This window comes from Nitratireductor alexandrii, from assembly GCF_004000215.1.
GTDB lineage: Bacteria > Pseudomonadota > Alphaproteobacteria > Rhizobiales > Rhizobiaceae > Mangrovimarina > Mangrovimarina alexandrii.
Window position 1 is genome coordinate 1 of the sequence record NZ_RBVY01000009.1, and the last position, 56,438, is coordinate 56,438.

Annotated in this window: 56 protein-coding genes, 1 tRNA gene and 1 pseudogene (1 of these 58 running past the window's edge); 44 read left to right on the forward strand and 14 right to left on the reverse strand. The window is 62.6% G+C overall.

From position 1 onward, the window contains the following. The first annotated feature begins 122 nt into the window (after nucleotides 1-122). From EP380_RS18525 to EP380_RS18565, 9 genes are all read left to right on the forward strand, one after another. Nucleotides 123-1,225, forward strand: a protein-coding gene (locus tag EP380_RS18525; RefSeq protein WP_127599938.1) for an IS3 family transposase whose coding sequence is annotated in 2 segments (ribosomal slippage) — nucleotides 123-384 and nucleotides 384-1,225 — 1,104 coding nt in all. Because the reading frame shifts where the segments join, the coding sequence is not laid out codon by codon here. Nucleotides 1,226-1,471: 246 nt separating this feature from the next. Further along, on the forward strand, nucleotides 1,472-1,879 hold the full coding sequence (locus EP380_RS18530) for a hypothetical protein (protein ID WP_127599940.1): 408 nt from the start codon (nucleotides 1,472-1,474) through the stop codon (nucleotides 1,877-1,879). 343 nt (nucleotides 1,880-2,222) lie between these two features. After that, nucleotides 2,223-2,636 (forward strand): hypothetical protein, encoded by a 414-nt coding sequence (locus tag EP380_RS18535; RefSeq protein ID WP_127599942.1) that lies wholly within the window; start codon nucleotides 2,223-2,225, stop codon nucleotides 2,634-2,636. After that, entirely contained in the window at nucleotides 2,633-3,937 is a 1,305-nt protein-coding gene (locus EP380_RS18540) for a relaxase/mobilization nuclease domain-containing protein (protein ID WP_127599944.1), read from the forward strand. Before EP380_RS18535 ends, EP380_RS18540 begins: the two co-directional genes overlap by 4 nt. Before the next feature lie 22 nt (nucleotides 3,938-3,959). Beyond that, nucleotides 3,960-4,241 (forward strand): hypothetical protein, encoded by a 282-nt coding sequence (locus EP380_RS18545; RefSeq protein WP_127599946.1) that lies wholly within the window; start codon nucleotides 3,960-3,962, stop codon nucleotides 4,239-4,241. A 259-nt stretch (nucleotides 4,242-4,500) separates the two neighbouring features. Continuing rightward, nucleotides 4,501-4,680 (forward strand): hypothetical protein, encoded by a 180-nt coding sequence (locus EP380_RS18550; RefSeq protein WP_164749915.1) that lies wholly within the window; start codon nucleotides 4,501-4,503, stop codon nucleotides 4,678-4,680. Between the two features lie 399 nt (nucleotides 4,681-5,079). After that, a complete protein-coding gene (locus EP380_RS18555; protein WP_127599949.1) occupies nucleotides 5,080-6,630 on the forward strand; it encodes a Fic family protein in 1,551 nt (516 codons plus the stop codon). After that, the gene (locus EP380_RS18560; protein WP_238719927.1) at nucleotides 6,599-8,446 is read left to right on the forward strand and encodes an ATP-dependent nuclease; all 1,848 of its coding nucleotides are present in this window, start codon (nucleotides 6,599-6,601) and stop codon (nucleotides 8,444-8,446) included. Before EP380_RS18555 ends, EP380_RS18560 begins: the two co-directional genes overlap by 32 nt. Beyond that, nucleotides 8,427-10,220: an ATP-dependent helicase gene (locus EP380_RS18565; protein WP_127599951.1), complete on the forward strand. Its 1,794-nt coding sequence runs from the start codon at nucleotides 8,427-8,429 to the stop codon at nucleotides 10,218-10,220. Before EP380_RS18560 ends, EP380_RS18565 begins: the two co-directional genes overlap by 20 nt. 29 nt (nucleotides 10,221-10,249) lie before the next feature. Here EP380_RS18565 and EP380_RS18570 read toward each other — a convergent pair whose 3' ends face one another. From EP380_RS18570 to EP380_RS18590, 5 genes are all read right to left on the reverse strand, one after another. Beyond that, a complete protein-coding gene (locus EP380_RS18570) occupies nucleotides 10,250-10,588 on the reverse strand; it encodes a hypothetical protein (protein WP_127599953.1) in 339 nt (112 codons plus the stop codon). Between the two features lie 33 nt (nucleotides 10,589-10,621). After that, nucleotides 10,622-12,049, reverse strand: a complete 1,428-nt coding sequence (locus EP380_RS18575) for an argonaute/piwi family protein (RefSeq protein ID WP_127599955.1) — start codon at nucleotides 12,047-12,049, stop codon at nucleotides 10,622-10,624. Continuing rightward, on the reverse strand, nucleotides 12,046-13,494 hold the full coding sequence (locus EP380_RS18580) for an SMEK domain-containing protein (protein WP_127599957.1): 1,449 nt from the start codon (nucleotides 13,492-13,494) through the stop codon (nucleotides 12,046-12,048). The genes EP380_RS18575 and EP380_RS18580 overlap by 4 nt, the downstream gene beginning before the upstream one ends. 555 nt (nucleotides 13,495-14,049) lie before the next feature. Beyond that, entirely contained in the window at nucleotides 14,050-14,511 is a 462-nt protein-coding gene (locus EP380_RS18585; RefSeq protein WP_164749916.1) for a Swt1 family HEPN domain-containing protein, read from the reverse strand. Nucleotides 14,512-14,635: 124 nt separating this feature from the next. Continuing rightward, nucleotides 14,636-15,112 carry a DUF5343 domain-containing protein gene (locus EP380_RS18590; protein WP_127599959.1) on the reverse strand — a complete coding sequence of 159 codons (477 nt, stop codon included), beginning with the start codon at nucleotides 15,110-15,112 and terminating at the stop codon, nucleotides 14,636-14,638. 89 nt (nucleotides 15,113-15,201) lie between these two features. On the opposite strand from EP380_RS18590, the gene EP380_RS18595 reads away from it, so the two are divergent. From EP380_RS18595 to EP380_RS18605, 3 genes are read left to right on the forward strand one after another with little or no spacing between them, the layout of a single operon-like run. Further along, nucleotides 15,202-16,113 carry an IS1595 family transposase gene (locus EP380_RS18595; protein WP_127599961.1) on the forward strand — a complete coding sequence of 304 codons (912 nt, stop codon included), beginning with the start codon at nucleotides 15,202-15,204 and terminating at the stop codon, nucleotides 16,111-16,113. After that, nucleotides 16,110-16,319 (forward strand): hypothetical protein, encoded by a 210-nt coding sequence (locus EP380_RS18600; RefSeq protein WP_127599963.1) that lies wholly within the window; start codon nucleotides 16,110-16,112, stop codon nucleotides 16,317-16,319. The genes EP380_RS18595 and EP380_RS18600 overlap by 4 nt, the downstream gene beginning before the upstream one ends. Next, on the forward strand, nucleotides 16,249-17,220 hold the full coding sequence (locus EP380_RS18605; protein ID WP_127599965.1) for a DUF6414 family protein: 972 nt from the start codon (nucleotides 16,249-16,251) through the stop codon (nucleotides 17,218-17,220). Before EP380_RS18600 ends, EP380_RS18605 begins: the two co-directional genes overlap by 71 nt. On the opposite strand, the gene EP380_RS24030 is transcribed toward EP380_RS18605, so the two are convergent. Next, entirely contained in the window at nucleotides 17,103-17,405 is a 303-nt protein-coding gene (locus tag EP380_RS24030) for a DUF5343 domain-containing protein (protein WP_420845879.1), read from the reverse strand. The two genes, EP380_RS18605 and EP380_RS24030, sit on opposite strands and share 118 nt — an antisense overlap. 527 nt (nucleotides 17,406-17,932) lie before the next feature. Between EP380_RS24030 and EP380_RS18610 the strand changes: the two genes are divergently transcribed. Beyond that, complete coding sequence (locus EP380_RS18610) at nucleotides 17,933-18,469, forward strand: hypothetical protein (RefSeq protein WP_127599967.1); 537 nt, start codon at nucleotides 17,933-17,935, stop codon at nucleotides 18,467-18,469. A 153-nt stretch (nucleotides 18,470-18,622) separates the two neighbouring features. Here EP380_RS18610 and EP380_RS18615 read toward each other — a convergent pair whose 3' ends face one another. From EP380_RS18615 to EP380_RS18625, 3 genes are all read right to left on the reverse strand, one after another. After that, a complete protein-coding gene (locus tag EP380_RS18615) occupies nucleotides 18,623-18,949 on the reverse strand; it encodes a hypothetical protein (protein ID WP_127599969.1) in 327 nt (108 codons plus the stop codon). Nucleotides 18,950-18,996: 47 nt separating this feature from the next. Further along, a complete protein-coding gene (locus tag EP380_RS18620; RefSeq protein WP_127599971.1) occupies nucleotides 18,997-19,980 on the reverse strand; it encodes an IS1595 family transposase in 984 nt (327 codons plus the stop codon). Between the two features lie 95 nt (nucleotides 19,981-20,075). Beyond that, nucleotides 20,076-21,077: a hypothetical protein gene (locus EP380_RS18625; protein ID WP_127599973.1), complete on the reverse strand. Its 1,002-nt coding sequence runs from the start codon at nucleotides 21,075-21,077 to the stop codon at nucleotides 20,076-20,078. Between EP380_RS18625 and EP380_RS18630 the strand changes: the two genes are divergently transcribed. The 4 genes and pseudogenes from EP380_RS18630 to EP380_RS24035 all read left to right on the forward strand — a co-directional run. Next, nucleotides 21,077-22,753 (forward strand): type IV secretory system conjugative DNA transfer family protein, encoded by a 1,677-nt coding sequence (locus EP380_RS18630; protein WP_127599975.1) that lies wholly within the window; start codon nucleotides 21,077-21,079, stop codon nucleotides 22,751-22,753. The two genes, EP380_RS18625 and EP380_RS18630, sit on opposite strands and share 1 nt — an antisense overlap. After that, the gene (locus EP380_RS18635; RefSeq protein ID WP_127599977.1) at nucleotides 22,746-23,117 is read left to right on the forward strand and encodes a hypothetical protein; all 372 of its coding nucleotides are present in this window, start codon (nucleotides 22,746-22,748) and stop codon (nucleotides 23,115-23,117) included. Before EP380_RS18630 ends, EP380_RS18635 begins: the two co-directional genes overlap by 8 nt. Before the next feature lie 102 nt (nucleotides 23,118-23,219). Next, nucleotides 23,220-23,531: a hypothetical protein gene (locus EP380_RS18640; RefSeq protein ID WP_127599979.1), complete on the forward strand. Its 312-nt coding sequence runs from the start codon at nucleotides 23,220-23,222 to the stop codon at nucleotides 23,529-23,531. A 47-nt stretch (nucleotides 23,532-23,578) separates the two neighbouring features. Continuing rightward, a pseudogene (locus EP380_RS24035) lies at nucleotides 23,579-24,550 on the forward strand (recombinase family protein); the annotation flags it as partial. A 553-nt stretch (nucleotides 24,551-25,103) separates the two neighbouring features. On the opposite strand, the gene EP380_RS18650 reads toward EP380_RS24035, so the two are convergent. Both EP380_RS18650 and EP380_RS24040 read right to left on the reverse strand, forming a co-directional pair. After that, a tRNA-Arg gene (locus EP380_RS18650) sits at nucleotides 25,104-25,180 on the reverse strand. Nucleotides 25,181-25,914: 734 nt separating this feature from the next. Further along, the gene (locus EP380_RS24040; RefSeq protein WP_420845876.1) at nucleotides 25,915-26,331 is read right to left on the reverse strand and encodes a hypothetical protein; all 417 of its coding nucleotides are present in this window, start codon (nucleotides 26,329-26,331) and stop codon (nucleotides 25,915-25,917) included. 262 nt (nucleotides 26,332-26,593) lie between these two features. Here EP380_RS24040 and uxaC point away from each other — a divergent pair, with 262 nt between their 5' ends. Further along, nucleotides 26,594-28,003, forward strand: coding sequence for a glucuronate isomerase (gene uxaC / locus EP380_RS18660; protein ID WP_106572677.1), 1,410 nt, complete (start codon nucleotides 26,594-26,596; stop codon nucleotides 28,001-28,003). Nucleotides 28,004-28,022: 19 nt separating this feature from the next. Here uxaC and EP380_RS18665 read toward each other — a convergent pair whose 3' ends face one another. Next, nucleotides 28,023-28,985 (reverse strand): NAD-dependent epimerase/dehydratase family protein, encoded by a 963-nt coding sequence (locus tag EP380_RS18665; protein WP_158264413.1) that lies wholly within the window; start codon nucleotides 28,983-28,985, stop codon nucleotides 28,023-28,025. Between the two features lie 206 nt (nucleotides 28,986-29,191). Here EP380_RS18665 and EP380_RS18670 point away from each other — a divergent pair, with 206 nt between their 5' ends. From EP380_RS18670 to EP380_RS18700, 7 genes are all read left to right on the forward strand, one after another. Beyond that, nucleotides 29,192-30,868, forward strand: coding sequence for an ArnT family glycosyltransferase (locus EP380_RS18670; protein ID WP_164749918.1), 1,677 nt, complete (start codon nucleotides 29,192-29,194; stop codon nucleotides 30,866-30,868). Next, nucleotides 30,844-31,680, forward strand: a complete 837-nt coding sequence (locus EP380_RS23640) for a glycosyltransferase (RefSeq protein ID WP_164749919.1) — start codon at nucleotides 30,844-30,846, stop codon at nucleotides 31,678-31,680. The genes EP380_RS18670 and EP380_RS23640 overlap by 25 nt, the downstream gene beginning before the upstream one ends. A 96-nt stretch (nucleotides 31,681-31,776) precedes the next feature. Next, nucleotides 31,777-33,090 (forward strand): homogentisate 1,2-dioxygenase, encoded by a 1,314-nt coding sequence (gene hmgA / locus EP380_RS18680; protein ID WP_127599985.1) that lies wholly within the window; start codon nucleotides 31,777-31,779, stop codon nucleotides 33,088-33,090. A 55-nt stretch (nucleotides 33,091-33,145) separates the two neighbouring features. Continuing rightward, complete coding sequence (locus EP380_RS18685) at nucleotides 33,146-34,096, forward strand: MBL fold metallo-hydrolase (RefSeq protein ID WP_127599986.1); 951 nt, start codon at nucleotides 33,146-33,148, stop codon at nucleotides 34,094-34,096. After that, nucleotides 34,093-34,659 (forward strand): DinB family protein, encoded by a 567-nt coding sequence (locus tag EP380_RS18690; protein WP_238719929.1) that lies wholly within the window; start codon nucleotides 34,093-34,095, stop codon nucleotides 34,657-34,659. Before EP380_RS18685 ends, EP380_RS18690 begins: the two co-directional genes overlap by 4 nt. A 49-nt stretch (nucleotides 34,660-34,708) precedes the next feature. Then, on the forward strand, nucleotides 34,709-36,322 hold the full coding sequence (locus EP380_RS18695; RefSeq protein ID WP_127599988.1) for an FAD-dependent oxidoreductase: 1,614 nt from the start codon (nucleotides 34,709-34,711) through the stop codon (nucleotides 36,320-36,322). 2 nt (nucleotides 36,323-36,324) lie between these two features. Further along, the gene (locus EP380_RS18700; RefSeq protein ID WP_127599990.1) at nucleotides 36,325-36,522 is read left to right on the forward strand and encodes a DUF2783 domain-containing protein; all 198 of its coding nucleotides are present in this window, start codon (nucleotides 36,325-36,327) and stop codon (nucleotides 36,520-36,522) included. A 23-nt stretch (nucleotides 36,523-36,545) separates the two neighbouring features. Here EP380_RS18700 and EP380_RS18705 read toward each other — a convergent pair whose 3' ends face one another. Further along, the gene (locus EP380_RS18705; protein WP_127599992.1) at nucleotides 36,546-37,181 is read right to left on the reverse strand and encodes a helix-turn-helix domain-containing protein; all 636 of its coding nucleotides are present in this window, start codon (nucleotides 37,179-37,181) and stop codon (nucleotides 36,546-36,548) included. Nucleotides 37,182-37,324: 143 nt separating this feature from the next. Here EP380_RS18705 and EP380_RS18710 point away from each other — a divergent pair, with 143 nt between their 5' ends. The 9 genes from EP380_RS18710 to EP380_RS18750 all read left to right on the forward strand — a co-directional run bounded on the left by EP380_RS18710 (nucleotide 37,325) and on the right by EP380_RS18750 (nucleotide 46,496). Further along, the gene (locus EP380_RS18710; protein ID WP_238719930.1) at nucleotides 37,325-38,470 is read left to right on the forward strand and encodes an NAD(P)/FAD-dependent oxidoreductase; all 1,146 of its coding nucleotides are present in this window, start codon (nucleotides 37,325-37,327) and stop codon (nucleotides 38,468-38,470) included. After that, nucleotides 38,467-39,744: a TRAP transporter large permease gene (locus tag EP380_RS18715; RefSeq protein ID WP_127599996.1), complete on the forward strand. Its 1,278-nt coding sequence runs from the start codon at nucleotides 38,467-38,469 to the stop codon at nucleotides 39,742-39,744. Before EP380_RS18710 ends, EP380_RS18715 begins: the two co-directional genes overlap by 4 nt. A 46-nt stretch (nucleotides 39,745-39,790) precedes the next feature. Continuing rightward, nucleotides 39,791-40,771, forward strand: a complete 981-nt coding sequence (locus EP380_RS18720) for a TRAP transporter substrate-binding protein (RefSeq protein ID WP_127599998.1) — start codon at nucleotides 39,791-39,793, stop codon at nucleotides 40,769-40,771. A 4-nt stretch (nucleotides 40,772-40,775) separates the two neighbouring features. Next, nucleotides 40,776-41,318 (forward strand): TRAP transporter small permease, encoded by a 543-nt coding sequence (locus EP380_RS18725; protein WP_106572667.1) that lies wholly within the window; start codon nucleotides 40,776-40,778, stop codon nucleotides 41,316-41,318. Further along, nucleotides 41,315-42,769, forward strand: coding sequence for a M81 family metallopeptidase (locus EP380_RS18730; protein WP_127600000.1), 1,455 nt, complete (start codon nucleotides 41,315-41,317; stop codon nucleotides 42,767-42,769). The genes EP380_RS18725 and EP380_RS18730 overlap by 4 nt, the downstream gene beginning before the upstream one ends. Beyond that, nucleotides 42,766-43,620 carry an alpha/beta fold hydrolase gene (locus EP380_RS18735; protein WP_127600002.1) on the forward strand — a complete coding sequence of 285 codons (855 nt, stop codon included), beginning with the start codon at nucleotides 42,766-42,768 and terminating at the stop codon, nucleotides 43,618-43,620. Before EP380_RS18730 ends, EP380_RS18735 begins: the two co-directional genes overlap by 4 nt. Then, nucleotides 43,617-44,609 carry an ornithine cyclodeaminase family protein gene (locus tag EP380_RS18740; protein ID WP_127600004.1) on the forward strand — a complete coding sequence of 331 codons (993 nt, stop codon included), beginning with the start codon at nucleotides 43,617-43,619 and terminating at the stop codon, nucleotides 44,607-44,609. Before EP380_RS18735 ends, EP380_RS18740 begins: the two co-directional genes overlap by 4 nt. 138 nt (nucleotides 44,610-44,747) lie before the next feature. Further along, a complete protein-coding gene (locus EP380_RS18745; RefSeq protein WP_127600006.1) occupies nucleotides 44,748-45,722 on the forward strand; it encodes a complex I NDUFA9 subunit family protein in 975 nt (324 codons plus the stop codon). A gap of 6 nt (nucleotides 45,723-45,728) precedes the next feature. Further along, entirely contained in the window at nucleotides 45,729-46,496 is a 768-nt protein-coding gene (locus EP380_RS18750) for a sulfite exporter TauE/SafE family protein (protein WP_127600008.1), read from the forward strand. A 72-nt stretch (nucleotides 46,497-46,568) separates the two neighbouring features. On the opposite strand, the gene EP380_RS18755 is transcribed toward EP380_RS18750, so the two are convergent. Beyond that, the gene (locus tag EP380_RS18755; RefSeq protein WP_106572661.1) at nucleotides 46,569-47,375 is read right to left on the reverse strand and encodes an undecaprenyl-diphosphate phosphatase; all 807 of its coding nucleotides are present in this window, start codon (nucleotides 47,373-47,375) and stop codon (nucleotides 46,569-46,571) included. Nucleotides 47,376-47,751: 376 nt separating this feature from the next. Here EP380_RS18755 and EP380_RS18760 point away from each other — a divergent pair, with 376 nt between their 5' ends. The 10 genes from EP380_RS18760 to EP380_RS18800 all read left to right on the forward strand — a co-directional run. Next, complete coding sequence (locus EP380_RS18760; RefSeq protein ID WP_106572660.1) at nucleotides 47,752-48,444, forward strand: glutathione S-transferase family protein; 693 nt, start codon at nucleotides 47,752-47,754, stop codon at nucleotides 48,442-48,444. Between the two features lie 2 nt (nucleotides 48,445-48,446). Further along, complete coding sequence (queG, locus tag EP380_RS18765) at nucleotides 48,447-49,619, forward strand: tRNA epoxyqueuosine(34) reductase QueG (RefSeq protein ID WP_127600010.1); 1,173 nt, start codon at nucleotides 48,447-48,449, stop codon at nucleotides 49,617-49,619. After that, entirely contained in the window at nucleotides 49,616-50,500 is an 885-nt protein-coding gene (locus tag EP380_RS18770; protein WP_127600012.1) for an SDR family oxidoreductase, read from the forward strand. Before queG ends, EP380_RS18770 begins: the two co-directional genes overlap by 4 nt. Before the next feature lie 71 nt (nucleotides 50,501-50,571). Beyond that, nucleotides 50,572-51,582, forward strand: a complete 1,011-nt coding sequence (gene mepA, locus EP380_RS18775) for a penicillin-insensitive murein endopeptidase (RefSeq protein ID WP_127600014.1) — start codon at nucleotides 50,572-50,574, stop codon at nucleotides 51,580-51,582. 95 nt (nucleotides 51,583-51,677) lie between these two features. Continuing rightward, complete coding sequence (locus tag EP380_RS18780; RefSeq protein ID WP_127600016.1) at nucleotides 51,678-52,097, forward strand: methylglyoxal synthase; 420 nt, start codon at nucleotides 51,678-51,680, stop codon at nucleotides 52,095-52,097. A gap of 6 nt (nucleotides 52,098-52,103) precedes the next feature. After that, complete coding sequence (locus EP380_RS18785) at nucleotides 52,104-53,132, forward strand: glucokinase (protein ID WP_106572655.1); 1,029 nt, start codon at nucleotides 52,104-52,106, stop codon at nucleotides 53,130-53,132. Between the two features lie 195 nt (nucleotides 53,133-53,327). Beyond that, complete coding sequence (locus EP380_RS18790) at nucleotides 53,328-55,181, forward strand: ABC transporter ATP-binding protein (RefSeq protein WP_127600018.1); 1,854 nt, start codon at nucleotides 53,328-53,330, stop codon at nucleotides 55,179-55,181. Nucleotides 55,182-55,186: 5 nt separating this feature from the next. Beyond that, on the forward strand, nucleotides 55,187-55,993 hold the full coding sequence (dapB, locus tag EP380_RS18795; protein ID WP_127600218.1) for a 4-hydroxy-tetrahydrodipicolinate reductase: 807 nt from the start codon (nucleotides 55,187-55,189) through the stop codon (nucleotides 55,991-55,993). After that, nucleotides 55,990-56,112, forward strand: coding sequence for a hypothetical protein (locus tag EP380_RS23900; protein WP_275069015.1), 123 nt, complete (start codon nucleotides 55,990-55,992; stop codon nucleotides 56,110-56,112). Before dapB ends, EP380_RS23900 begins: the two co-directional genes overlap by 4 nt. A gap of 9 nt (nucleotides 56,113-56,121) precedes the next feature. Then, nucleotides 56,122-56,438, forward strand: partial view of a 2,3-bisphosphoglycerate-dependent phosphoglycerate mutase gene (locus EP380_RS18800; RefSeq protein ID WP_127600020.1) — the 5' portion only. 301 nt of this gene lie beyond the right edge of the window; only the first 317 of its 618 coding nucleotides appear in the window; it begins with the start codon at nucleotides 56,122-56,124; its stop codon lies beyond the right edge, outside the window.

Genomic DNA, 56,438 nt, shown 5'->3' on the forward strand with positions numbered 1-56,438 from the left:
TCTTCCGTGAACCGTGAACGCTTCATTCGTCCGTCTCCGTGTGCTCTGACCCCTGAAAACTGGATCGTTCGAAACTGGAGTTTTCCGCTGTAATGTTCCTTGGCTGGGAGGAGCGGAAGACGATGAAGGCATCGAAGTTCTCGGACGCACAAAAGGCGTTCATTTTGAAGCAAGGAGCCGACGGGATCCCCGTCGCGGAGATCTGTCGGCGGGCGGGGATCAGCCAGGCGACCTACTTCAACTGGAAAAAGAGATACGACGGGCTGCTGCCGACTGAGATGAAGCGGCTGAAGCAGCTCGAGGACGAGAATGGCAAGCTCCGAAAGCTTGTCGCGGACCTCTCGCTGGACAAGGAGATGCTGCAGGACGTCATCCGCCGAAAACTTTAAGGCCTGGTCACAAACGCGAGCTGGTGGCGGAGACGTGTGGTGAGTGGAACGTGTCGATCAGGCGAGCCTGCCGGGTCTTGGAATTTGACACTTCGACCTACCACTACAAGTCCCGTCGCCGCGATCAGGCCGACATAGCAGCTCGGATCAAGGACATCTGCGCGACGCGGGTTCGCTACGGCTATCGCCGGGTGCACGTGATGCTGACGCGCGAAGGCTGGGACATCAACATGAAGCGGACCTACCGCATTTACAGGGATTTGGGCCTGCAACTCAGGAACAAGACACCGAAGCGACGGGTCAAGGCGAAGCTGAGAGAGGATCGTACGGCGGCGGTCGGTCCCAATGACGTATGGGCCATGGATTTCGTTCACGATCAGCTCGCCACGGGCAAGAAGATCCGTGTGCTGACGGTGGTCGACACCTTCTCACGATACGTGCCGGTTCTCGATCCGCGGTTCAGCTATCGGGCGGAGGATGTCGTCAGAACACTGGAACAGGTCTGCCCAAAGATCGGCTATCCGAAGACGATCCGCGTCGACCAAGGGTCCGAGTTCATCTCCCGAGACCTCGACCTGTGGGCCTACACGAAGGGCGTCACGCTCGACTTCTCGCGGCCGGGAAGGCCGACAGACAACGCCTACATCGAAGCTTTCAACGGGCGCTTCAGGGCAGAATGCCTGAACGCGCACTGGTTCCTGACGCTTGCCGATGCGGCCGAAAAGATGGAGGATTGGCGCAGATACTACAACGAGGTTCGTCCGCATAGGGCGATCGGGCACAACGTCCCGATCTCGTTGCTAAATCACGATGGCGCTGCCAGCCCGCCAACGTGACAACAGGCCGGAAACTCCAGCATCCGGCGGTCCAAAGAATGGTATCGGAGCAATGATCGACGGACTCTACCAAAATCTGGAGGAGATTCAGGGGCTCAGGTCACAATTTCAAAAGCCTACAAGCCTGACGCCGGACAAGAAGCCGAGCCGGATGAGCAAAAGGCAAACTGGATAAGAGCTTGCGGTCATCTTCTTTTCTACACGAACCTCACGCCGGGTCTCCAGCGAGACGGAACTTTCCAGGAAGTGAAGTTTCGAGAATATGTGTCGGAAATTCAGAAGCTTGCATCGATCGAAGGATATATGAAAGGTGCGCAGCACGTACTAGGTCAGCTTCTGGCCTATGCTCCCGAAACAGATAACGGCGATTGGCCGCCGCAATGTGTTTGCGAAGTCCTGGACGACCCTCAGCACGATAGGATGCGCGGAACGTTCGAGACAAGTGTGTGCAATAAGCGAGGCGTTACAAGCAGGTTACCTTATGATGGCGGAGAACAGGAGCGCGCTTTGGCCGAGAAGTATCAAGGCTATGCTGATCGCTGCCAAATCGAGTTTCCATTGGCATCAAAAGCTCTCGCGGATATCGCCGCATATTACTCGCAAGACGCATTGCGCCATGATCGGGATGCCGAGTTTTCTAAGGAGCAATTTTAAGTTCTCTGAAGATGCTCCTGCTCACCAAGGAAAGCGCCGTTTGCTCCCCTCGGAGCCGCCTTCCTTCGCTTTGTGCGAAGGCGGCTCCGAGGAAAGCAAACTCTCTTGTATCTCTAACTCTATCTTGTGGGGCGAATCGGAGGGCGCGGATGACCCCGCATGACCTTCGCGGTGCTACCTATGTGCTACCTGCGGCGGGTTTGGTAAGTCTGGAAAGCTGATAAGTCGTTGAAAGATTTGGCGCACCTCGAAGGAGAGAGTTCGAACACTCTTTTCGAGGTGCTGGATGAATGGGAGCGCCATCTCGCACAGCTAGACCCGGCTAAGGGTCTGAGGTGCGGCCATGACGACCCTTCGCCATGAGTTTCACCAACATGCTGATAAACCGGCGAAATATCCTTCGCCCTTCTCGCTGCGGCTGACCTATGCCGAAAAGGCGCAGTTGCTGGCGGAAGCAGGCCGCAAGCCGCTCGGCGTCTATATCCGCGAGCGGCTGTTCGGCCAGGATGCCGCCCCGCGAAAGCGGCAGGGCAACAGCCCGGTAAAGGATCACGAGGCGCTGGCGCGCGTCCTGGCGGCGCTCGGCCAGTCGCGCCTGTCCTCGAACCTGAACCAGCTCGCCAAGGCCGTGAACACGGGCTCGCTGCCCGTCACTCCTGAAACCGAAGCCGATTTGCAGCAAGCCTGCCGGGACGTGTCCGCTCTGCGGGCCGATCTGCTGCGCGCTCTCGGAAAGAATCCGGGGGGCGGGCCATGATCTTGAAAGCCAAGGAACGCGGGGACGGCCCGCAGCTCGCCCGCTACCTGCTTGCCATGCGGGATAACGATCATGTCGAGCTGCATGACGTGCGCGGCTTTGCGAGTGATGATCTGCTCGGTGCCTTCCACGAGGCCGATGCCATTGCCAGCGGCACGCGCTGCCGCAAGCATCTCTTTTCAATGAGCCTCAACCCGCCTGCGGGCGAGAATGTCAGCATCGAAGCCTTCGAGCAGGCCATTTCCCGGATTGAGGAAAAGCTCGGCCTGGAAAATCAGCCGCGCGCCATCGTCTTCCATGAAAAAGACGGGCGGCGGCATGCGCATGTCGTCTGGTCGCGAATCGACTCTGAACGCATGCGCGCGCTCAACATGGCACATTACAAGGTCAAGCTGCGCGACGTGTCGCAGCAGCTCTATCGTGAGCATGGTTGGAACATGCCGCGCGGGCTTGAGGATCGCAGCCTGCGCGATCCGCTGAGCTTCACCCGCGCCGAGTGGCAGCAGGCCCGCCGTGCCGGGCTCGATCCCAAGCAGCTCAAGGCGCTTTTCCAGAAATGCTGGAAACAGTCGGATTCCGGAGCGGCCTTCGAAATTGCCCTGAAAGAACGCGGCTTCACGCTCGCGCGTGGCGACCGGCGCGGCTTCGTCGCCGTCGATTATCGCGGCGAGATTTACAGCCTCACGCGCCTAACCGGCGCGAAGACCAAGGACGTCGCCGCCCGCCTTGGCGATCCGCAGAAACTCCCATCTGCCGAAGAAGCGCGCGCCGCGATGTCCGCGCAAATGACCGAACAGCTCCAGAGGTTCATTAAGGACGCCGAACGCGAAGCTGAACGCGGGCTCAAAGTTCTCGTATTTCGCTGCAGTGAAATGACAGGGCGGCACCGCCATGAACGGCAGGCGCTGAAGCAAGCGCACGAAGAGCGCTGGCTCGCCGAAACCAAGGAACGGGCCGCCCGCCTGCCGCGTGGCTTCTCTGGCATCTGGCACCGGATCACGGGCCACTATGGCCGGATCAGAAAGCAGAACGAGCACGAAGCTTGGCAGGCCACGCTGCGCGACCGCGCCGAACGGGAAAGTCTGATTTTCCGGCAGCTCGATGAGCGTCGCGCCCTGCAACAGGAAATCCAGGGCCAGCGCGAACGTCAGCAGGCCGACTTGCTCCTGCTCCGCCAGGACATCACCCGCTACCGCGACATCGCCGCGCCGGAACGCGAGCGCGAAGACAACAAGCCAGAACGCGAAGGCCGCAGCCGATCCGGCAGGCGCAGGAGAACGCGCAGCCCGCGCATGGAATGACGAACGCAGAAAGGAGCCTGAGATGAAAAATCCGGACTGGACAACATATGTGCCGCGCCGTGTCTATGACACCGCCCGGACACTGGAGGCCGCTTGTGAAAGGGCCAACCTTTCCCCGATTGGCGAGGTCGAATGGCGGATGGCGCATTGGCCAACAAAATCAGGACGTGCCTTCTGGGGCGAAGTCTGGCGCTTCCTGATGGAGGAATATTGCATTGGGTCAGAGTACAGATACGAAATTGTCGTCATTGACGATCCCGGCTTTGAGCGCGTGGTTACTGTCCTGCCGCAACAACTCCATTGATATACGTCTAGGCTCCAGCTCCTGCGACACCTGCCTCGCGCATCCAGCGCGGGGCAAAGCCTCGTCTTGCTCTCCCAGCACCTTTTGAATCCTGCGGCTCGCGTGGCCGACCGCCTCAATCCATGAGGACATCTTTTCAGCATCCTCCCGTCCGTCTCAATCCGAATCCGAACCCTCAGACCTTCCCAGGCCGATGATGTGTGCCGGGGCCGAAAGGCCCTGAGTGGTTCGGGGCCTCCTTGAAACGAAGGAGGATACAATGAAACTCGTCTCACGTTTTGAAGCGGCAGCACGCAGCACAGCCGAATTGCACTGTCTGCTCGGAGAGGCAAAACGCGCCTTCACCCGCGCCGCCTGCGGCTCGCAAGAGCACGACGATGCGCTGGAATCGATCCGCAACATCGAGCATGAGCTGGCGGCTCGTGCTCCACGGCTCTAAAGCCGGTGCGGCTGGCCTCGCGGCCAACCACATATCCCTGACTTCGGTCCCAGGTCCGCTATCGCCACGCATATCGTTTAATGTGCGCGGAACGCCCGCCTGCCCATCTATAAATTGGCCAGCCGGTTGCCCTGCAACCGGACTAGGCCCGCGCCAATGAGCGGGGGAAGCCGTCAAGACCGCAGCCAGCGGAGGGGATCACCCGCCCTGCGCAAGCGAAGCGCGGAAGGGTGGGGAAACCACTGGCTCGCCCGAAGGGCTTGGTCTTGAAGGGTGACGGGCCGTCAGGCCCCTTTTTCACGAAAAATCCATGACAGAACCGTTTTTCACGTGATAGAATTGTTTTTCAGGGAGGCTGCTTCTCTAGAACCTGCATAACCTGAACAAGGCACCGTTTTCATGACTTCGGCCACACAGAACCAGTTTTCAGGCGTAGTGACCGTTTTTCAGGAAAGACGCCTTCCTGAACCTGCTGCGCCAGCCGGGTACAGCGCGCTGATGGACGCCTACAGGGTAGACGCCCCGCTGCCGCGCACGCTGAGCGCCATTGGTGCGCATCACCGCATCCTGGAGCGGGACAACTGGCGGATCATGACGCCGCGCCACGCGCCAGACGCCAGCTTGGAAGGCCATCTGACCTTCGCCCTCAAATACGAAGGGCTCGACCTAGCCGTCCTAAAGCGCCTATTTCTTGCGACCGGACCAACCCCGATCGAAGCGATCGTCAGGGACAAGCCGACTGGCTCCTACGCACGGCGTATCTGGTTCCTCTACGAATGGCTGACCGGCGAGCGTCTGGACCTACCTGATGCCCAGACCGGCAAATACGTCCCCGTGCTCGATCCCGCTCTGCAATGGGGCATCGAAGGCGAGACGGTGCCACGCTATCGGCTGCGCAACAACCTGCCCGGCACCCCCGAATTCTGTCCGCTGGTTTTCAGAACTAAGCGACTCGATCACTTCATCGCCGATGACCTGCCGCAGCGAGCTAAGGACATCATCGCCGACGTGCCGCGTGACGTCCTCGCCCGCACGGCAGCTTTCCTGCTACTGAAGGATTCGAAATCCAGCTACGCAATCGAGGGTGAAAGCCCCCCACAAGACCGCATTCAGCGCTGGGGCCGTGCGATCGGCGAAGCTGGCAAACAGCCTCTCGACGAGGACGAACTCTTGCGCCTTCAGCGCATCGTTATCGGCGACGCCCGCTTCATCAATCTCGGCTTCCGCCACGAAGGCGGCTTCGTCGGCGACCATGATCGCGATACTCGCTTGCCTTTGCCCGACCATGTCAGTGCACGCCACGAAGACCTGCCATCGTTGCTGAACGGTATGATCGCCTTCGATCGGAGCCCGGCGCAGAATATGGACGCCGTCATTGCGGCCGCAACCCTCGCGTTCGGCTTTGTCTATATCCACCCCTTTGAGGACGGAAACGGCCGCCTTCACCGCTACCTCATCCATCATGTACTCTCCGAGCGCGGCTATAATCCGCCCGGCGTCGTCTTCCCAGTCTCGGCCGCGATCCTCGACCAAATCGATCAATACCGGGAGACGCTTGAATCCTATTCGCAGCGCATGTTGCCGCTGGTCCAGTGGGAGCCGACCGAGAAGTTCAACGTCAGGGTTCTGAACGACACAGGCGACTTCTACCGCTTCTTCGACGCCACCCCACACGCGGAATTTCTCTATGAATGCGTCAAGCGTACCATCGAGCATGATCTACCCTACGAGACTCGATTCCTGCGGCGATACGATGAATTCCGCCGAGGCGTCGAAGGCATGATTGAAATGCCTGATCGCACTGTCGATCTGCTCTTCCGCTTCCTCAAGCAGAATGACGGCAAGCTATCGAACCGGGCCAAAGAGAAGGAATTTGCCGCCCTCACAGAGGAAGAAGTCGCTCGAATCGAGGCGAGCTATGGCGACATCTTTTCAACTGAGACCATTTGAGGACGTTATGCATTTATCGCGCATCAGGATCGAGAATTTCAGGAACTTCAAGCTGCTCGATGTCAAGCTCGCCGGAAATATCGTCATCGTCGGTGAAAACAGGGTCGGCAAGACCAACCTGCTCTACGCCCTGCGCCTGATATTCGATCCGACTCTGCCGGACAGCGCACGGCAGCTCGGCTTGGCGGACTTCTGGGACGGGCTCGATCCGCTTGAGCCCGACGAAAAAATCATCATTTCGGTCGAGATTCAGAACTTCGACGATGATCCCGATATCCTCGCAACACTTACAGACTTTCGCCTAGATAATGACGCCGACACAGTACGGCTTACTTACGAATTCCGCGCAAGACCGGACCTCGAAGGGGTGCCAGCTTCCGGAGAAGATTACGAATTCATCTGCTACGGCGGTGAAAGCGAGAACAAGATATTCGGACACCGGCTCCGGCGCAGAATCACGATGGACGTACTCCCCGCTCTCCGCGACGCCGAAAGCGACTTGGGGAATTGGGGACGATCCCCGCTGCGCCCGCTGATCGAAAGCGCCTTTGCCAGCGTCGATACAGATGATCTGGACGACATCAAGGAGTCGATCGAAGAGGCCACCTCCCATCTGACTGATTTCACGTCGGTGAAGAAACTCGAAGACGATCTCGGAGCACTGTTTGCCTCAATGAGCGGCCCGAAGCAGGATATCAAACCCTCGCTTGGCTTCGGAGCGACCGACGTCGCCAGACTGTACCGCAATATCAGGCTGCTAATCGACAACGGCCTACGCGGAATCAATGATGCGAGTCTCGGCTCGGCGAACATCGTCTTTCTAACGTTGAAAGCGCTGGAGCTGAAGCGTTTGATGGATGAGAACAAGCGCGATCATACGCTGCTCGCCATCGAGGAACCGGAAGCACATCTGCATCCGCATTTACAGCGCTCTGTATACCGACGTCTTTTCGAAGATTTTAGCGGCGGCGACGACAACCAACCGATTTCTATCGTGCTCACGACACACTCGCCTCATATCGCCAGCATCGCACCGCTCCGCTCTCTGCTGCTGCTTAAGGACGCTGGCGATCATGGCACCGTCGGGCGATCTACCGCAGGCATTTCGCTGACGACCGCAGAAGCAGATGACTTGGCGCGCTACCTCGATATCACGCGCGCAGAGATGCTGTTCGCCCGTGGCATCATCCTAGTCGAGGGCGACGCAGAGAGATTTTTGATGCCCACTTTTGCGTGCTCGCTTGGGCACGAGCTGGACCATCTTGGCATCACAGTTTGCTCGGTCGCTGGCACCAATTTCAAGCCCTACGCCAAGTTCCTGACAGCTCTCGGCATCCCCTTCTCGATTATGACCGATTGGGACCCACAGGCGGGCACAAAGAAGGCGCTTGCCATCAATCGTGCTACTAAACTGATAAACGCCGTCGAGCGCCAGCGCACCGGCCATGCGCCAGCTGCCGTCCTCGAGGAACTAGAAACACTGATCGGCGAGGAGAACGAGGTAGGATTCAGCGAAAGATGCGAAGATTTCGGGATCTTCATCAATGATTACACGCTCGAAGTCGATCTGTTCGAAAACGACTTTTCGGACCAGATCATCGAGACTCTGCGAGAACCCAGCTTCAGCACAGAGCGCCAAGGCTGGATTGATGGATGGGAAGCCGATCCTTCTTCCCTTGATGTAGACAATTATCTCAAGCTTATCGAAGTGATCGGCAAAGGCCGTTTTGCGCAAAGGCTTGCTTCACGCGCTGCCGGGATTGAGCCGCCGGATTATATCAAGAACGCGATCGCGTATGTGGTGGACCGTGTCTAGCAGCGCGCTCTATCTCAAAGCCGCTGAAGAACTGCGCGAAAATGACGGTCAGTGGGCTGCCTACGAGTCCGAGGGGCACTGCGTCGTCCTTGCCGGGCCGGGGAGCGGCAAGACCAAGACGCTGACTATCAAGCTCGCGCGGATGCTCGCCGAGGATGTTGAAGATCCACGCGGGCTCGCCTGTATTACCTACAACAACGAATGTGCGCGAGAGCTGGAAGATCGCCTTGAAGCGCTTGGTGTCGAATCCGGTGGGCGGGTCTTCATCGGTACCATGCACTCGTTCTCACTGACGCAAATCGTCATGCCCTATGCGAAGGTCGCCGGCCTCGGACTGCCGGACGAGTTTTCCGTGGCGACAAGGGCTGAACGAGCGCTCGCTCTGGAACGCGCCTTCAACCGGACGATTGCCGGCCCTGACAATCCGCAAAACTGGGATTTCAGGATGGGCAATTACCGGCGCTCGATCCTCAATCGGGAATCGGAAGAATGGCGAACACGTGATCCGGCACTCGCCCGCCTCGTCGAAGCGTTCGAGGAAGAACTTCGTGCACTGGGAAAAATCGATTTCGACGATATGCCGTTGCTGGCAGTGCGCGCACTTCGCGCCAATGAATGGTTGCGAGAAGCCTTGCTGGCGAAGTTCCCGATACTGGCGGTCGATGAATATCAGGACTTGGGCCGTGCCCTGCATCGCATGGTGATGGGGCTTTGTTTCAGTGCAGGGATGCGCTTGTTCGCGGTCGGGGACGCCGATCAGTCCATTTACGGGTTTACAGGGGCTCACCCGGAACTGCTCCAGCAACTTGCCGAGCGCGATGACGTGGAAACCGTTCGCCTTCGCCTGAACTACCGCTGCGGATCGAAAATCGTCACGGCATCAGGCTATGCCCTCGGCGAAGAACGCGACTACGAGGCCGTCGACGGCGCTGAAGAGGGTACGATCTATTTCCATCCGCGAACCGGCCAGTATGCAAATCACGCGGAATATTTGTTCACGACTCTGCTGCCTGAAATACAGGCCCGCCATCCCGATCTTCGTCTCGGTGAGATCGCTATTCTCTACCCCGCTGCATGGATCGGTAACGCCGTCGCCGAAGCTGCAGAAGAACACGGCTTCGCCTACCTCCGAACGGACGGAAACGCGCTCTATCCAAGATCGAGCCGGCTAATGCGGTGGCTCGAACTGTGCGCCGTTTGGTGCTGCGGCGGATGGAAAAGCGGCCAGCCGCGATTCAGCCGCGTGGTCAATGACGGGCAACGCCTGTTCTATGAAGGACTGCGGACCGACGATGAGTTTCTGGCTTTTCAGAGGGAACTTCTGAAAACCCTGTGGGATCACCGTGACGCCAGCCTCTCACTCTCCCAATGGCTGTCCGATCTGAACGAAGCCGTGATCGAACCCCTTGTTGCGGTCTGCCGGACGCTTCAGGATGAAGGAGAAACCCTCGGCGCTTTCATCGAACGAACGATCACCGGCGACTGTCAGGAAATGACGCTCGGTACATTTGCTGGCCAGGGTGAAGGCAACGATAGTCTCAAGCTATCGACGCTTCACAGCTCCAAGGGACGTGAATTTTCCGTCGTCATCATGTTCGGGATCGACGACGGCCGTATTCCGTTTTCGAATCCTAGCGCTACGCAGGTAATCGAAGCCCGGCGATTGTTCTATGTCGGGTTTACCAGGGCCAAGAGCGAGCTGCATCTGATGTACTCCGCCCATAGCCTTTCACGCTTCATCACAGAGGTCGAGAATCGCCTCGCAGAGGGGTGATAAACCACCTCCAGAAAGTGCGGCGATCCCTAGACCTGGTAGCTGAAGTAACGACCTTCACCGTGGTCGTAAATCTGCACGGACTGACCATTCACCGACCCCTGGTAGTGATGGCCGGAGTCGTGGTCATAGCCGGAGAAATTCGTGCCGTTCACCTGAAGACTGATGTGCGACTGGCTGCCGTGATGGTACAGATTGGAACCGGAGCCGGTAATATGCGCCTGCGCTTCATGGTCGTACAGATTAGAACCGCTGCCGGTGATATGCGTATGGCTTGATGAGTCGTGACTGTAAATTGTCCCTTTTCCGCTGCCATTGATCCTCTGGGCTGCTGCGTAGGCGATTGCACGACGTGTCTGTTCATCCATGACGAACTCTCCCGATCGATCTGCACCGGTACATCACATATAGTAGCCGTATCGGATTTGAGGAGTCTCCGAGTCTTCAAGGTACTTGAGAATCTCGCCCACCTTTCGCGCACAGCCGAGCGTGACAGGATATTTCCCGTCAAACTGGGTGTTATTCCAGTTCATCTTTGTCAGCCCCAGGATTTCTTTTGCAATCAGCGTGGGTGACTCTTCTGACTTGACGACCCTCAGCTCGATCGGCTGCGGAACATACAGACCAGGATAGGTCTGGTAGTACCAGACAGAGCCTCTTGAGTAGAGAAGCAGCCTGTTGTCTTCGACGCGGGCAAGCGTTCCTCTGAAGGGGGGATAGTTGCCATCCCGAAAAAGCCGCAGTCTCGAATCCAGTATCGTCACGAAATCAACGGCATCAATGTGGAGGTCTTGGACAGCCCCTTCGATGCCGTCAATTTCCTCGGGCGTGAAATTCGACGATTTGTGGATGACCAGACGCGCCGGAAAATTGCGGAGGGCAACGCGGTACTCGTTTAGTGCTGCCGCTATGAGATCGTAGGCTTGCTGTGCCGTCAATCTGGGCACGCGGTCATCCTTGTCGATCTGTACCGGAGTGCCCCGGAGAATGAGCCCGTTCCCCAGTTCATCGAAAATCTGAGCGAGGCTTGTACATAGCGATTGCCGGTCGCGACTACGATAGAAGGCAATCCCGACAGCGCATGAGGTGGCGCGGGAGCTTTCCTGTTCAAGCTTCCACGGAATCGTGGGACCAGACTTGTAGTAGAGGGCGGTACAGAAATTCCATGCCTTGGTTGCGTCATCCTGCTGGCCGGCGGATTTCGTCTCGTCCAGATTGACTTGCCTGATTAATTGCAACGGTTTGCCGAGAGGCATCGACCGCGCTTTCAACGCCCGGCGAAAGTTAAGTTCCTCGCCTTGCGCGTCGTCCTCTTCCTCGTCCAGCGTATCGTCGCCGCCTTCCTCTTCCGTCGAAATGACCTTGTAGAGCACCTCGGGCATCACGCAGATAATCACGTCGACATGCCGGTTCTGAGCGAGGAATTTGATGTTCTCATAGTAGAGCTCGATCGCCGCTTTGATACGCGCCGTCCGGGAAGGAATGGCCACGACCTTTGCGATGTCCGAGTTCTTGATCGGGCGAGCAAGATCGCCTGAGAACCGAATGTCGGCACCAAAGCCGGCGTTCTTATTGAACCCGCAGAAGGTGAGCTTGAGATTCTCTTGCTTTGCATTCACCGGGGCCTCGATGCCGGCTTTGCACCTATCGAGCCAGGTCCCAAGCATTTCCATGCATTCCGAGGATCCCACACCGCCGACATATATCTCGGTGCGCCGTGTTTCCTGCGTCTGGTCGAAAACGCCATAAGCCGAGATACCCCGCCGCGGGCATATATGCTCACCGTTAGCAAAGATGAGATGGGGCTCTTTGACAAATTCCAGTTTCACAACGAGCCGAGCCTTCCCTGCAAGCTGTCATTCGCTTGCACTTGCAAGGGCTCCCAGAGCCGTTCGTCAAGCGCTCTCCCACCGGGCAGCTTCAACGGAGCCGCGAAGCTAAGTGTGGGTGTGTTCGCGCTTTCCTCGGAGAACAGGTCTTGTGTGTCGATATCTTCTAGCCATGACGCGAGGAAGCGAAACTGGTCATAGACCGACCGGTTTTTCTCCATCCTCTTCAAGCCGCTGAGAAGCTTGTCACCATAGAAGGAGCGCCGATAATCGTCGCCAAAACTGAAGAACCAGTCTGGCGTAAGCGCCATATACCAGCGGTCGTCCAGCCGCATAAAATCGACGCTGAATGCAAAGTGCCGCGTCGAAAGCACCTCATCCTTTTTAGCGGTCTTGAACTTACGCTCAAAGACCATGCGCGAAGAGGCTTTTTGTCCGGTCCAGTTTTCGGTTCGCTTGTTTTGCTTCGGGCGATGCGGAAGAAAAATGAACTTCCGTTCGATGTGCTGCCACAGCACGTCATGCTTGTAGAGCTTCTGTTGAAGCGTGAAACGCAGCAAAGACTTGAAGGTGCGTTCGTGGTCTTCGTCTATCCCGTAATAATCACTTGGCGAAAAGTCCTCTACGGTCCCTTCCTCGATCACGTGTCGGAACGGGTTATCGCCAGCTTCAAGGTCATGAAAGGTTATTAGGCGCCCTTCGCTAGCTTCGAAATCGGACGGCACCAGCGGGCCATTCTCACGGCTAAAGTCTTTGACGCCTTGCCTGTGGTTTCTGAGCTTACCGCCCTTCTTGCCTTTAAGGGCTTCGGGCACAATCTCGGCAATGAACAGTGTCGGCGGAAAGTAGACTTCCACCAGGTTCGTGCCAAGCAATTCCGGCGGCTCTTCCGGCGGGTCGAAATCCTCTTCGGCGAGTCCGACATCGAGCCCGCGGGTGTAGGCCAATAGCAGGTCGACAGCGGCTTTGAGCCTCAAAGGATCGGCATTGGCCGCTTTTCTGGAGACATCTCTGTGGTCGAGAATGTCCGAGCGACTATCAAAGCGCAAGGAGTCACCGGCAGCCGCCGATATCGCCGTTTCAGAGTAGGTCCCTTGCTTTTTCGTCAGATTGTAGATGATGAATCTGTCATACCGTTCCTGCAGGCCGTGGCCGGCGACCGTCTTCAACGTATCTTTGATCTTTTCGAGGGATTTGTCAGACGTTACCTGAATCGCGACGCGGGCTTCGTCGTCAGCCAAGTCGATACCAGGGAAGTTCTGTTTCTCATCGCCATTGAGATTTCGCAGGTTGCCGAAGCCATAGAGTTCCCGAAAAAGACCGCAGATGACATCCTCGCATATCTTGTTGATGTCAAAATGCCCCATGGCAACAGAGGACTCCACCTCCAGGGCCAGTTTGGCGATCTCCTCGCGGAATTGATTTATCAGCTCTGAATGCTTCAAGCTTTGCTCCCAAGGACGCTCAAGTCAGACTTGTTGAATCAGCTATGTCACACTCTTTTTCACCCACGACAGAATCGGCACCTTTTATTTTTGATCATGTTCATTACGACCGATTCCCATTTTTCATTAAAGAATAACAAGTTGATCCATAGGCTGCACGATTCAAATGTAGGATAATCACGAAATATCCACACGGGGCGACTGCACCCGATGGCGGCGCGAAGATGTTCAGGGATGCAAGGGGCTCGAAGGCTCCTGCTCGATGGGATGGTTCCAAGGAAGGGCAGCGCGAATGCTCCCTTCCTGGTCTCCATGAAATGGTCTGGGGTCTTGGGGGCAGGAACGCCCTCAAGTCGATGGGTGCAGGGAGAGCGAAGTCTCCCGCGAGTGGTTGACCGGCGATACGGTCTGATGGCTCTGGAACGGGTTAAATGCCCTGAAAGAGCCATGGCCTGGGGGATGCAACGGGGGCGCGCAGCGGCCCCCTTGCCAAGATGGTTTTGTACTACAAAACACATCTTGCGTGCTGGTTGAATATCAGGCCTTTACGGCTGATTAGAGGCCAATCACTTTATTCCAATCGGATATGTACATGTAGATGCGTTGGAATTCGCTAGGCAAGAGCATCCGGTTATGCGCAATAAAATTCCGTGCCTTCTCCAGCTCAGTCATCCGTTGTTTTATCCAGTCTTGGCTCGGCATCAAAGGTTTGAAATGCTCCCAATTCTGGAGAATGATCGCCGAGAGATCGCCGAAATCAACGAATTCCAGCCGGTCGCCCTTTGCGCCTTCCAGCCATGAATCCTTTTCCGCAGTCTTTTGCCTAGACTCTGCCATTTTCTTCACATTGGTAGGCACCGCAGAAGTTTCCCACCAGTTTGGTTCCAGCTTCTCTTCCAAGGTGTCGCGTATCAAAGAGCGAACCTCATTCTCGAACGCATGCAGAACGGCATACAGCCTCGCCATTTCCAGCGCATCATTTCGTCGCTGAACTCCAAAAGGGGTCAGCGCTTCCATCAGAAGCTGCTCCTCAGACTCCCCGAGATCAATTCCGACATTTATGCCTGCCTTGCGGAAGACCTCTGACTCGGATTCAAAAAGGAGGCCCCTGAAGACAAAATCTCGCAATCTTCGTCGTGCCTCAGTCAATTACGTGCTCCCGTAGCGACTTAAAGATCGCGTTGTAAACTTCAATATCTTTGGTAGCCGGTAGGTGAATTTGTATATTGTAATGCAGCCCTACGTTTTGTGGGTTTGCGCCCATAGGGCTAACCTGCTCAGGCTGAGGGTCGGAGGAAGGTGAAGGTTCCGAGGCCGAGCTTGGGGCTGGAGTTTCCGTTTGCTTTTGTGACCCATAAAGCGTGTCTGGATCAGAAAGGTTCAACAATGCTAGGAATGTACGAGCAGCTCGCTCGGCAGCTATGTCGGACAAGTTGTAAGTGCTTTTGAATTTCCCGGCGATCATTTGCAGATCGGAATTAGTGGGCTTCGCCTTCAGCACGAAGATGTCACCATAAGCGTCCTTTACTGCCTCGGCCAGCACCTTCTGCCATCGGCTTCCATCGAGAAACTGCTTATAGAGATCCGTAGGCGTACCGTCTGCTGTCAGGAAGCCCAAACCTTTTAATGGGACCTATATACGTGTGTGACCCATTGACTTAGGTCACATAAGTACCTATCTTAGGCTATCGGATCGGAGCGGTAGCCATGAAAGCCTTCAACAGCCTGTTTGAGATGATGGAGGCCTTCCCGGACGAACAGTCCGCGATTGACCATTTGCGCTCGATCCGCTGGGGTGCCGATAACGAAAACGCGCACTGTCCGCATTGCGGCTCCACGAAGGTCTATCACTTCTCCGATAACCGGAACCACAAGTGCGGCGACTGCAAGAAGCGCTTCAGCATCAAAGTCGGCACAATCTTCGAAGATAGCAAAATTCCGCTCCGCAAGTGGTTCATGGCGATCTGGCTCATCACTTCGCACAAGAAGGGCGTTGCTAGCACCACGCTCGCCCGCGATATCAAGGTGACACAGAAAACCGCTTGGTTCATGCTGCACCGTCTTCGCCATGCGGCCCGCACCAAGTCTTTCAATAAGCCCCTCGAAGGCACCGTTGAAATCGACGAGACGTTCATGGGCGGCAAGGACAAGAACAAGCACGCCGATAAGCGCAAAGGCGTTCGCGGACCTTCCGGCAAGGCAGTTGTGTGGGGTGCTCTTGAGCGCAATGGCGAGTTCCGCGCCTTCCACCTGACGACGCTCAAGGACGTGAAGGCCGCCGTAGAGGCGCACGTCACCGAGGGCTCTATCGTGATGACAGACGAGTACCCCGGCTATCAGGGTCTGTCGAAGTCCTACTATCACCAGACGGTCAATCACAGTGGCGGCGAGTACGTCCGCGCTTTCTATTTCCACATCAACTCGATTGAGGGCGCGTGGTCGCACATCAAGCGCCAGATTTACGGCATCCACCACTGGATTTCAGACAAGCACCTTGGCCGCTATCTTTCCGAAATGACGTGGCGCTACAATCGCCGCGACATCGATGATAGCCTACGTGTGAATACACTGCTTGCGCAGGTCGAGGGCCGCTTGCGGTACAAGGAGCTAATTGCATGAGCAAGAAGCTGAAAAGAGCGATCGGCTTTGAAGGCATGCCGTTCGGAGAGGCGCTGGAGCGCCTGCTTAGGGTTGACCCTAAAGAGATAGACAAGGAAATTGCGAAGACCAAGCGCGAGGCGGAGGAGATCGAGCGTGACGCCGAAAAAACCGAAGACTCCATCGAGCGCGGAGCACGAAGAACGAAGCACAGGTTCCGTCTATGACTTTCTGTACCACGATGCCCGACGCGTAGCTTCGTTCATTTCGCAATTCCATAAGTTCGGCCATCTAACTGGACTATCTCACGGCGAATCCGCTGAACGCTCAAAATCGCGAAGCGGAAAGATGGGGGCGTCGGGCGGTTTCCCAGGAGTTTTTCGTGGCGGCGGCTCGCATGAGGACGAGACCGGATTGTCTGCATCCAAAGAGCTTTCTCGCACCTATGATCCACTGTGGACCAACGCGCTTACCTTGCTCGACTATCTGGATGAGCGGAGGCTCATAAAGCGTGAGTTGGATTCTGCCACGCTAGGCCAGTTTGTGCTTGTGTCTGGCGGCTTGGATATTCGTGACGTGCGTTTGATTCAAAAGGCGATGGCGCTTCCTTCAATGCAGGCGCAAATTGCGGCCGCTAGCCAGCCCTCGAACACGCAGAGCTTTCACAAGAGCAAATCCAAGGGCAGGGGCATCCCACAGACGCCCGTTTCGATAAATCCAAACGCACAATTTGGAACTGAGTTTGTCGCTCTACTTCCTCACTCGGTGCAGGCGCGACTTCACGACGCTGCTGGCAACGTGTGGTGTTCGCTCAACGAGGAAGGTTTGGTTGTAAGTTCCAGCGATCTGTTCCTAAAGCACGGAATCCGCGTAGCTGGCGAATGGCACATGCTTGGGGTTCTGGACGCCATGCCAACAGCCACAGGGGAAGAAAATCCAGAGGACGTGTTCGCCGCCGCCGAGGGGGCAATGCCGGATAATGAATTCGATTCCGTCATCACGCTAGCAACTCAGGGAATGGCGGGGCTTTTAGACGGAATGGTACCGTTCGCGCGCCTGCTTCTGGGTCGTCGAGACTCTGAATATGGAATTACCCCACTTCTGATATTCCGCCAAACCGGCGAATAGCGGGTCACACACGTATATAGGTCCCCTTTTAATAACGGTATGAACTGGTGGTGATTTGAAGACTTGAAGCCAATATCTTTTAAAAACTGACGACTAAAAGTCGAAGGAGCCGTTCCTGAGCGTAGCGTCTCAAGAAATTTCGGTATCTGCCCGTATACCTGCACTGACTGGTTCAATAGAGACATATGCACCCCCGCTTTTTGCGATTCCAAACAATAGAAAGCTTCTTTCTCGGTATATTCCTACACTTCAGCTCCACGAAGAACGTGCCTTTTTGAGCACCCCCCAATTCATCAGAGTCCACCTCAACAAGAGATCCTTACGGTATGAAAAGAACATAGCAGTCCTAGACGCCCTCATCTTTAAGAAAAGATTCCTAATTATATACCTGACATAGCTGTTTTCGTGTGCTACTGATTCGCCTGCGTGACAGGCCGGTAACGACAAGGAGGCGGAGGTGTCAGGGGGCTAGGAAGAGTTCCTATGACGAAAGAAACGGTGGCTAACAGCCTGATAGAAGTATGCGCTCATATGGACGGTGTGAGGGAATACGCAGAAGGCTACGCCGTTGACCTTATGCGAGACCCAGATGCCGGGAGGCTTGTGATACGGGCGACCAATGAAGGTGGGCACAATGTCACGCACGTCGATTTGCTAGACCTTCTGGGTTGGCTTCGGATGCGATACCCTAACCTTTTGGGAGGTGAGGGGAATGAAGAGATTCACCGAATCAGGACGGATGGCAATTAAGGACGGAAACCTCTACTGCGCCTTGACCTTAGCGCTGATGATACCGGATATCTGCGGTTCAATGGAGCATCCTGGCCCAGGGAAGTCGCAAAAGCGTTACGAAGCTTGGTTTGAAAAGTGGGCGGAGCCACAATTCACAAGACTGATAGGCCCAAACAGCGCAAGAAGTGTCTTCATCTCTGCCAAGGACTGTTTTCAATTGCGGTGCAGTCTAATTCATTCAGGAAGCGCAAGGCTTGATCCCAAAAAGCCAGCAAATGTTGATCATTTCCTGTTCTTTGATCAAACAAGTACCAGCCACCTCAATTCGATAATCGTGGGAACTGACAAGTTCATTCAATTACGCGCAGACCTATTTTGTGAGGAATTGTTTAAGGCCGCAGAAAAGTGGGATGAGGCTGTCGCCAATGACGACAAAATTCAAAAAGAAAAAATGAACCTACTCACCATTCACAGCAGGGGTTTTGTCTATGGCGGCAACAAAATCAAGTTCGGATGAAGGAGTCGAAAAGCGCCGCGACGACGCTCTACGCCGCGCTCTTTCAACTCCACCGAAACCTAAACGGGATTCGGTGAAACGGAAAGAGAAGCCGAAGAAGGAGAAGCCCGCCAAGTGAGGCGGGCTTCTCCTTCTAATATGAAAGGGGTAAGCTCATGAGCCACCGGTTTGCCACTGTGCAAGCTCTGCCCGCCCTCGATCCTGTGATTCGGCGACAGAACTGCGAAGCTGTTTTGCTGACTTGCCTTCGGTTGCAGATAGAACGCGGGGTATCTGATCCAAGGCTTTCTGATAGATGGCTTCGTGAAGTGCTGCGATTGATTGGCCCTCGGAAACTGAGAGACGCACAGTTATCGCGATATGCTGTGACACATTGCCGTTAGGCATCTCATCATCAAAGTTAAAGACAACCGTTGCCTTTACCAGTTGTTCTTCGCCTGGATGGTGCTGAACGTCCAGAATTTCGAATGCATCATTCATCGCGTTTCCTCCGTATTCGCCAATGGAGGAATGCTAACGCCTTCTGCTTAGGCGTGATAGGCGTTGTCAGTTTGAAGGTAAGTAAGCCGCTTTCCGGCGGCGCCACGGATCGCATCTTCGGCGCGCTCACGATCTGACACCTTCAACGCAGCGCGGCGGTTGTAGCGGAAATCGAACTCGGCAAGGTAGCGATGCAGGTGGGCCTCGCCGCAGTGCTGATAAACGCCGGTCATGCCGCGCTTAAAGACGGAGAAGACGCTTTCGATCGTATTGGAGTGCACGACAACATCGCCTTCGCGACGAGCGTACTCGCCTGCGGAGTGATTGGTTGTCTTGTGCGATGCATACTCGGTTCCGGTGACGGTATAGAGGCGGGACGAGTCAGTGTAGAGGATCGACTTGCGGTCGGCATTGCGGACCAGCACATCGCGCACGGTCTCTTTCGTGGCGTCATTCAGGTGGAACATGCGGGCCTTACCGCCACGCTCGACCAAGCCGACGACGATGCGCTTCTGTGCGCCGCCGCCCTTGCCCTTCTTCGTAAAGGGACGGCCTTTGCGCTGCGGTGACGGCTTGCGGGGCGTCTCGCGCTTGCCGATGTAGGTTTCGTCGGCCTCAACGGTCTTGCCTTCGCCGCCAATGGGGCCAGCCGACTTCACGTCTTCCTTCATGGCTTCGCGGATGCGGTGCGCCATGAACCAAGCAGTCTTATAGGTAACGCCGAGCATGCGGTGCAGCTGGTGCGCGGATACGCCTTTCTTCGAAGCGGCCATCAAGTGAAAGCCGAGAACCCACTTCGCCAGCGGTATCTTCGAACGCTCCATTACCGAGCCGACCGTGACGGTGAAGTGCTGGCGGCAGGCGTTGCACTGATACAGGCCGGGGCGATGCGACTTGCCCTGTAGCTTGTGGATCGAACCTTCATCCGTGTTGCCGCAATGCGGGCAATAGACGCCGTTCTCCCAGCGAAGGCTTTCGAGGTGTTCGCGGGCTGCGTCGTTATCGTGAAAAATGCGGTCGGTGAGGTTCATCGAACTAACTCCTTGATTCCCAACGTATGGAATCAGGGTTGCTATGTCAAGTATATAATCATGAAAAGATTCCCATGATTGGTGGTGGCGGGCGTTCAGGACTCATGCTGGCAGTCAATCCAACTGCATATTTCTGCATCTACGGCGCTCGCGGGCACGATCTCCGGCGCAAAGGCCGGATCATCCGCACGATAGGCTACGAAGCTATAGCCCGGATGCGGGCCTTCCCAGGCAACGGCGACAACGGTGCCGCGTAGTTCCTGCACCGGCCTGTTGCCATCGACCATCGGTCGCCATGCGTGGATGGCGTAGAACTTCACGCGCGGCTCTTCCTCGCCGAAGCCGAAAAGGAAGAGATTGGTGCCGGAATTGAAGACCAGCTCCTCGTCTGCCTCCTCAATCAGGATGCCGCCGCGTGCTTCGTCGCGGTAGGTTTGTTCCTCGCGGTAGCGGGTCAGCCCGCCCACGGTCGTGATGATGAGGCGGGATATTAGTACGCGATCCCGTCGCGCCGGTGTCGTCCAGGCGCGGCGGTAGAGGCGGTATGTGCCGTCGAGATTATTGAGGCGACTGAAGCGGAGCTGCGACAGCGTTTTCTGCTGCGCGGCGATAAAGGCTGCAAACCCTTCCGGCAGGCCGGGGGCAGGATTGTAAATCGAGGTGCGGAAGCTCTCGGAGCGTTCCAGGAACTCGAAGACAATGCGCTTCTTGTGCGATTGCGCGTTTGTGAGGCGCGCAAGCCCTTCTTGCTGCCAGCGCGCCAATGTCGAGGCGGCGATCAGGTCTTTGCGATCCTGATGTTGTCCGCCCCTGCGGGCGGTATCGGTCGAGGTTGCCTGCGGATCGGCATTGAGCGCCCCGGCAAGGCGCACGAGCGCGCCCTTCTCGGCGGCAAGCTCGCTCAGGGCCTCCTGCAGCCGCCTGTTATGCTCTTCCGTTTCCTGCCAGGGCATGGCGCATCCGAATCTGCAAATCTCCGCATCGGTGCGGAGCTTTGCACGAAAAATGCGGATGAAGAAGTTCTCTTTCCTTTCTGTTTCGGATTTTCCAGCATCACCAGCTTTTTCTTCATCGAACGCGCTGAAGGGGAAGTCCAATGTCGGGCCAGAACAAGCAAAAACCGGGAGCGCCGCTCGGCAATCTGCTGATCGGCGCGGCTATACTGGCTTTCGCCGCCGGGCCGGAGAACGGCGCGCATCTCAACGCTGCCGATCAGCTTTATCTCGGCTTCTTCCAGTTCATCGGCGCGACGGCGATGGTTATCGGCGTCGGCGGTTATCTGAAGCTCTGGCAACAGCGGGCAAAGCGCAAGCTGGCTGAGCTGCCGTCCGGCACGTTCGGCGGCGGGGCGTTTGCCTCGCTGCGCGATTGTGCGACGGCGGGCCTGTGCGATCCACGCGGCCTGTATCTCGGCGTGCTCGATGGCCAGCCGCTCTTTTATTCCGGCAAGGCGCATCTGCTGACCGCTGCCCCCGCCCGCCAGGGCAAGGGCATCAATGTCGTCATTCCGAACCTGCTGCATTTTCAGGGCTCGGTGTTTGTCACCGATCCGAAGGGCGAGCTGGCGGCGGTAACGGCGGCGCACCGCGCCGAACGTCTCGGCCAGAAGGTCTATGTGCTGAACCCCTGGGGCCTGCACGGCCTGCCGCAGCATCGCTGCAATCCGTTGCAGCCCCTTCTCGATGCGGCGAACGATCCGGCCTTGATCCGTGGCGTTGCGGACGAAGCCAAGGCGCTCGCACTCCAGCTTCTGCCGGAGCCCGAAGATTCCCGGAACCGCTATTTCCGCGAAGGCGCGCGCACCATCCTGCGCGCTGTCATGTTGCACCTCGCCACGCGCGGGGCTCCTGCCACCTGCACGCTGCCGGAGATGTGGCGCGTGCTTTCCAGCACCAAGCGCATCGAAAAGCTGGTCGATCAGATGACCGCTTCCGATGCGCTCTTCGGCATGGTCGCCGATCTGGGCCAGGATTTGGCTTATCAGCTCGAAGACAATCCCGATCAGTTTGCTGACTTCCGGCAAGGTGCCGTGCAGGCGCTCGATATCTTCGATCCGGTCGGCTTCCTCGGCGCGGCGGTCAGCGGCTCGGATGTCGATTTCCGCGATCTAAAGGAAGGCAAGGCCAGCGTCTATCTGGTGATCCCGCAGGATCGGATCCCCACGCACGGGGCATGGCTCGGTCTGGTGACGCGGCAGGCTATCGCGGCGGTCGCTCGATCCTCCGGGCAGAGCGAGGTGCTGTTCGTCCTCGATGAGTTCGCCAACATGGGCAAGCTCGCAGGGCTCGCTGAAAGTCTGACGGCGCTTCCCGGCCTCGGCGTGCGCGTCTGGGCGTTCGTGCAGGAGCTTTCGGAGCTGATCCGGCTCTACGGGCCGTACACAGCGCGCACCGTGCTCTCGCAGGCCGAAGTGGAGCAGTTCTTCGCCGTGCAGGACGACCAGCTTGCGAAGACCCTCTCGGCGGCGCTCGGCCAGCGCACGGTCAAAACCCGCAATTTCAACCTCGGACGCACTGAAGACGACGAGATCGGCGAAAGCCTTAGCGAGACCGGCAGGCCGCTCATGTCGCCGGATGAAATCCGCCTCATGGGTGCGGATGAGCAGCTTCTGCTCATCAAGGCGCTGCCGCCAATCCGCGCGCAGCGTCTGCCCTTTTGGTTCGTCTCGCCCTGGGCGGGTTGGGCGGCGCGCAATCCCGTCGAAGGCGACTACCCGCAGCCAAGGCCGCATCTGCGGCTGACCTACAGCAAGAGGAGCAAAGGTTATGAATGAATACGATGTGAAAGTCACCGGCACCAGAAAGCCGAACAAGCGCCCGCATCTGATCCTGCGCATTCTCGATGCGCCTTGGGATTTGACGGTGGCGGCGCTCAAGCGTCCGCGCGTGCTGATGCTCCTCGGCGGTATCTGGTTCGTCTGCAATGTCGGCACGCCGCATATCGGTAGCGAATATCAGTGCCGCTATCCGGTCCGTCCGGGCCAGCCGTGCCAGTCCTTCGTCTCCTGCACCTATCACGGGTTCCAGGGGCGGCGCGTCGTTGTGCCGGTCGGTGACGGGAGCTGCGGTCTTTTCAAACTGATCCCGCCCGATTGGGAAAAGCTGGCCGAAGAATACCGGCGGGCTCAAACGGGGTGAGACGGGTTCAAAAGGAGTGAGACGGACTCAGACAGACTATCGAAGGATGTAGAATTTGATCGACTACTACATTTAGTAGTAAAATGATAAAAGGGGTGCGATATGTTGGGCGATAACACGAATGGCGGTAACCGCAATCTCTCCGGTCGTTTCGATGCGTCAGCACGGCCTATCGTTACTGTGGATGTGGAGAAGTATCAGGCGTATCTCGACGATCCGAACCTGAGCGAAGAACAGAAAGAGGAGTTCCTTCAGGCGATCTGGTCTATCATGGTTGCCTTTGTAGATTTGGGCTTCGGCGTTCATCCCCTGCAAGAAGTATGTGGACAAGATTCGGAAGAGTCCTGTCCGTGCGTAAAAGAAGGCTTCGATCAGGTAAAATCGAAGCCATTAGAGAAACCTGAAAACACTTAGATTCCAGCCCCTTGAACATGAAGGGCGGACTGGAGGCAGATATGAACATGCACGAAACACAAGACCGGGATATCAGCAAGGCCGTCATCTACTGCCGCGTGTCGAGCACGAAGCAGACTGTGCGCGGTGACGGCCTTGGCTCCCAGGAAACGCGCTGCCGCGAGTTCGCCAAGTACAAGAATTACGAAGTCGTCGAAGTCTTCCGCGATGATAGCTCAGGAAGCCTGACGTCGCGTCCCGGCATGCAGGCCATGCTGGCTTTCCTCTCCAAGCACCGCAAGGAGCCGCACGCGGTCATTATCGACGACATCAGCCGCCTTGCGCGCGGGCTGATGGCGCATTTTGAGCTGCGCGTGAAGATCGGTGATGCCGGTGGCGTGCTTGTCAGCCCCTCAATCGAATTCGGTGAAGATTCCGACTCTCAGCTCGTCGAGAACCTTCTCGCCTCTGTTTCCCAGCACCAGCGCCAGAAGAATGGCGAGCAGACGGTCAACCGCATGCGGGCGCGCATGCAAAATGGCTATTGGGTGCATCAGGCTCCGGTCGGCTATCGCTATGAGCGCGAAAGCGGGCACGGCAAAATCCTCGTGCGCGATGAGCCGAATGCCTCCGTCTTGCAAGAGGCGCTTGAAGGATACGCTTCCGGGCGCTTTGAGACGCAGGTCGAAGTGAAGCGCTTCCTGGAGCGCCAGCCTTCTTTCCCGAAAGATTTGCCGAACGGCGAAATCCGCAACCAGCGCATCACCGACGTGCTGACGCGCGTCGTCTATGCCGGGTATATCGAATCCCCCGGCTGGGGCGTCACGCTGCGCAAGGGCAAGCATGAGGGGCTTATCAGCTTCGAGACCTTCGAGAAGATACAGACGCGCCTCAAGGGCACGGCCAAGGCTCCCGCGCGCAAGGACATTAACGCGGACTTCCCGCTGCGCGGCTTCATCCTCTGCGACGATTGCCAGAAGCCTCTGACGGCTTGCTGGTCGCAGGGCAAGAATCAGAAATACCCGTATTATCTCTGCCCGACCAAGGGCTGCGAAAGCTACCGCAAGTCGATCAAGCGCGAAGAGCTGGAAAGCTCCTTCGAGGGCCTTCTGGAGCGTCTGGAGCCGTCCGAGAACCTGTTCAAGCTGGCAAAGGCCATGTTCAAGGATGCCTGGGACATGCGCCTTGCACAGGCGAAGCAGGCGACGAAGCATCTCAAGGCGAATGTCGCGGAAGTCGAAAAGAAGATCGAGGCCGTGCTCGACCGCATTGTCGAGACCGACAACGCCTCAGTTGTTGCAGCCTATGAAAAACGCATCAGCAAGCTGGAGCGGGAAAAGGCTCTGGCCGAAGAAAAGCTCGCCACGAACGGCAAGCCGCGCCTGACCTGGGAGGAGTCGTTCGAACACGCACTCCACTTTCTTTCAAGCCCATGGAAAATCTGGAAAAACGCCGATCTAATCGGCAAGAAAACCGTCCTCAGACTGGCTTTTCTGGAGCCTTTGGCATACAGCCGGATCGAAGGACTTCGAACACCTAATTTATCCGTTCCATTCAGGATATTAGGTGATTTTCCACCCCCTAAAAGCGAGATGGCGCACCCGACAGGATTCGAACCTGTGACCTCTGCCTTCGGAGGGCAGCGCTCTATCCAGCTGAGCTACGGGTGCAGGCCGGTTGGCCGGCGGTCGTCGACGACGCGGGATTGGAAGCGCGGCGACGATTGTCGCTTCTTAACCGAAGCCGGGCGGTGCATCAATCAGGAAATCGCCGCCGACCCTCTTCGGGCCGTCCTCGGTCGCTGCCGAACGCGTGGGGCCCGAAGCCGTCTGAACCGCCCCGGGCTTGCCGCAGGCCGATGGATGTAAGCCACGCGGCCATGCCGGACGTTTCCAGAACTGTGTAGAAATTCGCTTCGGCCGCTGCTGGCGGGATGATGCCGATGGGGTCCAGCAGGCCGCGGCGGTCGAACCAGTCGACCGATTGGGATGCGGCATAGCGCACGGCGTCGAAGCCGTGCCATGATCCAAGGCGATGACTGGGCTCTGGCTTGAAGAGGCCGTTGATCGTCTCGGCGAGCGCTTTGTCAAAACTATCGCCGACGCAGCCGACCGACGGGTCGATGCCGGCCTCGGCCAGTCGCCCGGCCTATTTGATCGACAGGTCATGCGCCCCGCGATCAGAGCGATGCACCATCCCGCTCGCGGCCGTCGTTGAGGAACGGCCTCTTGCTGGGCATTCGGGACGAATCCGGCATGGGCCGTGCGGTTGACGCGCCATCCGGCAAGGCGGCGCGCGAAGACGTCGATGACCAACACCACATGGACGAAGCCGACCGGCATGGCGACATAGATGAAACCGCGCCCCCACAGCATGTTCGGGGCCGGCACGCGGATCTGGCGCTTCACCGTCTCCAGCGGGCAGGCTCGGCCTTGTCGGGACGCATGGTCTTGATTTTCTTGCCGCGAAGGACGCTTTCGAGGGCCACGTTGAATCCCTCCCGGCGCATCTGGCGCCAGACCTGGCGCTCGCCGTAGGTTTTGAAATGGGCCTCGAAAACACGCTCGATCTCGGGCCACGGTTCGCCATCACGCCTGGCCCGGTCCGAGAGCCGTTCCGGATCGACCCGCTCGGCCAGATGATCGTAACAGGTGGACGGGGCAAGCGGCAGATGCCTGCTGATCGGCTCGACCCTAAGTTCTCCATGGTGATCGCCGACCAGCGGCTCTCTTGCTGTCCTTGATGGTCCAAAACCCTGCGAAGGGCGCGCTTGCGGATTTCGGGAGAACAGGTGTCGGTCGTCCCGCTCACGATGCTCCATCGCACCGGGGAGTTGAAGCCTCCGGCAAAGCCGGGCGGTTCAGGCCGCATGTGGTCCGTGTGTTGCAGTTCTCCTTCCAGGAGCCGATAGCGCGGCGGCGCTATGATCTCCGTTGCCCTTGCCACCGTTATCGCCGTCGGCGTCGGCAGCGACGGCTGGCGCGCGGTTTGGCCGGGCTTTTGTGGCGCCGCCGTGCCCGGCGAGTTGACAGGTCCGCGCCGTGCGAGGCTTGCTGTGCGCGAAACGGTGCTGGAGAGACATTTTGGGTGCGTTGCTGGACGAAGATCGTCTGTTTCCGATCGAACCGCGCGCCCGCGCGCTGGCGCGGCGGCTTTACGAACTCGTTCGCGCCCTGCCGATCGTCAGCCCGCACGGCCATACCGACCCGCGCTGGTTCGCGCGCGACGAGCCCTTCGCCGATCCCGCCGAACTGCTTGTCATCCCGGACCACTACGTGTTGCGCATGCTCACCAGCCAGGGCGTGCGCCTCGACGCTCTCGGCGTCGCCAGGCTGTCGGGCGAACGGCGCGAAACCGACCGCCGCGCCGTGTGGCGGCTTTTTGCCGAGCATTATCATCTGTTTCGCGCCACCCCGACCCGGCTTTGGCTCGACCATACGTTCGAGACGCTGTTTTCCATGACCGTGCCGCTCGGGCCCGAAACCGCGGATTGCTACTACGACCGCATCGCCGAGCAACTGGCAGGGGCGGAGTTCCGGCCGCGCCGGCTTTTCGAGCGCTTCAACATCGAGGTCCTGGCGACGACGGAGGGCGCGCTCGACGATCTCGCCTGGCACGAGGAGATCGCCGCCTCCGGGTGGGGCGGGCGTGTCGTCACCACCTACCGGCCCGATTCGGTCACCGATCCCGATTTCGAGGGATTTTGCGCCAATCTGCGCCGGTTCGGCGACGTTACCGGCTCCGATACGCAAAACTGGAGCGGATATCTGGAGGCCCATCGCCGCCGCCGCGCCTTTTTTCGCGGCGCCGGTGCCACCGCCACCGACCATGGCCATCCCAGCGCCGATACCGCCGACCTGTCGCCGGCCGAGGCCGCCGCGCTTTACGACCTGGTGGCCGGCGGTCGCGCCGATGCCGGCCAAAAAAAACTGTTCCGGGCGCAGATGCTGACCGAAATGGCGCGCATGAGTGTCGAGGACGGCATGGTCATGCAGATCCATGCCGGTGCGCATCGCAACCATTCGCCGTCGATCCACCGGCTGTTCGGCCGCGACAAGGGTTTCGACATGCCGGCCCGCGCGTCCTATGTCGACGCGCTGAAACCGATGCTCGACGCGGTCGGGTTCGAGCCCGGCCTGGCCGTGATCGTGTTCACCCTCGACGAGACCGCCTATGCGCGCGAACTCGCCCCGCTCGCGGGCGCTTATCCGTGCCTCAAGCTCGGCCCGCCATGGTGGTTTTACGACAGTGCCGAAGGCATGTTGCGCCACCGCCGCGCGACCATCGAAACCGCAGGCTTCTACAACACCGCCGGCTTCAACGACGACACCCGTGCCTTTCCCTCCATACCCGCGCGTCACGACGTCGCCCGCCGCGTCGACTGCGCCTTTCTGGCCGAGCTCGTCCTGACCGGTCGGTTGCGCGAGGACGAGGCCGCCGACCTTGCCGCGGATCTGGCCGTCAATCTGGCCAGGGCCGCCTATCGGCTCTGACCGGCAAACGATGCCGGCCTCAGCTTTTTGGGCGGCCGATACCGATGCTCTCGAGCGCGTCGGAAAGGCTCGCACAATAGGGATCGATGCCGAAATCGGCCGGCGTGACGGCGTGTTCGTAGTCGAGTTCTCGGTGTTGCATGCAATAACGGTCCCACGGCGAAAGCCGGATGCGGAAGATGCGGATCGCCGATTCGGCCATCCAGTCGCGCAGCCGCAGGCGCCGCCCGACCGGGCGGCCGATATGGGCGCAATAGGCCGCGACGAAATCGTCGACGCTCATAGCCGGATTGCCGAGCACCAGCCGCTCGGTGCCGGCGCGTTCGCCTGGCGGCGCGTCGACGAGATGCGTGACGATTCGGGCGATGTCTTCCGCGTGGATGAAATGAAAACGGCCGTCCGCCGAAAGCCGGCGCACGAGACCCGCCCAGCGGCCGGCCTGGATCAAGAGCCTGGCGAAATGCGAATGGGTCTCCGGCCCGCTTCCGCCGATCACCAGCGTGGGAAACAGGCCGACCATGTCGAACCGCTCGGCCATGGCCTCCATGGCGCCGACGAGCTGGAATTTGGAGCGGATATAGTCGGTGCCCAGCGCGTCGGCGGCCGAAAGCAGGGCGCCGTTGCGGGCAAGCACGCTGGCGCTGGAAAAATAGATCACGCGGCCGCCATCGGCGACCAGGGCGGCAGCGGTGCGATTGGCGTCGAGATTGAGCTGAAAAGCTTCCGGTCCGCCCCAGGCGGCGGCAGCGAGCACCGCGGCGTCGATCGCGCCGATCTCGGCGCGAAAGTCGCCGAGCGCGCGCATGTCGGCCGTCACACGTGTGATGCGCGGGTGACCCCGCGTCCACGCCTCCAGCCGGGTGGGATCGCGCACCACCAGCACCTGCTCATGGGGTGTTTGCGCGGCGATGCGCGCCACGATGCGCCGTCCGACACAGCCGGTCGCGCCCGTGATCAGGATACGCTTGTGCGTCACTGTCATCCCCCTGCCGCAAGGCATCGGCGAGGCCCTCGCCCGGGCGTTGCCGCGGCGCCGACGCGCGGCTCGATTGACCTTGCGCCGAAAACCCGTCTATGGCTTGCCGATGGTTGGGCCAGGGGCGCAATAGCCCCGCCGGCTGGCGGATGCAATCGCGTCGCGGGCGCTGCGTCCGAAACCGGATGTCGAGAGGCCCTGGGAGAGGGTGCGTGCTGGCCAAGGTGATGAGGCGAGCCGTCGAGCGGCCGATGCTGGTGCTGACGCCGATCCTCGCGCTCCAGACCCTGCCCACCCTGTGGGCGAAAGAGGTTTGGTTTCCCGACGAACCACGCCATGCCGCCGCCTTCATGCAGATGATGGAAAACGGCCACTGGCTGGTGCTTCACATCGGCCAGATCCCCTATCCAGACAAGCCGCCGCTCTATTTCTGGATGCTGGCGGGGCTGAGCTGGCTGTTCGACAGTCGCGACCCGGCCCTGTTCCAGTTCGCCGCCGCGCTGTCGGCGCTTTTTTTCCTCGCCTCGACGGTTTACGCCGCGCGGGCCTTGTGCCTGCCGCGCAGCATCCCGCTGCTGGCCGGGCTCGTGCTCCTGACGGACCATTTTTTCATCGAGCGTGCGCATTTCCCGCGTATGGACCTGTTGTTTTGCACCTTCATCCTGTTGAGCCATGTCTTTTTCTACCGCGCGGCGACGGGACCGCGGGACCTCACGCCGCGCGCGGCGATGCTCGCCTTCGCCATGGCCGGCCTGGCGACGCTGACGAAGGGACCGATCGGGATCCTGCTGCCGCTGGCCGGCCTCGTTCTCTTTCTCGCCCGCGAACGCCGGCTCGCCGCGCTGCTCGACCGTGGTTACGGGGCGGGCCTAGCCGTCTACGCCGCCATGATGGCGACCTATCTGGCCGGTGTCGTCGCCGTCGAAGGTTTGGGCTTCCTGCACGCCATTCTCGTCGAGCAGACGCTTGCGCGCGCGCTCGATACCTGGATCGCGGCGGAGCCGTTTTATTATTATCTGCGCCGGCTGCCTGAATTCTGGCTGCCCTGGAGCGTGCTGCTTTTTTTCCTGCCCTGGCGCCGGCTGGGCGAAAGCGGGTTCTGGCGTGCGCTCTGGCGGCCGGATCAAACGGGTAGCGAGCACAAGGGGCGCGCCTATCTCTGGATTACGGCGCTCGGCAGCCTGGCGATCATATCGGCCTTCGACTACAAGGTCCGCTTTCTGGTGCTGACCTTCTATCCGCAGACGGCGATGCTGATCGCCTTGTTTCTGGCCGGGCTTCCCCGCGCCCGGCGCGTGGCCGTGTTTTCGCTCGTGCTCGCTTTCCTGGCGCTGCTTGTCGCCGTCCTGCCGGTTCTGCCGCAGGCCTTGCCCTGGCCTGAGCGGATCAGGGGCGAATGGGCGATCTTCGCCACCGGTCTGGTGGCGCTGGCGCCATTGTTCGTGTTGCGTCGGCGCGGCCCGCTGGTGTTTGTCGGCGGTCTGGCGCTTGGGCTGGCGCTGGTGTTCTTGCCTTACTACCTGCTGACGATCCGGGGGCTGAACGACACCATGTCGCCGCGCGTGCAGGGCGAGATCATGGGCCGGCACGCCGAGGCCGGTTACGCGCTCTATTATTACGATCCGCCCTTCAGCGAAGGCATGTTCGACTATTATGCCGGACGCGCCGTGCCGAATATCTGGGGCGAACGGGCGCTCGCGGATGCGGTGGCCGGCAGGCCTTGCGGCGTCGTCGCCATGCGCGATCGTTACTGGCGCTCCTGGGAAAACCGGCCCGAAGGGCTGGAACTGATCGACGAGCGTATTCTCGACCGGCGCAGGATCATGCTGCTGCGCTGGCGCCGTGGCACGGACGGGCAGGGGTCGTGTTCGATCCCGGCGGCGTCTTGAACGCGGCGCCCAACCCGTTCAGTCGCACGGTGGCGAGCACGCTCGCCGACCTCGGCAGCCTTGTCGGCATCGACCCGGTCGCGCCGCCACTGGCCGCGCCGGACGCCGCGGCGAAAATCCGCGTTTTCGTCAGCCTGACGACGATCCCGCCGCGCATCGACGGGCTCGGCCGCTGTCTTGCCTCTCTCTTGGCCCAGACGCATCCCCCCGAGCGCATTTTCGTCAATGTGCCGCGCGCCTATCGCCGTTTTGGCAGGCTGGACATGGTTCCGGCCTGGCTCGCCGACGGCGACGAGCGCATACAACTTGTCCGCTGCGAACGCGACCATGGCCCGGCGACCAAGTTTCTCGGCGCGCTCGATCGCGTGCCGCGCACGCCGGACACGCTGATGGTGATCGTCGACGACGACGTCGCCTATCGCGACTACATGCTGTCGACATTCGCGCGCGCCCACGCTGCCGATCCGCGCCGCGCCCATTCCTTCTTCACGTTCCGCTATCGCGGCGTGACCGTCGGCCAGGGGGTCGACGGGATCGCTGTGCCGGCGGAGGCGCTTGACGGCATTGTCGATTTCTGGGCCCGGATCGCCCACGACAAGGACGCCTTCTTCGTCGACGATCTGTGGCTCTCCTATTATCTGCAACGTGCCGGATACCCGGTCGCCAGCCTGGCGCGCCACCGGCCGGATCGCGACCCCGTCTACACGATCTACAACGATGCCGGCGCCTTGCTCGGCCTGACCGGCGCGCACCGGCGCTGGAAGGCGATGGCGGGAGCCAGGCGTGCGCTGCGGGCCGCCTTCGGCGCCTGAAACGGCTTGCGGTCCGGGCGCGACCGGCGTTTGATGGTTACATTTTCGGTGGTTACAAACGCAACGACTTGACCGCAACGCCGCAAGGAGGCGCGATTGGCCTTTTCCTACATGCCGGGCTTCGGCAACGATTTCGAGACCGAATCGCTTCCCGGCGCGCTGCCGCAGGGCATGAACTCGCCGCAACGGCCCGCCTACGGGCTTTACGCCGAGCAGCTCTCGGGCTCGCCCTTCACCGCGCCGCGCGGCACCAACGAACGGTCCTGGCTCTACCGCATCCGGCCGAGCGTCCGGCATACAGCGCGCTTTTCAGCCTTCGCGCAACCGCACTGGAAAAGCGCGCCCAATGTCGACGATCACCAACTGGCGCTCGGACAGTTGCGCTGGGATCCGGTGCCGATACCTGCTGTCGAGACCGATTTCGTCGCCGGCATCCGCACCGTGACCACGGCCGGCGATGTGCTGACGCAGGTCGGCATGGCGGCGCATGTCTATGTCGCCAATGTCGACATGGTCGACGATCATCTCTTCAACGCCGACGGCGAACTGCTTGTCGTGCCGCAACAAGGCGGCCTGCGCTTCGTCACCGAAATGGGCGTGATCGAGGTCGCGCCCGGCGAAATCTGCGTGCTGCCGCGCGGCCTGGTGTTCAAGGTCGAGCTGATCGACGGTCCGGCGCGCGGCTATCTGTGCGAGAATTACGGCGCCAAGTTCACCCTGCCCGACCGGGGGCCGATCGGTGCCAATTGCCTGGCCAATCCGCGCGATTTCAAGACGCCCGTCGCCTGGTTCGAGGAAAAGGACATGCCGTGCCGGCTGATCGTCAAATGGTGCGGCCGCTTCCATGTCACCGAGATCGGCCATTCGCCGCTCGACGTGGTCGCCTGGCACGGCAACTACGCGCCCTACAAATACGATCTGTCGACCTTTTCGCCGGTCGGCGCGATCCTGTTCGACCATCCCGACCCGTCGATCTTCACCGTCCTGACCGCGCCGTCGGGCGAGGAGGGCACGGCCAATATCGATTTCGTCATCTTCCCGCCGCGCTGGCTGGTGGCGGAAAACACGTTCCGTCCCCCCTGGTATCACCGCAACATCATGAGCGAGTTCATGGGCCTGATCCGGGGCCAGTACGACGCCAAGGAAGAGGGCTTCGTGCCCGGCGGCATGAGCCTGCACAACATGATGCTCGCCCACGGCCCCGACGCGACCGGTTTTGAAAAGGCCTCGCGCGCCGATTTGAAGCCGGTGAAGCTCGACGACACCATGGCCTTCATGTTCGAGACCCGCTTTCCGCAGATGCTGACGCGTTTCGCCGCCGAGCTCGAGACCTTGCAGGACAACTATATCGATTGCTGGCGCGACCTGAAAAAGCGTTTCAACGGCACCAGGGAAGGTGACTGGAGCTGATCTTCCGGCGCCGGCAATCAGGCGAACTTGAACCGACAGACGGGGACACCCATCCATGACCAAATCCTTCGCCTCCGCCGGCGACCTGGCCGAAAAGAAGATCTCCTTCACCGAGATCGGCCGCGATCTGTGGGCTTTCACCGCTGAGGGCGATCCCAATACCGGCGTCATCATCGGCGACGATTGCGTGATGATCGTCGACGCCCAGGCCACGCCGCGTCTCGCCAACAAGGTGATCGAGAAGGTGCGCTCGGTCACCGACAAGCCGATCAAATATGTCGTGCTGACCCATTATCACGCTGTGCGCGTGCTCGGCGCTTCGGCCTATGGCGCGTCGGAGACGATCATGTCCGACACGGCGCGGGCGATGGTGGCCGAACGCGGCCAGGAGGACTGGGAGTCCGAGTTCGGCCGTTTCCCGCGCCTGTTCGAGGGTCATGAATCGATTCCGGGTCTGACCTGGCCGAGCCTGACTTTCTCCAAGAGCGCGACCTTCTTCCTTGGCAAGCGCCGGGTCGATCTGCGTTTCCTCGGCCGCGCCCACACCGCCGGCGACATTGTTGCGTTCGTGCCGGACGCCAATGTCATGTTTACCGGCGATATCGTGGAGTACCACTCAGCCTGCTATTGCGGCGACGGCCATTTCGGCGACTGGCCGGCGACGCTGGAGGCGATCCGGGCCTATCGCCTCGACGCGATTGCGCCAGGGCGCGGCGACGCGCTAGTCGGCGAGAAGATGGTCAACGCCGCGCTCGACAACACCGCCGATTTCGTGACCTCGACTTTTCGGCCGATCATGCGCATCGCCCAGGGCGGCGGCTCCTTGAAACAGGCATGGGACGCCTGTCGCGCCGCCTGCGACCCGAAATTCGCCGATTACGCGATCTACGAACATTGCCTGCCGTTCAACGTGGCGCGCGCCTATGACGAGGCGCTCGGCATCGACACGCCGCGCATCTGGACGGCCGAACGCGACCGCGAGATGTGGGCAAGGCTGCAGGGATGAAGACGGCCGACGCCGACAGCGACGCGAAATCCCGCGAGGAAGGAGCCGCAATGCAGCCCTATCGCCTGATGGCGCTGAACAATGCCTGGGCCAATGCGCGGCTATACGGCGCGCTGCGCGGCCTCTCGGCCGCGGCCTTCACCGCCGCGCGTCCGGGATTTTTCCCGTCGCTGGCCGCAACGCTCAACCATATCCACGAGGTCGATCTCTATTATCTCGACGCGCTCGAGCGTGGCGGCGCCGGGCGCGCGGTCTACGATCGGCCCGAGATCGACGATCCGGCCGCGCTCGGTGCCCTGCAGGCCGACGCCGATCTGCGTCTGGCGCAGTTTTGCCGGGCGCTCGACCCGGCCGCGCTCACCGAGACCCGCAAGACCGAACGCGCGGACGGCGCGGTGACGGAACGGGTCGACGCGCTGCTGCTGCATCTTTTCCAGCACCAGATCCACCATCGCGGCCAGGCGCATGTGCAAGTGCAGCATGCCGGGATCGCGCCGCCGCAGCTCGACGAATTCTATCTCGATTACGACCGCCATCCCACGGCCGCGCCCTATCACGGATAGCGCGTAAGGCAGGAGCCGGGGTCGGGTCGATGGGAGGACGACCAGCATCATGAACCGCATCTTCGAAACCCCGCTCTATCCCTATCGGCGCTCGCCCGATCAGGACGCGGCCGGGCCCGTGCGCCATCCGGTCGTCGTGGTCGGTGCCGGGCCGGTCGGGCTTGCTGCGGCGATCGACCTGGCGCTGCACGACGTGCCCGTCGTCGTGCTCGACGACAACGACAAGGTCTCGTTCGGCTCGCGCGCGATCTGCTTTGCCAAGCGACCGCTGGAAATCCTCGACCGGCTCGGTTGCGGGGCGCCGATGGTCGAGAAGGGCGTGACCTGGAACCTCGGCAAGGTCTATTTCGGCGAGCGTCGGGTCTACGGGTTCAACCTGTTGCCGGAGGCGGGCCACAAGCGGCCGGCCTTCATCAACCTGCAGCAATATCATTTCGAAAAATATCTGGTTGACCGGGTTCGCGAACTCGAGGCCGAGGGCAGGCCGATCGAGATCCGGGGTCGAAACCGGGTGACGGCGGTGGAACCTAGCGCGGATGGGGTGCGCATTGACGTGGAAACCCCCGAGGGCCCCTACCGGCTCGCCGCCGACTGGCTGATCGCCTGCGATGGCGCCGGCTCGCCGGTGCGCGCCATGATGGGGCTCGATTTCGTCGGCCGCGTCTTCGAGGACAATTTCCTGATCGCCGACGTGCGCATGGAGGCCGATTTCCCCACCGAGCGCTGGTTCTGGTTCGACCCGCCCTTCAACAAGGGCCAGTCCGCGCTGCTGCACAAGCAGCCGGACGGGGTCTGGCGGATCGACCTGCAACTGGGCTGGGATATCGACAAGGAACGCGAGAAGAAACCGGAAAACGTCATTCCGCGGCTGAAGGCGATGCTCGGCGAGGACGCACGCTTCGAACTGGAATGGGTTTCGATCTACACCTTCCAGTGCCGGCGCATGGAGCGCTTCCGGCACGGGCGGGTGGTGTTTGCCGGCGACGCCGCCCATCAGGTTTCGCCGTTCGGCGCGCGCGGCGCCAATTCGGGCCTGCAGGATACCGACAATCTGGTCTGGAAGCTGAAACTGATGCTCGACGGGCTGGCGCCCGAAAGCCTGCTCGACAGCTATGACGACGAACGCCTCCATGGTGCCGACGAGAATATCCGCAACTCGACCCGGTCGACCGACTTCATCACGCCGAAATCCGAGGCCAGCCGGCTGTTTCGCGACGCGGTTCTCGACCTGTCGGAAAGCTTCGCGTTCGCCCGGCCGCTGGTCAATTCGGGCCGGCTGTCGGTGCCGTGCACCTATGACGGGTCGCCGCTCAACGGAGCCGATGCCGGCGACATGCCTGCGCGTACCCGGCCCGGCTCGCCGGCAGCCGACGCGCCGGTGGCGGGCGGCTGGCTGCTCGACCGGCTCGGCGCCGGCTTCCAGCTTCTGACGATCGATCGCGACGCGCCCGACCGGCTCGATGTTGACGGCGTCGAGATCGCACGGGTCGCGCTGTCGGCGAGCGACGACCCGTCCGGCGCGCTCGCAGAGCGTTATCTCGGCGCGACTTCGGGCGCGGTCTATCTGATGCGGCCCGACCAGCACGTGGCCGCGCGCTGGCTGGCCTTTGACGAAGAGGCCGTGCGCGCCGCCCTCAAACGCGCGGTCGGGCGGGAGACATGACGATGGCGAAACTCGTTACACAGCCCAACATTGCCGGTCCGGACGACTTCTATGCCGAGTTGCTGGCGCTGCATGACGGGCGCGACAAGGCTGAAAGCGACGCCATCAACGCGCGACTGATCCTGTTGCTGGCCAACCATATCGGCGACCGGGACGTGCTGCGCGAAGCATTCGAGGCGGCGGCCGGCGCGAAAAAATAAGCCGGCTATCGACCCTGGCATTGTTATGCCGACGATGCCTCCTGCGGCTCGAACGGACGTGTGCACACCACCAGCATGCGGGCGCCGTCGGGCCCGGCTGCGGCATAGAGATGGCCGCGGCCCGAATCGAAATAGGCGCTCTCGCCCGTGGCCAGCGTGACGGGCTCCAGGTCCTGGAAATGAATAGTCACGCTGCCGTCGATGACGAAGGCGAATTCTTCGCCGGCATGGCTGATGAAGCGGTCGAAGCGCATCGTCTCCAGCGGCCGCAAGGTACCCAGCATCGGCGTCATGCCCTTGTGCCACAGATCGGGAAACAGCATCTCGTAGGAATAGTTTTCCGTCTCATGCAGCCGGAACTCGCCGATGCGCGACACCGCGACCTCGCCCGGGCGGAAGCGTTCGCCATGTTCTGAAAACAGCGCCGACACGTCGACGCCGAGACCGTCGGCGAGCTGGCTGAAACGGTCATAGGTCAGCGCCATCAGGCCGCGCTCGACCTTCGACACGGTTGATACGGCAAGCCGCGAGCTTTTCGCCACCTCTGCGAGGGTCAGGCCGCGCTCGTGGCGGATTTCGCGCAGCCGCTCGCCCATTCTGACACGGCGGTCGGCCGGTTCCATCCGTTTCGGGGTGCGTCGATCGGTGGGTTTGTCCATCGGCGAACTCTATGCGCGGGAGGAGGCCGCGTCCACATATTTTCCGATGGGAAAATTTCGATTTTCTTATCGGAAATTCCTTGTTACGGTTTCGACATGCGCCGGGCGATAGCCCGCGACAGGGCTTTTGGGAGGAGGCTTGCGTGTCGGACCGTTTGCCGCAAGACGTCGAGATTGCCGTGATCGGCGCGGGCATCGCCGGCGCCTCGGTCGCCGCCGAACTGGCGACAAGCGCGCGCGTGGCCTTGCTCGAGCGCGAGGCCCAGCCCGGTTATCACACCACCGGCCGTTCGGCGGCGTTGTTTTCGACCATTTACGGTCCCGCCCCGATCCGCGCCCTGTCGCGCGCCTCGGCCCCATTCTTCGATGCGCCGCCGGAGGGTTTCGCCGCCGGGCCGTTGCTGTCGCCGCGCGGCGTTATCATGATCGCCCGCCAGGACCAGCTCGGTTCCGTCGAGGCGATGCTGGCCGAATTGGCGCAGGGCAGCGCGGTCGACCGGCTCGACGCCGCCGCGATCGCGGCGATGGTGCCGCTTCTGCGCCCGGGCTATGCGGTTGCCGCCGTGCATGAGCCGGGCGCGCGCGACATTGACGTTGATGCGCTGCACCAGGGATATCTGCGCCGCTTTCGTGCCCGTGGCGGTCGGCTTGTGACCGACGGCGGCGTCGACGCGCTGGCGCATGACGGTCAGGGCTGGCGAATCGATACCGGCCGCGGTGCCATTCGCGCCGGCACGGTGGTCAACGCCGCCGGCGCCTGGGCGGACGAAATCGCCGCCCTGGCCGGCGCGGCCCCAGTCGGGCTGGTGCCCAAGCGCCGGACCGCGATGATCGTTTCGGCTCCGGAAGGAGTTTCGGTATCCGGCTATCCGACCGTCGTCGACATCGACGAGCAATTCTATTTGAAGCCCGACTCCGGCCGCCTGCTGATTTCGCCGGCCGACGAGACGCCGTCGCCGCCCTGCGACGCCCAGCCGGAAGAGATCGACATCGCGGTCTGTGTCGACCGCATCGAGCGGGCCTTCGACCTCAAGGTGGCGCGCATCGACAACAAATGGGCGGGGCTGCGCAGTTTCGTCGCCGACAAGGTGCCGGTCGCCGGTTACGACCCGTCGGTGCCCGGCTTCTTCTGGCTGGCCGGGCAGGGCGGCTACGGCATCCAGTCCGCGCCGGCGCTGGCGCGTTGCGCGGCGGCGCTGGTGCTGCGCGCCGACCCGCCGGCCGACATTGTCGAGCACGGTCTCGATGTGCGCGATCTGGCGCCCGAACGCCCGGCGTGCCGCCGATGATCTGGCTCGTTCCGCTTGCCGCACTGGGGCTTTTGGCGTCGGGCCTGGCGCTCGCTTATGTGATCGGCGCCTCGGCGGTGCTTGCCTTCCTGGTGACGGACAATGCGCGCTATCTCGCCATTCTGCCGCAAAAAGTATTTTCCCAGATCAGCGTCTTCGCGCTTTTGGCGATGCCGCTGTTCATCCTCGCCGGCGAGATCATGAACCGGGCCGGCGTCACCCGGGCCCTGATCGACCTGTCGATGGCGCTGGTCGGGCGCCTGCGTGGCGGGCTCGGCCACGTCAACATCATGACCAGCGTGTTTTTCGCCGGCATTTCCGGTTCGGCGGTCGCCGACGCGGCCGCGCTCTCCAACACGCTGGTGCCGGCGATGCGCGAGCGCGGCTACTCGGCCACCTATGCCGGCGCCATCACCGCGTCCTCCTCGATCATCGGGCCGATCGTGCCGCCCTCCATCATCCTGATCTTTTACGGCGCGCTGATGCAGACCTCGGTGGCGGCGCTGTTCATGGCCGGCATTCTGCCGGGGCTGCTTTTGACCGGGGCCTTGTTCGCGCTCAATGCCTGGTATGCCTGGCGCGACGACCATCCGCGCCTGGAGTGCGGCGAGGCGCCCGCCTTCGGCCCGACCCTGGTCGGGGCCCTGCCGGCGCTCAGCCTGCCGCTGATCATTGTCGGCGGCATCGTTTTCGGCTGGATGACGCCAACGGAAGCCGCCGCCGTTGCCGTGGTAGCCGCACTTGCCGCCGGCACCTTCTACACCGGCATCACCCGCCAGGGGCTTCTGGAGGCGCTGCGGCGCACGGCAACGCTCACCGGTTCGATCTTCATCATCCTGTGCGCCGTCGCGGCCCTCGGCCACCTGGCCGCGCTGGAGCGCATTCCCGAGGCGATCGCCGCGCTGGTCGCAGATCTCGGCCTCGGACCGATCGGTTTCATGCTGGCCATGAACATCATTTTCATCGTTGCCGGCATGGTGCTCGACATCACCGTGGCGCTGGCGCTGCTGGTGCCGCTGCTCGCCCCGGTCGCGCTCGCCGGCGGCGCCGACCCGGTCCATCTCGGCATCGTGATCTGCTTCAATCTGTGTATCGGGCTGGTCTCGCCGCCCCTCGGCGGTTGCCTGCTGATCGTCTCGGCCGTCACCCGCGTCGGCTACTGGCAACTCGCGCGCGCCGTCATTCCTTTCGTCGTTCTGGAGATGGCGGTGCTTGGCGTCATCATCGTCTTTCCGCAGATCAGTCTTGTCCTGCCCCGCGCCATGGGGTTGTGACGCAACAGGGCCGAACCGACAATAACGGCCAGAAAGGGAGGAGAACATGAAACTTCGACTTTGGATCGGAAGCCTCGCGCTCGCTGCCGCCGTCGGCCTCGCGCCGCCGGTGCGGGCGCAGACGGTCAAGGTGGCGCTCGACAGCCCGCCGGACCTCGAGCAGTCCGGCACCTATGTGTGGGCGCATGCCTTCGCGACCTATCTCAACGAGAACGGCATCGAGGCGGAGGAGTTCCAGCGCGGTGCGCTGGGCGAGGAGGCCGAGCGCCTCGATCAGGTCAGCCAGGGCCTGCTTGAAGTGTCGATGTCGGACGTGAAATCGGCCGGCACGCTCGATACGCTGATCTACGGCGTCTATCTGCCCTATTTCTTCGACGACCTCGGCGAGGTCGACGAGGCGCTTTACGCGGGCGGTATGCTCGAGAAGATCAATGCCGGCACGACGCCCAAGGGCGTGCGGGTGCTCGGCGTCGCCCATCTCGGCCTCCCGGCCGGCATCTTCAACACCAAGAAGCCGGTTGCCGGCGTGGCCGACATGGCCGGGCTGCGCATGCGCGCGCTCGACGAGATCCAGATCTCGCTGTTCGAGGCCTGGGGTTCGACCGGCACCATCGTGAGCTGGGCCGAAGTGCCGAACGCGCTCCAGACGGGGGTCGCCGACGGCTATATCAACCCGCCTTTCGTGCCGCTTCTGTTCGGCCATACCGGCTTCATCAAGCACTTCACCGATGCCGGGACTTCGCCCTCGGTCCGCCTCGCGATCGCGTCCGAGGACTGGTATCAGGGCCTGTCCGAGGAAGAGCGCCAGACGGTCGACGATGCCGTCAAGGCGGCCGACAAGGCCAATCGCGCATGGCTTGAAAAGCGTTCCGGCATTCTCGACGCGCTCGAGGAGGCCGGCATCGCCGTCACCCGCCTGACGCCGGAGGCCCGTGCCGAGTTCCGCGAAAAATCCCGGGCGGTCTACACCGCCGGTCCGGTCAACGCCGATCAGCTCGCCACCTGGTCGGCCTCTCTGGGACGCTGAGCGGATGCGGGCCGTGGCCGCGATCCTCGACCGGCTTTCGGCATCGCTCAACGCGGCCGCGCTATGGGGCGCGGTCGCGGCGGTGGTGGTGATGGTGCTGGCGGCGAGCTGGCAGGTCGTGGCCCGCTACATCCTTGCCGCGCCGCCGATCTGGACCGAGGAACTCGCCCGTTACGCCATGGTGTGGGCCGGCATGCTGGGCGCATCCTGCGCCTTTCGAGCCCATGCCGACCCGAACCTGTTTCCCACAATGCGCGACAAGGCCGGCCCGGTCGGCGCCTTGATGGCGCTGGCGCGGCTTGCCGGCGTGGCCGTCTTTGCCGCGCCGGTTCTTTATTATTCGCTCTTGAGCGCTTCCGGCGACCCGACACGCGGCTATCTCGCCCGTCTGGCCGGCCGCAATTCCGAGACGCTGGGCATCTCCATGGCCTGGTTCGGCCTCGCCATTCCGATCGCCTTCGCGCTGATCTTTCTACATCTCCTGGCCGATTTCGCCGCCCGGCTGTCGGCCTTTGATCCCGACGAACAGCAGGACAGCACGCCGTGAAAAAAGTCTTCATCGCCGGCCTCGCCACCGAGACCAACACGTTTTCGCCGATTCCGACCGGCCTGGCCTCGTTCGAGGAAACCTTTCTGAGCCGTGAGGCGACGCGGGAAACGCCGAACCTGTTTTCCGCGCCGCTGCATGTGTGGCGCCGCCGCGCCGAGGAACGCGGCTGGCAGGTGGTCGAAAGCCTCGCCGCCTTCGCCCAGCCGGCCGGACCCACGATCGGCTCTGTCTACGAGGCCTTCCGCGCCGAAATCCTCGCCGACCTGCGCAAGGCGATGCCGGTCGACATCGTGCTCTTGTCGATGCACGGCGCGATGATCGCCCAGGGCTGCGACGATTGCGAAGGCGATCTGATGGCGCATATCCGCGAGCTTGTCGGCACGGAAGCGGTGCTCGGGCTCGAGATCGACCCGCACAACCATCTCACCCCGCTGATGCTCGAAGCCGCCGATCTGATCGTTTGCTACAAGGAATATCCGCATACCGATTCGCCGGACCGGGCCGAGGAACTGTTTACGCTCGCCGCCGATACAGCCGACGGCAAGATCCGGCCGGTCATGCGCGATTATGACTGCCGCATGATGGGCTCCTATCAGACGCCGAAGGAGCCGATGCGCGGTTTTGTCGACGCGATGATGGCCCGCGAGGGACACGGCGGCATCCTGTCCTTGTCGCTCGCGCACGGTTTTCCCTGGGGCGACCACCCGCTGGTCGGCACGCGCATGCTTGCGATCGCCGACGGCGACGCCGACCTCGCCGCCGCAACCGCGCGCGAATTCGGCGAGAAATTGTGGTCGATCCGGGAAGGGTTGCGCTCGGACTTCCCGTCGATCGACGCGGCGCTGGACCGGGCGAGCGCGTCCAACGGCAACCCGGTCGTGCTGGCCGACTATGCCGACAATGCCGGCGGCGGCGCGCCGAGCGATGCCACCTTCGTCCTCCAGGAAGTGCTCAAGCGCGGGCTCAAGGACATCGTGCTCGGACTTTTCTGGGACCCGGGCGTGGTGCGCATGTGCCAGGAAGCCGGCGAGGGCGCGGTGATGCCGATCCGCCTCGGCGGCAAGGTCGGGCCGATGTCCGGCGACCCGGTCGACATCACCGTCACCGTCCGCAAGGCGGCCAGGAACCTTTCCCAGCATATGGGCGAGACGCTGATGCCGATGGGCAATATGGTCTGGCTGGAGGCCGACGGCGTGCATCTGGTCGTCAACGATCTGCGCACCCAGACCTTCCACCCCGAAGCCTTCACCCAGCTCGGTATCGATCTCGAGGCGATGCGCATCGTGGTGGTCAAATCCTCGCAGCATTTTTATGCCGGCTTCGCCCCGATCGCCGCCGAGGTGATCCATATGGCGACCCCCGGCGCGATCGCGCCCGATTTCGCCGCCATTCCCTTCACCCGCAGAAAGGGCGACTATTGGCCCAAAGTGGAGGATCCGTTCGCATGACCAACCCGCTGATTGCCGCCCGCGACCGTTTCGCCGCGTGCCACCCCGAACAGCGCGTGAGCCTGCGCGGGCGAGAATGGGGCGTGGTTGCGGCCGGCACCGACGGCCCGGCTCTCGTCCTGATTCCGGGCACGCTGGGCCGCGCCGATATTTTCTGGCAGCAGATCGAGGCGCTGGCCGGGCGCGCCCGGGTAATTGCCGTCACCTATCCCGACAGCGGCGGCGTGCGCGAGTGGGCGGGCGACCTGGCCGAACTCCTGCGGCAGCGCGGCGTGCGGGCGGCGACGGTGCTCGGCTCCTCGCTCGGCGGCTATCTCGCGCAATATTTCGCCGCCATTCATCCGGAGCTGGTGAAGCGGCTGCTCGCCGCCAACACGCTCGGTTCGGTGGACGAGATCAGGCAGTTTCCCCCCTACAATTCCGATCTCGACCAGGCGCCGATCGCCGAGCTGAGGGACGGTTTCGGACGCGGCTTGACCGCGTGGGGAAAAACCCATCCGGACCAGGCCGATCTGGTCGCGCTGCTGATGGCCGAGCAGGGCGGTCGTATCCGCGAAGCGGAATTGCGAACCCGGTTGAAGGCGCTTCGCGACGGACCCGATCTGCCGCCCGTTTCCCTGCCGCATGAGCGCATCGTCGCCATCGAGAGTGAAGACGACCCGCTGCTGCCGCAGCCGATGCGAGAGGCGCTGCGTGCGCGGCTCGACCCGGGCGTGTGCTACCGGTTCGCCTGGGGCGGCCATTTTCCCTACGTGGTCCGCCCGGCCGCCTATACCGGGCTTTTGGAAGAACAGCTCGAGCTGGAGGTCACCGGCCAGGGGTGGGGCGAGGGGGCGATGCGCCGGCAATGATCGTACTTTCCAATCTGGACGTCGCCGCCTGCCTGCCGATGCGCGATGCGATCGAGGTGGTGGAAACCGCGATGAAGGCGGTCTCCGCCGGTCAGGCCAATCTGCCGCTGCGCTCGCTCGTCGAAGTCGGCGGCGACAACCGCCTGGGCATCATGCCCGGGGCGTTTTTGCCCGGCGTCGCCGGCCAGCCGGCCTGTTTCGGGATCAAGCTTCTGAGCCTTTTCCCGCAAAATCCCGACGCCGGCTATTCCTCGCACGAGGGCGCCTATGTGCTGTTCGAGGGCGAACACGGCACGGCGATCGCGATGATGAACGCCGGGCTGATGACGGCGATCCGCACCGCCGCCGCCAGCGCGGTCGCCACCCGTGCACTGGCGCGGCCAAATGCGCGTGTGCTGACCCTCGTCGGCGCCGGCGAGCAGGCCGAGCATCATCTACACGCGATGATGTGCGTGCGCGATATCAGCCAGGTCCGCGTCGTCGGCCGGCGGGCCACGACCCGCGACGCCTTCATCGCCCGCGCCCGGGCGCGCTATGGCGATGTCGCCATCGAGCCGGCCGACGACGTCAGAACCGCCGTGGCCGGCGCCGACATCGTCTGCACCGTCACCTCCTCGGCGGAGCCGGTCCTGCAAGGCGGGTGGGTCGATCCGGGCACCCATCTCAACGTCGCCGGCGCGTCGGTGCCGTCGAGCCGCGAGATCGACGAGGACATGGTCGCGCGCGCGGCGCTGTTCGTCGACTACCGCGCCTCGACCTTCGCCCAGGCCGGCGAGGTCATCGCTGCGCTCGAAAGCGGCCGCATCGACCAGGACCACGTGCGCGCCGAGATCGGCGAGGTGCTGGCCGGTGCGCATGGCGGCCGCGGCACTGACGACGAGATCACCCTCTACCGCTCGCTCGGCGTCGCCGCGCAGGACCTCGCCGCCGCCTGGCACTGCCTGACCCAGGCGCGCGAGCGTGGTCTGGGCGTGAGTGCGACGCTCTGATACCGACCCGTGGCCGCGAACGGCCGAGCATGGGCGAATCGTCGCGCTTTGCCTTCGCGCCGAAACCGATTATGAAGCGGCGCAAGGACGCCATCTTCGGATGGCGCGGTTTCGGCTGCCGACGGAGAAGTTTGCGCCATGACGACAATCGTATCCAACCCCAAGCGCATCACGGTGTTCGGCGGGTCCGGCTTTCTCGGCCGCCATGTCGTGCGCGCGCTCGCCCGGCGCGGCTATCTCGTGCGCGTCGCCTGCCGCCGGCCCGACCTCGCCGGCCATTTGCAGCCGCTCGGCAATGTCGGCCAGATCCAGGCGGTCCAGGCCAATCTGCGCTATCGTTGGTCGGTGGACCGCGCGCTCGAGGGCTCCGACTACGCCGTCAACGCGGTCGGCATCCTGTTTGAATCGGGGCGCCAGCGCTTTTCGGCCGTCCAGGATTTGGGCGCACGCGCGGTGGCCGAGGCCGCCCGTGCCGCCGGCGTCGGCATGACCCAGGTTTCAGCCATCGGCGCCGACTCACAAGCCGAATCTACCTACGCCCGCTCCAAGGCGCTGGGCGAGCAGGCGGTGCGCGAGACCCTGCCCGACGCGGTCATCGTGCGCCCCTCGATCCTGTTCGGTCCCGAGGACGATTTCTTCAACCGTTTTGCCGGCATGGCCCGTTTTTCGCCGGTCCTGCCCCTGGTCGGCGGCGGACACACCCGCTTCCAGCCGGTTTATGTCGCCGACGTCGCGGAAGTCGTGGCGCGTGCCGTCGACGGCAATCTGGCCGCCGGCACGACCTACGAGCTCGGCGGGCCGGAAGTGCTCAGCTTCCGCGAATGCATGGAAAAGATGCTGGAGGTGGTTGAGCGCAAGCGCATGTTCGTCGATTTGCCCTGGTCGCTGGCGCGTTTGCAGGCCTGGTTCCTCGAATTCCTGCCAACCCCCCTCTTGACCCGCGATCAGGTCACGCTGCTCCAGTCCGACAATGTCGTCTCCGAGGCCGCGATCCAGGACGGCCGCACGCTGGACGGGCTCGGCATCCGGCCGCAGGCGCTCGAGACCATTCTGCCCACCTATCTGTGGCGCTACCGCAAGACCGGCCAGTTCGTCACCGGCAAGGTGGCCTGACCGGTCTTGGATCTGCCCTTCGCCCTGCTGCCGGACGGGTTTGGCGTCGCAGCGGCGGCGATATTGGTGAGTGCCAGTTTCTTCACCTCGGCGCTGACGGCCGCTTTCGGTGTCGGCGGCGGCGTGGCCATGCTCGCGCTGATGGGCCTGTTCATCCCCGTCGCCGCGCTGATACCCGTCCACGGCGCGGTCCAGCTTGGCTCCAACACCGGTCGGGCCTGGCATCAGCGGGCCAATGTGTACTGGGTAATCGCCGCCCCCTTTCTGATCGGCAGCGTGATCGGGGCGGCCGGCGGCGCCTTCTTCGTCGTGCAACTGCCCGACGCGCTGCTCAAGCTCGCGCTCGGCCTGTTCGTCATCGTCGTCACCTGGAGCCGCATTCCCGGCATCGGCCGGCTCGGGGCGGCCGGCTTGACGCTGGGCAGCGCGGTGCTCGCCTTCGTCACCATGTTCATGGGCGCGACCGGGCCGTTGCTGTCGGCCTTCTTCGCCCAGCTTTTCCCCGACGACCGCAAGGCGCTGGTGGCCACGCACGCGGCCGGCATGACGGTTCAGCACGCGCTCAAGCTCGTCGTCTTCGGGCTCGCCGGGTTCGCCTTCTGGCGCTGGCTGCCGCTGATCGCGGCGATGATCGCCTCCGGCTATCTCGGTACGGTTTACGGTACGCGGCTGTTGGAGGCGCTGCCGGAGACGGCGTTCCGCCAAGGTTTCCGTATCGGCATTACCCTTCTGGCGCTCGACATGATGCGGCGCGGTGCGATGGCGCTGTTGTAAACCACTTGAGGGTCTGAAAAGCGATCCCCGCAGACGGGCCGGACCGTTCTGCCGCGATCGCCGTCGCGCGGTCTACCCCCAGACCAGAAGCGCGACCAGGCCGACGGAGCCCACGACCAGCCGCCACCAGCCGAACAGCCGGTAGCCGTGCCGGGAGACGTAGTCGAGCAGGTAGCGCACGACGATCACCGCCATGATGAAGGCCGTGACGAAGCCGACGGCGATGATCGGCAGGTCGGATGCCGACAACACGTCACGGTTCTTGTACAGATCGAAGACGAAGGCGCCGGCCATGGTCGGCATCGCCAGAAAGAAGGAAAACTCCGCCGCCGAGCGCTTGTCGGCGCCCATCAGCAACGCGCCGACGATTGTCGCGCCGGAGCGCGAGGTGCCCGGAATCATCGCCAGGCACTGGAAAAGGCCGATCTTGAAACAGAGGCTCGGCGGATAGTCCATCACGTCCGCATAGCGCGGTTCGAGCGCCAGGCGGTCGACCCACAGCAGGATCACGCCGCCGACGATCAGCATGATGCAGATCAGCATCGGCGTCTCGAACAGCACCGTCTTGATGAAGCCGTGTGCGGCCGCGCCCACGACGGCCGCCGGCAGGAAGGCGATCAGGATGCCGGCGACGAAGCGCCTCGTGCGCGCGTCGCTCGGAAAGTCCACGAGCAGCCGCAGCAGCCGGGTGAAATAGACGCTGAGAATGGCCAGTATGGCGCCGAGCTGGATCAGAACCTCGAAGGCCTTGCCGGTCGACTCGAAGCCCATAAAATGGCCGGCAAGCAGGATATGGCCGGTCGAGGAGACGGGTATGAACTCGGTCAGCCCTTCCAGAAGGCCGAGCATCGCCGCGTCCACAATCGTCTGCTGTGCCATCAAATTCTCCGGCTCGTCTTCTGGGCGCCGCCTTGCGTGTCCTGATATGTGCCCCTAAGAGACTGGCCCTTGACGCGACCCTGCCGGAGGCGCGGGAGATTTAGCGCGCCGGTCTTTAAAAGGCCAGAGGCTTGGGCCAGTCGTCATGCGGGATGTGGAGCGCGGCATGAGGAACGATCACATAGTTGCAGGCTGGAGAAGGCGGTCGGGGCCGGTCCCGTCCGCGCCGCCGCGGATCCGGGATGGCCGATTTCCGCCACATCCTTGCGCGATGCGTTAGCGTCCCGCTTGCGCCGAGCCCGTCCAGGGCTTGCCGATGGCAAGTTCCGGGCGCAAACCTGCACTGTCGATTGGCTCCAAACCCACAGTCCGAATCATGCTGACACTGTTTCATCATCCGCTGGTCGCCTCCTGCCGCTACGTGCGCCTGTCCTGCGCCGAATATGGCGAGGACCTGCAGCTCATCGACGAGAAGCCGTGGTTGCGGCGCCCCGAACTGCTCGAAATGAACCCGGCGGGAACCCTGCCGGTGTTGCTGGCGGAGGGCGACACGCCGATCGTCGGCGCCGGCGTGATCGCCGAATATCTCGACGAGACGCGCGGCGCGCTGATGCGCGAGCGCCGGCTTTACGGCGACGATCCATTCATGCGCGCCGAGATCCGCCGCCTGGTCGACTGGTATTTGGTCAAGACCGACAACGAAGTGACCCGCCATCTGGTGCGCGAGCGCGCCTTCAAGCCGCTGATGACCAGCATGCAGGGCGGAGGCTCGCCGGATTCGGCGGCGATCCGCGCTGCGCGCGCCAATGTGAAGCCGCACCTGAAATACACCAACTGGCTGGCCGGCACGCGCGACTGGCTGGCCGGCGACCGGCTCTCCTATGCCGACCTTGCCGCCGCCGCGGCGCTGTCGGTGCTCGATTATCTCGGCGAGGTGCCGTGGGAGGACTATCGCGCCGCGCGCGACTGGTACGGGCGCATCAAGTCCAGACCGTCGTTCCGTTCGCTTCTCGCCGACCGCGCCCCGGGCCTGTCGCCGGTGTCGCACTACGCCGATCTGGATTTTTGACCATGAGCCAGTCCGCGCGGCCGACAACGAGCCCCCTGCGGACCTTCCTCGATCGCGAGGCGGCCGCCGTTGGGTTCGACCTCGTGCGCGTGGTGCGGCCCGATGCCGTGCCGGATCTGCCGCAGCGGCTGCGGCAATTCGTCGATGACGGCCATCACGCCACCATGGGCTGGCTCGCCGAACGCATGGAGGCGCGCGCCGCCCCGCACCGGCTCTGGCCGGAGGTCCGCTCGGTGATCATGCTGGCGATGAATTACGGGCCGGACCACAACCCGCTCGCGGATCTCGCGCGCACCTCGTGCGGGGTGATTTCCGTCTATGCGCAAAACCGCGACTATCACGACGTGGTCAAGGGCAAGCTCAAGCAGCTTGCCGGCAAGCTGGCCGCGCGCGCCGGCGCCGACGTCAAAGTGTTCGTCGACACGGCCCCGGTGATGGAAAAGCCGCTGGCCGCCGCCGCCGGTCTCGGCTGGCAGGGCAAGCACACCAATCTGGTCAGCCGCAGCCACGGGTCCTGGCTTTTCCTCGGCTCGATCTTCACCACGGCCTTTCTGGAGGCCGATAGCGCCGAGGCCGATCATTGCGGACGCTGTCGCGCCTGCCTCGACATCTGCCCCACCAACGCCTTTCCCGCGCCCTACCGGCTCGATGCGGGCCGCTGCATCTCCTACCTTACCATCGAGCATCACGGCCCGATCCCGCGCGCGCTGCGTCCGGCGATCGGCAACCGCATCTATGGCTGCGACGATTGCCTGGCGGTCTGTCCGTGGAACAAGTTCGCCAGGTGCGCTTCCGAGGCCAAGCTGGCCGGCCGGGCCGACCGGCGCGCGCCGGCTTTGCGCGACTTGCTGGCGCTCGACGACGCGGCCTTTCGCAGCCTGTTCTCCGGTTCGCCGGTCAAGCGCACCGGGCGCGACCGTTTCGTGCGCAACGCGCTGGTTGCGGCCGGCAATTCGGGCGACGCCGCGCTGGTGCCGGCCTGCCGAAGCCTGCTCGACGACGCCGCGCCGGTGGTGCGCGGCGCCGCTGTGTGGGCGTTGTCGCGGCTTCTGCCGGCACAGGATTTTCTGGCGCTCGCCGCCGCACTTGCCGCCGATGCCGACCAAAGCGTGCGCGAGGAGTGGCAGGCGGCGTGCGCGGCGGCGCGCACCGGAAACAACAGGGAGTTCGCATGAGGCTGATGATATTCGGCGCCGGCTATTCCGGCCGCGCCATTGCACGACATATGCGCGCCGAAGCCGAGTGGGTCGCCGGCACAACCCGCTCGCGGGAGAATTTCGGCCGTCTCCGCGCCGCCGGGATCGAGCCGTTGGTCTTCGACGGCGAAACGTCCGATCCGGAGCTGCGCGAACGCCTGTCACAGGCAACGCATCTCGTCGTTTCGATCGCGCCGAAGAGCGAGGCCGATCCGGTTCTGGCCGCTTTCGCCGATCTTATCCGGCGCGACATGCCGGAACTCGCCTGGATCGGCTACCTGTCGACCATCGGCGTCTATGGCGACCATGACGGTGCCTGGGTCGACGAGGACACCGCGCCGCGTCCGGTCTCGCCGCGTTCGATCGCGCGCGTGGCGGCCGAAGAGGCCTGGCTGGCGCTCGGCCGCGAACGGGGCGTTCCGGCCGCCATATTGCGGCTTTCGGGCATTTACGGCCCCGGCCGCAACGCGCTCTTGAATCTGTCGAAGGGCACGGCCCGGCGGCTGGTCAAGCGCGGCCAGGTCTTCAACCGCATCCATGTCGCCGACATCGCCGGCGCCACCGCCCATCTCGCGCGCGCTGCGAAGGGCGGCATCTTCAACGTCACCGACGACGAGCCGGCGCCGCCGCAGGACGTGGTCGAGTTCGCCGCCGAAACGATGGGCGTGGCTCCGCCGCCGGAAATCCCGTTCGCGGAAGCCGAGCTGTCGCCGATGGCGCGCTCCTTCTGGGCCGAGACCAAGCGGGTGTCGAATGCGCGCATCAAGGCGGCGGGCTATCGCTTCGCCTATCCCGACTACCGCGCCGCGCTGAGCGGCCTGTGGCGGGACGGGGCCTGGGAGATCGAACCGGGCGCCTGAGCGTCGTCGCGTCGGCGGCACCGGCATGGTATGATTCGGGCAAGGTCGGGCGGCGAGAGCGGGAGCGCATCATGACTTTGAAGGCTTTTTTGTACGCAGGCGCGGTGGCGGCGCTGGTCGCCCTTGGCGGCGCCGCGACGATGCCGGCACAGGCCGGCGAGCCGCTCGCCAAGTCTCTGTTCGGCGCCAAGCGCCTGCCGGCCGCGACCACGCCGCGGGCCTGGGGCTTTTATTCCAAGGGGTGTTTTTCCGGCGGCATGGCGATTGCGGTCGACGGCCCCAACTGGCAGGCCATGCGCGTGTCGCGCAACCGCCGCTGGGGGCACCCGCAGATGATCCGGTTGATCGAAAGACTGTCGCGCGAGGCGGTGGCCGATGGCTGGCCGGGCCTGCTCGTCGGCGACATCTCGCAGCCGCGCGGCGGACCGATGCTGACCGGGCACGCCTCGCACCAGATCGGGCTCGACGCCGATATCTGGCTGACGCCGATGCCGGATCGGCGCCTTACCGCCTCCGAGCGCGAAAATCTGAGCGCGACCTCGGTGCTGCAGCAAGGCTCGCTCTACGTCGACGACCGCATCTGGACGCCGGCCCATGCGGCTCTGCTCAAGCGCGCCGCCGGCTACGCGGAGGTCGAGCGCATCCTGGTCCATCCCGGTATCAAGAAGAAGCTCTGCGACACGGTGACGGGCAACCGAGCCTGGCTCTCCAAGATCAGGCCGTTCTGGGGCCATCATTATCATTTCCATGTCCGGATTGGCTGTCCCGACGGCTCGACCGGCTGCCGTAGCCAGAAGCCGCCGCCGTCGAGCGACGGTTGCGACAAGTCGCTGGCCTGGTGGTTCACGGACGAGCCCTGGCGTCCGGCCAAGGGGCCGGCCAAACCCAAGGCGCGCGACGTCATGGTGATGAAGGACCTGCCGGCCGCCTGTCGCCAGGTGCTCGAGGCGCCGGCGCCGGTGTCCGAGGCCGCCGTGACCATCGGCGGCGATGCCGTCGCCGCGCCGCCGATCGCAGCCAGCGCCTTTGCCGCCACGCCGCGCCGCGAAATTCCCCTGCCCGAGCCGCGTCCGCGGCGCTGAACCGGCCAATGCCCGGCTTTTCGGCGGCAGGGGCTTGCCCTAAACTTTTTAAACCGGTTTAAGAGCCGAAACGGACCGGCGGGAAGGGATCAGGCGTGTCGGAAAGGCTGCGTCTTGCGCTGATCGCGCATGACAAGAAAAAGGACGATCTGGTTGCCTTTGCGCGCCGGCACCGCGCGCGGCTGGCCGGCTGCACGCTCTACGCCACCGGCACCACCGGCGGGCGCATCGTGGAGGCCTGCCAGGAGCTGACGGTTACCCGCATGAAGAGCGGTCCGCTCGGCGGCGACCAGCAGATCGCCGCGCTGATCGCGGAAGGCGGCATCGACGCGCTGGTGTTTTTCGTCGATCCGCTGACGGCGATGCCGCACGATGTCGACGTCAAGGCGCTGATGCGGCTCGCAATCGTCTATGATATCCCCATGGCGCTCAACCGGTCGACCGCCGAAGCGGTTCTCGGCCGGCCGCGGGCGCCCGGTAAAAGCGACCCAGCTTCAGAAACGGACGGCAGGTAGGACGACATGCCCATGGCGGAGGATGCCGACACGGTTCTCAAATTCCCGATCCTGATCGGCGACATCGGCGGCACCAATGCCCGCTTCGCCATTCTGGTCGATTCCTATGCCGAACCGAAGCAGTTCCCGATCGTGCAGACGGCCGATTTCGCCACGATCGACGAGGCCATCCAGGCTTCGATCCTCGACCGCACGTCGATCATCCCGCGCTCGGCCGTGCTGGCCGTCGCCGGTCCGATCGACGGCGACGAGATCGCGCTGACCAATTGCGACTGGGTGGTGCGGCCGAAGGCGATGGCCGCCGCGCTCGGTCTTGAGGACATCGTGCTGCTGAACGATTTCGAGGCCCAGGCGCTGGCTGTGATCGCGCTCGGGGAGGAGCACATGGTCAAGATCGGCGGGGGAGAGGTCGAGCCCAATGCCGGTCGGATCGTGCTCGGCCCGGGTACCGGTCTCGGCGTCGCCGGCCTGGTCCATGCCTGCCATACCTGGATTCCGGTGCCCGGCGAGGGCGGGCATGTCGACATGGGCCCGCGCACGGCGCGCGATCTCGCCGTCTTTCCGCATCTGGAGCCGATCGAGGGACGGATTTCGGCCGAGCAGCTTTTGTGCGGTCGCGGCCTGGTCAATCTCTACCGCGCCATCGCGGCGGCGGACGGCAGCGAAGCGCCATTGTCCACGCCGGCAGAGATCACCGCCGCCGCTCTCGACAAGAGCGATCCCGTCGCTGAGGAGGCGCTGGCCATGTTCGTGGTTGGCCTGGGCCGGCTGGCGGGCGACCTGGCGCTGGTGTTCATGGGGCGCGGCGGTGTTTACCTGACCGGCGGCATTGCCCAGAAGATCGTGCCGGCGCTGAAGGAACCGGCTTTCCGTGCGGCATTCGAGGACAAGGCGCCGCACAGCGACCTGCTCGGGCAGGTCCCGGTCTTCGTCATCACCCATCCTTTGGCTGCACTGACCGGGCTGGCCGCCTATGCGCGCACGCCCGCCCGGTTCGGCGTCGAGATCGACAGCCGTCACTGGCATATCCGGTGAGGCCATGGCTGCGCCGGCTTGACGCCGGTGTTGCAGCGAAGGCATAGGCATTGCCCGGCGATGACGCTAAGAGGGGCATTCCCGTCGGCCGGCGGGTTGCCGCTACCGACCGTGTTGATGCGGCCGGACGGCGGCGCGCTTTTCTCCCGGGCGGCCGAAGGGTCTTCGACCCGCCCGCAACGATCGGAATAGCACGTGACGCCACAGGGATTGCACAGGCCATCGATCGATCCCGGCGAAGTCGTCGCGATCCTGCGCCGCGTGATACGCGAGAACGGGCGCGAATACCTGCCGCATTATGGTTTCGCCGTGCTCTGCCTGATCGCGGTGGCCGGCACCACCGCCTTCGTCGCCTGGGTCATGAAGGATGTCGTCGACAGCATCTTCAATGACCGCCGCTACGACCTGATCGTACTGATCTGCGGCAGCATCGCCGCCGCCTTCGTGCTGCGCGGGCTGGCCACCTACGGCCAGGCCGTGCTGCTGGCCAAGATCGGCAACAATCTCGTGGCGCGGTACCAGAGGCGGCTCTTCGATCATCTCATGCACCTCGGGGTCGATTTCTTCGCCGATACGCGCTCCGGCCAGCTCGCCGCGCGCATCAACGAAAACGTCAACGGCATTCGCGATCTTCTGTCGATGACGCTCACCTCGATCGCCCGCGACGCGGTCTCGCTGGTGGCGCTGGTCATCGTCATGATCATCCAGGATCCGGTTCTGTCGCTGGTGGCGTTCCTCATCGGTCCGCCGCTGATCTACACCGTCAACCGGCTGATGCGCCGGCTGCGGCGCGTGACGCGCGAATCGGTCGAGATCAACGCCCATCTGATCGGCGCCATGCAGGAGGCCGTTCAGGGCATCGCCATCGTCAAGGCCTTCACGATGGAAGGTCAGCTCTCGGACCGGCTGTCGCGGCTGATCGACGATGCCGAATACCGCGCCAACAAGATCGCCCGGGTGTCGGAGCGCACCACGCCGATCGCCGAGATACTGGCCGGTTTCGCGGTCGCCGGCGTCATCGCCTATGCCGGGTATCGTACCGCCTTCGCGCAGGAGCCGCCTGGCGCGGTGATCTCCTTCATCACCGCGTTGCTGCTCGCCTACGATCCGGCGCGCCGGCTGGCCCGGGTCCAGGTCAATCTCGAAAAGTCGCTCGTCAATGCGCGCATGATCTACGAGATTCTCGACATCGAGCCGCGCCAGCGCGATCGCGAGGGCGCGCCGGCGCTGGCGGTTGCGGGCGGCGAGGTACGGTTCGACAAGGTCACTTTCGGCTACACACCCGACATGCCGGTGCTGAGCGATGTCAGTTTCGTCGCCGCTCCCGGCCGTAAAACTGCGATTATCGGCGCCTCGGGCGCCGGCAAGACCACGGTGATCGCGCTGCTGCAGCGCTTCTACGACGTGTGGGACGGCACGATTTCGATCGACGGCCAGGACATTGCCGGCGTGACCAAGCAGTCATTGCGCCAGTCGATCGCCTATGTCTCGCAACAGCCTTACCTGTTCGAAGGCACGATCCGCGACAATATCCGCTACGGCCGCCCGGATGCCAGCGATGCCGAGATCGAGGCGGCGGCGCGCCAGGCTCATGCCGACACCTTTATCGCCGCTCTGCCATTGGGTTACGACACGCAGGTGGGCGAAAACGGCATGACCTTGTCGGGCGGTCAGCGCCAGCGCCTGTCGATCGCGCGCGCGATCGTGCGCAACGCGCCGATCCTGCTGCTCGACGAGGCGACGTCGGCGCTCGACAGCGAATCGGAGGCGCGTGTCCAGCAGGCGCTCGAAACCGTGATGGAAGGCCGCACCACCATCGTGATCGCCCACCGGCTGTCGACCGTGATCGACGCCGATCATATCATCGTGCTCGAGGCCGGGCGCCTGGTCGAGGAAGGCACGCACAAGCAGTTGATGCGCGACCGGGATGGGCTTTATTACCGCTTTAACCAGATGCAGGGCGCCAGCACTCTGGAACTCGTGCGCGACGTTGCCGGCAAGCCCGGCACAGCGGCCGCGCGCAGGAAATCGGCAGGGAGCAAATCGTGAGCGCGATGAAACTGGTCGTTGTCGGCGCCGCCGGCCGCATGGGGCAGACCCTGATCCGCGTCATTCGCCAGACCGAGGGCGTCTGCCTTTCCGGCGCGGTGGAGAGGACCGGATCGCCCTTTGTCGGTCGCGATGCCGGCGAACTGGCCGGCATCGGCATGCTCAACGTCGCAATCAGCGATGACCCGCTGCCGGTATTCGCCGAGGCGGACGGTGTCCTGGATTTCACCGTGCCGGCAGCCACGGTCGAGTTTGCCGGCTATGCCGCGCAGGCCCGCATCGCCCATGTCATCGGCACCACGGGCTGCGCGCCGGAGGACGAGGCCGCGATCGCGGCCGCCGCCCGCCACGCCACGATCGTGAAGTCGGGCAATATGAGCCTGGGCGTCAATCTGCTCGGCGTGCTGGTACGCCAGGCGGCGGCGGCGCTGGACGAGGATTTCGACATCGAGATCGTCGAGATGCACCACCGCCACAAGGTGGACGCACCCTCGGGCACGGCATTGCTGCTCGGCGAGGAGGCGGCCGCCGGACGCGGCATCGCACTGGGCGAGCACAGCGTGCGGGTGCGCGACGGCCATACCGGCCCGCGCCCCAACGGTGCGATTGGGTTCGCCACCTTGCGCGGCGGCTCCGTCGTCGGCGAACATCAGGTTATGCTGGCCGGCGAGGGCGAGCGCCTCGTGCTGTCGCATCAGGCCGAGGATCGCACCATCTTCGCCCGCGGCGCGGTCAAGGCGGCGCTTTGGGCGCATGGTCGCAAGCCCGGGCTTTATTCGATGCTCGACGTCCTGGGTCTGGAAGGGCGATGACCCGCCACTGGGGCATGTATTTCCGTAAATCGCTGTTTTCGGTCGACGCGGTCGATTTCGCCGAAATCGTCGCGGCCATGCGGGTCGGAGATCAGTTTTCGCAATCGGCAAGCCAATAGGGAGACCCCATGTCAGGCACACTCGTCCTCGTTCGCCACGGCCAGAGCGAATGGAACCTCAAGAACCTTTTCACCGGCTGGCGCGACGTCGACCTGACGGAAAAGGGCCATGCCGAGGCCAAAGCGGCCGGAGCGCTGTTGAAGGCGCGCGGCACGACGTTCGACATCGCCTTCACCTCGGTGCTGATGCGCGCGCAGAAGACCTGCCAGCATATTCTCGACGCACTTGGCCAGAGCGATCTGAAGACCGAGCGCGATCTGGCGCTCAACGAGCGCGACTATGGCGATCTGGCCGGGCTCAACAAGGACGACGCGCGCGCCAAATG

Excerpts from the sequence above, each read along its gene's own strand:
- EP380_RS18535 (WP_127599942.1), top strand. The coding sequence starts at position 2,223 with ATGACGACCCTTCGCCATGAGTTTCACCAACATGCTGATAAACCGGCG.
- EP380_RS18540 (WP_127599944.1), top strand. The coding sequence starts at position 2,633 with ATGATCTTGAAAGCCAAGGAACGCGGGGACGGCCCGCAGCTCGCCCGC.
- EP380_RS18545 (WP_127599946.1), top strand. The coding sequence starts at position 3,960 with ATGAAAAATCCGGACTGGACAACATATGTGCCGCGCCGTGTCTATGAC.
- EP380_RS18550 (WP_164749915.1), top strand. The coding sequence starts at position 4,501 with ATGAAACTCGTCTCACGTTTTGAAGCGGCAGCACGCAGCACAGCCGAA.
- EP380_RS18555 (WP_127599949.1), top strand. The coding sequence starts at position 5,080 with ATGACTTCGGCCACACAGAACCAGTTTTCAGGCGTAGTGACCGTTTTT.
- EP380_RS18560 (WP_238719927.1), top strand. The coding sequence starts at position 6,599 with ATGGCGACATCTTTTCAACTGAGACCATTTGAGGACGTTATGCATTTA.
- EP380_RS18565 (WP_127599951.1), top strand. The coding sequence starts at position 8,427 with ATGTGGTGGACCGTGTCTAGCAGCGCGCTCTATCTCAAAGCCGCTGAA.
- EP380_RS18570 (WP_127599953.1), bottom strand. The coding sequence starts at position 10,588 with ATGGATGAACAGACACGTCGTGCAATCGCCTACGCAGCAGCCCAGAGG.
- EP380_RS18585 (WP_164749916.1), bottom strand. The coding sequence starts at position 14,511 with ATGGAAGCGCTGACCCCTTTTGGAGTTCAGCGACGAAATGATGCGCTG.
- EP380_RS18595 (WP_127599961.1), top strand. The coding sequence starts at position 15,202 with ATGAAAGCCTTCAACAGCCTGTTTGAGATGATGGAGGCCTTCCCGGAC.
- EP380_RS18600 (WP_127599963.1), top strand. The coding sequence starts at position 16,110 with ATGAGCAAGAAGCTGAAAAGAGCGATCGGCTTTGAAGGCATGCCGTTC.
- EP380_RS24030 (WP_420845879.1), bottom strand. The coding sequence starts at position 17,405 with ATGTCTCTATTGAACCAGTCAGTGCAGGTATACGGGCAGATACCGAAA.
- EP380_RS18610 (WP_127599967.1), top strand. The coding sequence starts at position 17,933 with ATGAAGAGATTCACCGAATCAGGACGGATGGCAATTAAGGACGGAAAC.
- EP380_RS18615 (WP_127599969.1), bottom strand. The coding sequence starts at position 18,949 with ATGAATGATGCATTCGAAATTCTGGACGTTCAGCACCATCCAGGCGAA.
- EP380_RS18620 (WP_127599971.1), bottom strand. The coding sequence starts at position 19,980 with ATGAACCTCACCGACCGCATTTTTCACGATAACGACGCAGCCCGCGAA.
- EP380_RS18630 (WP_127599975.1), top strand. The coding sequence starts at position 21,077 with ATGTCGGGCCAGAACAAGCAAAAACCGGGAGCGCCGCTCGGCAATCTG.
- EP380_RS18635 (WP_127599977.1), top strand. The coding sequence starts at position 22,746 with ATGAATGAATACGATGTGAAAGTCACCGGCACCAGAAAGCCGAACAAG.
- EP380_RS18640 (WP_127599979.1), top strand. The coding sequence starts at position 23,220 with ATGTTGGGCGATAACACGAATGGCGGTAACCGCAATCTCTCCGGTCGT.
- EP380_RS24040 (WP_420845876.1), bottom strand. The coding sequence starts at position 26,331 with ATGGAGCATCGTGAGCGGGACGACCGACACCTGTTCTCCCGAAATCCG.
- EP380_RS18665 (WP_158264413.1), bottom strand. The coding sequence starts at position 28,985 with ATGACAGTGACGCACAAGCGTATCCTGATCACGGGCGCGACCGGCTGT.
- EP380_RS18685 (WP_127599986.1), top strand. The coding sequence starts at position 33,146 with ATGACCAAATCCTTCGCCTCCGCCGGCGACCTGGCCGAAAAGAAGATC.
- EP380_RS18690 (WP_238719929.1), top strand. The coding sequence starts at position 34,093 with ATGAAGACGGCCGACGCCGACAGCGACGCGAAATCCCGCGAGGAAGGA.
- EP380_RS18695 (WP_127599988.1), top strand. The coding sequence starts at position 34,709 with ATGAACCGCATCTTCGAAACCCCGCTCTATCCCTATCGGCGCTCGCCC.
- EP380_RS18700 (WP_127599990.1), top strand. The coding sequence starts at position 36,325 with ATGGCGAAACTCGTTACACAGCCCAACATTGCCGGTCCGGACGACTTC.
- EP380_RS18705 (WP_127599992.1), bottom strand. The coding sequence starts at position 37,181 with ATGGACAAACCCACCGATCGACGCACCCCGAAACGGATGGAACCGGCC.
- EP380_RS18715 (WP_127599996.1), top strand. The coding sequence starts at position 38,467 with ATGATCTGGCTCGTTCCGCTTGCCGCACTGGGGCTTTTGGCGTCGGGC.
- EP380_RS18720 (WP_127599998.1), top strand. The coding sequence starts at position 39,791 with ATGAAACTTCGACTTTGGATCGGAAGCCTCGCGCTCGCTGCCGCCGTC.
- EP380_RS18725 (WP_106572667.1), top strand. The coding sequence starts at position 40,776 with ATGCGGGCCGTGGCCGCGATCCTCGACCGGCTTTCGGCATCGCTCAAC.
- EP380_RS18735 (WP_127600002.1), top strand. The coding sequence starts at position 42,766 with ATGACCAACCCGCTGATTGCCGCCCGCGACCGTTTCGCCGCGTGCCAC.
- EP380_RS18740 (WP_127600004.1), top strand. The coding sequence starts at position 43,617 with ATGATCGTACTTTCCAATCTGGACGTCGCCGCCTGCCTGCCGATGCGC.
- EP380_RS18745 (WP_127600006.1), top strand. The coding sequence starts at position 44,748 with ATGACGACAATCGTATCCAACCCCAAGCGCATCACGGTGTTCGGCGGG.
- EP380_RS18755 (WP_106572661.1), bottom strand. The coding sequence starts at position 47,375 with ATGGCACAGCAGACGATTGTGGACGCGGCGATGCTCGGCCTTCTGGAA.
- EP380_RS18760 (WP_106572660.1), top strand. The coding sequence starts at position 47,752 with ATGCTGACACTGTTTCATCATCCGCTGGTCGCCTCCTGCCGCTACGTG.
- queG (WP_127600010.1), top strand. The coding sequence starts at position 48,447 with ATGAGCCAGTCCGCGCGGCCGACAACGAGCCCCCTGCGGACCTTCCTC.
- EP380_RS18770 (WP_127600012.1), top strand. The coding sequence starts at position 49,616 with ATGAGGCTGATGATATTCGGCGCCGGCTATTCCGGCCGCGCCATTGCA.
- mepA (WP_127600014.1), top strand. The coding sequence starts at position 50,572 with ATGACTTTGAAGGCTTTTTTGTACGCAGGCGCGGTGGCGGCGCTGGTC.
- EP380_RS18785 (WP_106572655.1), top strand. The coding sequence starts at position 52,104 with ATGCCCATGGCGGAGGATGCCGACACGGTTCTCAAATTCCCGATCCTG.
- dapB (WP_127600218.1), top strand. The coding sequence starts at position 55,187 with ATGAAACTGGTCGTTGTCGGCGCCGCCGGCCGCATGGGGCAGACCCTG.
- EP380_RS23900 (WP_275069015.1), top strand. The coding sequence starts at position 55,990 with ATGACCCGCCACTGGGGCATGTATTTCCGTAAATCGCTGTTTTCGGTC.